This is a genomic window from Exiguobacterium sp. s91 (assembly GCF_018618915.1).
In the GTDB taxonomy this organism is placed as follows: Bacteria; Bacillota; Bacilli; order Exiguobacteriales; family Exiguobacteriaceae; genus Exiguobacterium_A; species Exiguobacterium_A abrahamii.
Genome location: NZ_JACSMZ010000003.1, coordinates 1 through 56,089, shown reverse-complemented (window position 1 = coordinate 56,089; position 56,089 = coordinate 1). Strand labels below are relative to the sequence as shown.

59 protein-coding genes, 10 tRNA genes and 1 riboswitch (1 of these 70 cut by a window edge) are annotated in these 56,089 nt (G+C 48.3%); of the genes, 39 read left to right on the top strand and 30 right to left on the bottom strand.

Annotation, left to right across the window (positions count from 1 at the left end; all coding sequences use genetic code 11):
* Positions 1–131: the 3' end of a hypothetical protein gene (locus KNQ06_RS13455; protein ID WP_214725101.1), read on the top strand. The gene continues 475 nt to the left of window position 1, outside the view; only the last 131 of its 606 coding nucleotides appear in the window; its start codon lies beyond the left edge, outside the window; the stop codon is at positions 129–131.
* Between the two features lie 62 nt (positions 132–193).
* Here the strand turns inward: KNQ06_RS13455 and KNQ06_RS13450 are convergent, their stop codons facing one another.
* The 3 genes from KNQ06_RS13450 to KNQ06_RS13440 form a co-directional block, all read right to left on the bottom strand.
* Positions 194–787: a metallophosphoesterase family protein gene (locus tag KNQ06_RS13450; RefSeq protein ID WP_214725099.1), complete on the bottom strand. Its 594-nt coding sequence runs from the start codon at positions 785–787 to the stop codon at positions 194–196.
* 76 nt (positions 788–863) lie between these two features.
* Positions 864–1,277 carry a carboxymuconolactone decarboxylase family protein gene (locus KNQ06_RS13445; RefSeq protein WP_023469674.1) on the bottom strand — a complete coding sequence of 138 codons (414 nt, stop codon included), beginning with the start codon at positions 1,275–1,277 and terminating at the stop codon, positions 864–866.
* 91 nt (positions 1,278–1,368) lie between these two features.
* Positions 1,369–2,247, bottom strand: coding sequence for a LysR family transcriptional regulator (locus KNQ06_RS13440; protein WP_050678448.1), 879 nt, complete (start codon positions 2,245–2,247; stop codon positions 1,369–1,371).
* 121 nt (positions 2,248–2,368) lie between these two features.
* Between KNQ06_RS13440 and KNQ06_RS13435 the strand changes: the two genes are divergently transcribed.
* Positions 2,369–3,154, top strand: coding sequence for a 3-hydroxybutyrate dehydrogenase (locus tag KNQ06_RS13435; RefSeq protein WP_023469672.1), 786 nt, complete (start codon positions 2,369–2,371; stop codon positions 3,152–3,154).
* Positions 3,155–3,263: 109 nt separating this feature from the next.
* Here the strand turns inward: KNQ06_RS13435 and KNQ06_RS13430 are convergent, their stop codons facing one another.
* The gene (locus KNQ06_RS13430; RefSeq protein WP_023469671.1) at positions 3,264–3,758 is read right to left on the bottom strand and encodes a YajQ family cyclic di-GMP-binding protein; all 495 of its coding nucleotides are present in this window, start codon (positions 3,756–3,758) and stop codon (positions 3,264–3,266) included.
* A 111-nt stretch (positions 3,759–3,869) separates the two neighbouring features.
* Here KNQ06_RS13430 and pulA point away from each other — a divergent pair, with 111 nt between their 5' ends.
* Positions 3,870–5,876 carry a type I pullulanase gene (gene pulA / locus KNQ06_RS13425; protein ID WP_251133430.1) on the top strand — a complete coding sequence of 669 codons (2,007 nt, stop codon included), beginning with the start codon at positions 3,870–3,872 and terminating at the stop codon, positions 5,874–5,876.
* A 180-nt stretch (positions 5,877–6,056) separates the two neighbouring features.
* Positions 6,057–6,539 (top strand): site-2 protease family protein, encoded by a 483-nt coding sequence (locus KNQ06_RS13420; RefSeq protein ID WP_058265683.1) that lies wholly within the window; start codon positions 6,057–6,059, stop codon positions 6,537–6,539.
* Positions 6,540–6,585: 46 nt separating this feature from the next.
* Here the strand turns inward: KNQ06_RS13420 and KNQ06_RS13415 are convergent, their stop codons facing one another.
* A complete protein-coding gene (locus tag KNQ06_RS13415) occupies positions 6,586–6,759 on the bottom strand; it encodes a YycC family protein (protein WP_023469668.1) in 174 nt (57 codons plus the stop codon).
* A gap of 115 nt (positions 6,760–6,874) precedes the next feature.
* Here KNQ06_RS13415 and KNQ06_RS13410 point away from each other — a divergent pair, with 115 nt between their 5' ends.
* From KNQ06_RS13410 to KNQ06_RS13400, 3 genes are all read left to right on the top strand, one after another.
* Positions 6,875–7,669 carry a hypothetical protein gene (locus KNQ06_RS13410; protein ID WP_082663182.1) on the top strand — a complete coding sequence of 265 codons (795 nt, stop codon included), beginning with the start codon at positions 6,875–6,877 and terminating at the stop codon, positions 7,667–7,669.
* A 69-nt stretch (positions 7,670–7,738) separates the two neighbouring features.
* The gene (locus KNQ06_RS13405) at positions 7,739–9,829 is read left to right on the top strand and encodes an MMPL family transporter (protein WP_214725094.1); all 2,091 of its coding nucleotides are present in this window, start codon (positions 7,739–7,741) and stop codon (positions 9,827–9,829) included.
* Between the two features lie 92 nt (positions 9,830–9,921).
* Entirely contained in the window at positions 9,922–11,025 is a 1,104-nt protein-coding gene (locus tag KNQ06_RS13400) for an NADH-dependent flavin oxidoreductase (protein WP_215148566.1), read from the top strand.
* Between the two features lie 427 nt (positions 11,026–11,452).
* Here the strand turns inward: KNQ06_RS13400 and KNQ06_RS13395 are convergent, their stop codons facing one another.
* The 8 genes from KNQ06_RS13395 to KNQ06_RS13360 form a co-directional block, all read right to left on the bottom strand.
* The gene (locus KNQ06_RS13395) at positions 11,453–12,019 is read right to left on the bottom strand and encodes a 3'-5' exonuclease (RefSeq protein WP_053452136.1); all 567 of its coding nucleotides are present in this window, start codon (positions 12,017–12,019) and stop codon (positions 11,453–11,455) included.
* 108 nt (positions 12,020–12,127) lie between these two features.
* Positions 12,128–13,516, bottom strand: coding sequence for an MATE family efflux transporter (locus KNQ06_RS13390; RefSeq protein WP_149427994.1), 1,389 nt, complete (start codon positions 13,514–13,516; stop codon positions 12,128–12,130).
* A 150-nt stretch (positions 13,517–13,666) separates the two neighbouring features.
* Positions 13,667–14,740, bottom strand: a complete 1,074-nt coding sequence (locus tag KNQ06_RS13385; protein ID WP_149427993.1) for a site-2 protease family protein — start codon at positions 14,738–14,740, stop codon at positions 13,667–13,669.
* 67 nt (positions 14,741–14,807) lie between these two features.
* On the bottom strand, positions 14,808–16,079 hold the full coding sequence (locus KNQ06_RS13380) for a HAMP domain-containing sensor histidine kinase (protein ID WP_149427992.1): 1,272 nt from the start codon (positions 16,077–16,079) through the stop codon (positions 14,808–14,810).
* Entirely contained in the window at positions 16,076–16,759 is a 684-nt protein-coding gene (locus tag KNQ06_RS13375) for a response regulator transcription factor (RefSeq protein WP_214772252.1), read from the bottom strand. Before KNQ06_RS13375 ends, KNQ06_RS13380 begins: the two co-directional genes overlap by 4 nt.
* 19 nt (positions 16,760–16,778) lie before the next feature.
* The gene (locus KNQ06_RS13370; protein WP_251133431.1) at positions 16,779–17,663 is read right to left on the bottom strand and encodes a hypothetical protein; all 885 of its coding nucleotides are present in this window, start codon (positions 17,661–17,663) and stop codon (positions 16,779–16,781) included.
* A gap of 97 nt (positions 17,664–17,760) precedes the next feature.
* Positions 17,761–18,312: a maltose acetyltransferase domain-containing protein gene (locus KNQ06_RS13365; protein ID WP_035395634.1), complete on the bottom strand. Its 552-nt coding sequence runs from the start codon at positions 18,310–18,312 to the stop codon at positions 17,761–17,763.
* A 341-nt stretch (positions 18,313–18,653) separates the two neighbouring features.
* On the bottom strand, positions 18,654–19,538 hold the full coding sequence (locus KNQ06_RS13360; RefSeq protein ID WP_214772250.1) for an SDR family oxidoreductase: 885 nt from the start codon (positions 19,536–19,538) through the stop codon (positions 18,654–18,656).
* Between the two features lie 131 nt (positions 19,539–19,669).
* Between KNQ06_RS13360 and KNQ06_RS13355 the strand changes: the two genes are divergently transcribed.
* Complete coding sequence (locus tag KNQ06_RS13355) at positions 19,670–20,152, top strand: VOC family protein (protein ID WP_214772248.1); 483 nt, start codon at positions 19,670–19,672, stop codon at positions 20,150–20,152.
* A 287-nt stretch (positions 20,153–20,439) separates the two neighbouring features.
* Here KNQ06_RS13355 and KNQ06_RS13350 read toward each other — a convergent pair whose 3' ends face one another.
* Positions 20,440–21,789, bottom strand: coding sequence for an FAD-dependent oxidoreductase (locus KNQ06_RS13350; protein ID WP_058713917.1), 1,350 nt, complete (start codon positions 21,787–21,789; stop codon positions 20,440–20,442).
* A gap of 410 nt (positions 21,790–22,199) precedes the next feature.
* Between KNQ06_RS13350 and KNQ06_RS13345 the strand changes: the two genes are divergently transcribed.
* The gene (locus tag KNQ06_RS13345) at positions 22,200–22,817 is read left to right on the top strand and encodes a YitT family protein (RefSeq protein WP_064300662.1); all 618 of its coding nucleotides are present in this window, start codon (positions 22,200–22,202) and stop codon (positions 22,815–22,817) included.
* A gap of 98 nt (positions 22,818–22,915) precedes the next feature.
* Positions 22,916–23,482 carry a GNAT family N-acetyltransferase gene (locus KNQ06_RS13340; RefSeq protein WP_064300661.1) on the top strand — a complete coding sequence of 189 codons (567 nt, stop codon included), beginning with the start codon at positions 22,916–22,918 and terminating at the stop codon, positions 23,480–23,482.
* 72 nt (positions 23,483–23,554) lie between these two features.
* Here the strand turns inward: KNQ06_RS13340 and KNQ06_RS13335 are convergent, their stop codons facing one another.
* From KNQ06_RS13335 to KNQ06_RS13295, 9 genes are all read right to left on the bottom strand, one after another.
* On the bottom strand, positions 23,555–24,931 hold the full coding sequence (locus tag KNQ06_RS13335; protein WP_214772393.1) for a hypothetical protein: 1,377 nt from the start codon (positions 24,929–24,931) through the stop codon (positions 23,555–23,557).
* Positions 24,928–25,845: an FTR1 family iron permease gene (locus KNQ06_RS13330; protein WP_029342865.1), complete on the bottom strand. Its 918-nt coding sequence runs from the start codon at positions 25,843–25,845 to the stop codon at positions 24,928–24,930. Before KNQ06_RS13330 ends, KNQ06_RS13335 begins: the two co-directional genes overlap by 4 nt.
* Before the next feature lie 12 nt (positions 25,846–25,857).
* Positions 25,858–26,592: a hypothetical protein gene (locus KNQ06_RS13325; protein WP_251133573.1), complete on the bottom strand. Its 735-nt coding sequence runs from the start codon at positions 26,590–26,592 to the stop codon at positions 25,858–25,860.
* Entirely contained in the window at positions 26,589–27,317 is a 729-nt protein-coding gene (locus tag KNQ06_RS13320) for a glycosyltransferase family 2 protein (protein ID WP_050678465.1), read from the bottom strand. Before KNQ06_RS13320 ends, KNQ06_RS13325 begins: the two co-directional genes overlap by 4 nt.
* Positions 27,314–28,750, bottom strand: coding sequence for an alkaline phosphatase family protein (locus KNQ06_RS13315; protein WP_214725086.1), 1,437 nt, complete (start codon positions 28,748–28,750; stop codon positions 27,314–27,316). Before KNQ06_RS13315 ends, KNQ06_RS13320 begins: the two co-directional genes overlap by 4 nt.
* Entirely contained in the window at positions 28,747–29,601 is an 855-nt protein-coding gene (locus KNQ06_RS13310) for a lysylphosphatidylglycerol synthase transmembrane domain-containing protein (RefSeq protein ID WP_133208393.1), read from the bottom strand. The genes KNQ06_RS13315 and KNQ06_RS13310 overlap by 4 nt, the downstream gene beginning before the upstream one ends.
* Positions 29,583–30,494 (bottom strand): NAD-dependent epimerase/dehydratase family protein, encoded by a 912-nt coding sequence (locus KNQ06_RS13305; RefSeq protein WP_214772246.1) that lies wholly within the window; start codon positions 30,492–30,494, stop codon positions 29,583–29,585. The genes KNQ06_RS13310 and KNQ06_RS13305 overlap by 19 nt, the downstream gene beginning before the upstream one ends.
* Positions 30,495–30,520: 26 nt before the next feature.
* Positions 30,521–31,705, bottom strand: a complete 1,185-nt coding sequence (locus tag KNQ06_RS13300; protein ID WP_214772244.1) for a hypothetical protein — start codon at positions 31,703–31,705, stop codon at positions 30,521–30,523.
* A 156-nt stretch (positions 31,706–31,861) separates the two neighbouring features.
* On the bottom strand, positions 31,862–32,389 hold the full coding sequence (locus tag KNQ06_RS13295) for a type III secretion system chaperone family protein (RefSeq protein WP_023469644.1): 528 nt from the start codon (positions 32,387–32,389) through the stop codon (positions 31,862–31,864).
* A 200-nt stretch (positions 32,390–32,589) separates the two neighbouring features.
* On the opposite strand from KNQ06_RS13295, the gene KNQ06_RS13290 reads away from it, so the two are divergent.
* The 3 genes from KNQ06_RS13290 to KNQ06_RS13280 all read left to right on the top strand — a co-directional run bounded on the left by KNQ06_RS13290 (position 32,590) and on the right by KNQ06_RS13280 (position 37,219).
* Complete coding sequence (locus KNQ06_RS13290; RefSeq protein WP_215148564.1) at positions 32,590–35,043, top strand: CoA-disulfide reductase; 2,454 nt, start codon at positions 32,590–32,592, stop codon at positions 35,041–35,043.
* A 182-nt stretch (positions 35,044–35,225) separates the two neighbouring features.
* Positions 35,226–36,671 carry an alanine/glycine:cation symporter family protein gene (locus KNQ06_RS13285; protein WP_149427981.1) on the top strand — a complete coding sequence of 482 codons (1,446 nt, stop codon included), beginning with the start codon at positions 35,226–35,228 and terminating at the stop codon, positions 36,669–36,671.
* Positions 36,672–36,757: 86 nt separating this feature from the next.
* A complete protein-coding gene (locus tag KNQ06_RS13280) occupies positions 36,758–37,219 on the top strand; it encodes a hypothetical protein (protein ID WP_029342856.1) in 462 nt (153 codons plus the stop codon).
* 125 nt (positions 37,220–37,344) lie between these two features.
* On the opposite strand, the gene KNQ06_RS13275 is transcribed toward KNQ06_RS13280, so the two are convergent.
* Positions 37,345–38,157: an aldo/keto reductase gene (locus tag KNQ06_RS13275; protein WP_050678472.1), complete on the bottom strand. Its 813-nt coding sequence runs from the start codon at positions 38,155–38,157 to the stop codon at positions 37,345–37,347.
* Positions 38,158–38,314: 157 nt separating this feature from the next.
* Here KNQ06_RS13275 and KNQ06_RS13270 point away from each other — a divergent pair, with 157 nt between their 5' ends.
* A complete protein-coding gene (locus KNQ06_RS13270; protein ID WP_149427980.1) occupies positions 38,315–38,518 on the top strand; it encodes a hypothetical protein in 204 nt (67 codons plus the stop codon).
* Positions 38,519–38,561: 43 nt separating this feature from the next.
* On the opposite strand, the gene KNQ06_RS13265 is transcribed toward KNQ06_RS13270, so the two are convergent.
* A complete protein-coding gene (locus KNQ06_RS13265; RefSeq protein WP_075642934.1) occupies positions 38,562–39,872 on the bottom strand; it encodes a Na+/H+ antiporter NhaC family protein in 1,311 nt (436 codons plus the stop codon).
* An 81-nt stretch (positions 39,873–39,953) separates the two neighbouring features.
* Positions 39,954–40,058: riboswitch (SAM riboswitch) on the bottom strand.
* 69 nt (positions 40,059–40,127) lie between these two features.
* Positions 40,128–41,141: a metal ABC transporter solute-binding protein, Zn/Mn family gene (locus KNQ06_RS13260; protein ID WP_149427979.1), complete on the bottom strand. Its 1,014-nt coding sequence runs from the start codon at positions 41,139–41,141 to the stop codon at positions 40,128–40,130.
* A gap of 169 nt (positions 41,142–41,310) precedes the next feature.
* On the opposite strand from KNQ06_RS13260, the gene KNQ06_RS13255 reads away from it, so the two are divergent.
* Both KNQ06_RS13255 and KNQ06_RS13250 read left to right on the top strand, forming a co-directional pair.
* Positions 41,311–42,300 (top strand): alpha/beta hydrolase, encoded by a 990-nt coding sequence (locus tag KNQ06_RS13255; protein ID WP_149427978.1) that lies wholly within the window; start codon positions 41,311–41,313, stop codon positions 42,298–42,300.
* Positions 42,301–42,317: 17 nt separating this feature from the next.
* Positions 42,318–42,908: a histidine phosphatase family protein gene (locus KNQ06_RS13250; protein ID WP_215148562.1), complete on the top strand. Its 591-nt coding sequence runs from the start codon at positions 42,318–42,320 to the stop codon at positions 42,906–42,908.
* Here the strand turns inward: KNQ06_RS13250 and KNQ06_RS13245 are convergent.
* Positions 42,905–43,396 (bottom strand): YwpF family protein, encoded by a 492-nt coding sequence (locus KNQ06_RS13245; protein ID WP_023469634.1) that lies wholly within the window; start codon positions 43,394–43,396, stop codon positions 42,905–42,907. The genes KNQ06_RS13250 and KNQ06_RS13245 overlap by 4 nt on opposite strands.
* A gap of 142 nt (positions 43,397–43,538) precedes the next feature.
* On the opposite strand from KNQ06_RS13245, the gene KNQ06_RS13240 reads away from it, so the two are divergent.
* Complete coding sequence (locus KNQ06_RS13240; protein ID WP_029342848.1) at positions 43,539–43,865, top strand: hypothetical protein; 327 nt, start codon at positions 43,539–43,541, stop codon at positions 43,863–43,865.
* 50 nt (positions 43,866–43,915) lie between these two features.
* Here KNQ06_RS13240 and KNQ06_RS13235 read toward each other — a convergent pair whose 3' ends face one another.
* Together KNQ06_RS13235 and KNQ06_RS13230 are read right to left on the bottom strand one after the other, a co-directional pair.
* Positions 43,916–45,367: a nicotinate phosphoribosyltransferase gene (locus KNQ06_RS13235; RefSeq protein ID WP_029342847.1), complete on the bottom strand. Its 1,452-nt coding sequence runs from the start codon at positions 45,365–45,367 to the stop codon at positions 43,916–43,918.
* Between the two features lie 17 nt (positions 45,368–45,384).
* Positions 45,385–45,918: a cysteine hydrolase family protein gene (locus KNQ06_RS13230; protein ID WP_064300647.1), complete on the bottom strand. Its 534-nt coding sequence runs from the start codon at positions 45,916–45,918 to the stop codon at positions 45,385–45,387.
* A 163-nt stretch (positions 45,919–46,081) separates the two neighbouring features.
* Here KNQ06_RS13230 and KNQ06_RS13225 point away from each other — a divergent pair, with 163 nt between their 5' ends.
* The 3 genes from KNQ06_RS13225 to KNQ06_RS13215 are packed head-to-tail and all read left to right on the top strand — an operon-like array spanning position 46,082 to position 47,130.
* Positions 46,082–46,357 (top strand): 4a-hydroxytetrahydrobiopterin dehydratase, encoded by a 276-nt coding sequence (locus tag KNQ06_RS13225; protein ID WP_023469630.1) that lies wholly within the window; start codon positions 46,082–46,084, stop codon positions 46,355–46,357.
* Complete coding sequence (locus KNQ06_RS13220) at positions 46,347–46,847, top strand: hypothetical protein (RefSeq protein ID WP_023469629.1); 501 nt, start codon at positions 46,347–46,349, stop codon at positions 46,845–46,847. The genes KNQ06_RS13225 and KNQ06_RS13220 overlap by 11 nt, the downstream gene beginning before the upstream one ends.
* A 19-nt stretch (positions 46,848–46,866) precedes the next feature.
* A complete protein-coding gene (locus KNQ06_RS13215) occupies positions 46,867–47,130 on the top strand; it encodes a hypothetical protein (RefSeq protein ID WP_023469628.1) in 264 nt (87 codons plus the stop codon).
* 433 nt (positions 47,131–47,563) lie between these two features.
* Here KNQ06_RS13215 and KNQ06_RS13210 read toward each other — a convergent pair whose 3' ends face one another.
* Complete coding sequence (locus tag KNQ06_RS13210) at positions 47,564–48,304, bottom strand: rhomboid family intramembrane serine protease (RefSeq protein WP_064300646.1); 741 nt, start codon at positions 48,302–48,304, stop codon at positions 47,564–47,566.
* Between the two features lie 68 nt (positions 48,305–48,372).
* Here KNQ06_RS13210 and acpS point away from each other — a divergent pair, with 68 nt between their 5' ends.
* The 19 genes from acpS (at position 48,373) to KNQ06_RS13115 (ending at position 55,983) form a co-directional block, all read left to right on the top strand.
* Entirely contained in the window at positions 48,373–48,753 is a 381-nt protein-coding gene (gene acpS / locus KNQ06_RS13205) for a holo-ACP synthase (RefSeq protein ID WP_050679019.1), read from the top strand.
* On the top strand, positions 48,731–49,804 hold the full coding sequence (gene alr / locus KNQ06_RS13200; RefSeq protein WP_149427975.1) for an alanine racemase: 1,074 nt from the start codon (positions 48,731–48,733) through the stop codon (positions 49,802–49,804). The genes acpS and alr overlap by 23 nt, the downstream gene beginning before the upstream one ends.
* 139 nt (positions 49,805–49,943) lie before the next feature.
* Positions 49,944–50,168, top strand: coding sequence for a hypothetical protein (locus KNQ06_RS13195; protein ID WP_023469624.1), 225 nt, complete (start codon positions 49,944–49,946; stop codon positions 50,166–50,168).
* Between the two features lie 3 nt (positions 50,169–50,171).
* Entirely contained in the window at positions 50,172–50,522 is a 351-nt protein-coding gene (locus KNQ06_RS13190; protein ID WP_023469623.1) for a type II toxin-antitoxin system PemK/MazF family toxin, read from the top strand.
* A 194-nt stretch (positions 50,523–50,716) separates the two neighbouring features.
* The gene (locus KNQ06_RS13185) at positions 50,717–51,043 is read left to right on the top strand and encodes an STAS domain-containing protein (RefSeq protein ID WP_023469622.1); all 327 of its coding nucleotides are present in this window, start codon (positions 50,717–50,719) and stop codon (positions 51,041–51,043) included.
* The gene (gene rsbW / locus KNQ06_RS13180; protein WP_023469621.1) at positions 51,040–51,522 is read left to right on the top strand and encodes an anti-sigma B factor RsbW; all 483 of its coding nucleotides are present in this window, start codon (positions 51,040–51,042) and stop codon (positions 51,520–51,522) included. The genes KNQ06_RS13185 and rsbW overlap by 4 nt, the downstream gene beginning before the upstream one ends.
* On the top strand, positions 51,488–52,285 hold the full coding sequence (gene sigB, locus KNQ06_RS13175) for an RNA polymerase sigma factor SigB (protein WP_023469620.1): 798 nt from the start codon (positions 51,488–51,490) through the stop codon (positions 52,283–52,285). The genes rsbW and sigB overlap by 35 nt, the downstream gene beginning before the upstream one ends.
* A 63-nt stretch (positions 52,286–52,348) precedes the next feature.
* Positions 52,349–54,469: a Tex family protein gene (locus KNQ06_RS13170; protein ID WP_214772228.1), complete on the top strand. Its 2,121-nt coding sequence runs from the start codon at positions 52,349–52,351 to the stop codon at positions 54,467–54,469.
* The gene (locus tag KNQ06_RS13165) at positions 54,466–54,906 is read left to right on the top strand and encodes a SprT family protein (RefSeq protein ID WP_195865960.1); all 441 of its coding nucleotides are present in this window, start codon (positions 54,466–54,468) and stop codon (positions 54,904–54,906) included. The genes KNQ06_RS13170 and KNQ06_RS13165 overlap by 4 nt, the downstream gene beginning before the upstream one ends.
* A gap of 149 nt (positions 54,907–55,055) precedes the next feature.
* Positions 55,056–55,130: transfer RNA gene (locus KNQ06_RS13160), tRNA-Asn, on the top strand.
* A gap of 7 nt (positions 55,131–55,137) precedes the next feature.
* Positions 55,138–55,229 (top strand) — tRNA-Ser (locus KNQ06_RS13155).
* Positions 55,230–55,278: 49 nt separating this feature from the next.
* A tRNA-Glu gene (locus KNQ06_RS13150) sits at positions 55,279–55,353 on the top strand.
* 3 nt (positions 55,354–55,356) lie between these two features.
* Positions 55,357–55,432 (top strand) — tRNA-Val (locus KNQ06_RS13145).
* Positions 55,433–55,468: 36 nt separating this feature from the next.
* Positions 55,469–55,544: transfer RNA gene (locus tag KNQ06_RS13140), tRNA-Asp, on the top strand.
* A 4-nt stretch (positions 55,545–55,548) separates the two neighbouring features.
* A tRNA-Gln gene (locus tag KNQ06_RS13135) sits at positions 55,549–55,620 on the top strand.
* Between the two features lie 7 nt (positions 55,621–55,627).
* Positions 55,628–55,703, top strand: a tRNA-Lys gene (locus KNQ06_RS13130).
* Between the two features lie 17 nt (positions 55,704–55,720).
* Positions 55,721–55,807: transfer RNA gene (locus tag KNQ06_RS13125), tRNA-Leu, on the top strand.
* A gap of 4 nt (positions 55,808–55,811) precedes the next feature.
* Positions 55,812–55,888: transfer RNA gene (locus KNQ06_RS13120), tRNA-Arg, on the top strand.
* Between the two features lie 18 nt (positions 55,889–55,906).
* Positions 55,907–55,983: transfer RNA gene (locus tag KNQ06_RS13115), tRNA-Ile, on the top strand.
* Positions 55,984–56,089: the final 106 nt, after the last annotated feature.

The window sequence follows — 56,089 nt, the reverse complement described above, 5'->3', positions numbered from 1 at the left end:
GTACGACACCAGTCCCGACGAGCTTCGTACGTCGTCAAGGGGATGTCCGTCAAGTCATCGAAACATTCGCGGAAGAGACGAACTTCACACAAGTGGATGTCGTCAAGGCATCGCTTGTCCGTTATCTCTGATCAATAAGATACACGAACAAAAGCCGTCGAGCCCTGTGCCCGACGGCTTTTGTCGTATCTTCTTACTTCGCCTGATAGAACACGATCGTTTGTTGCTCTGAATCGTAAAGACACCATTCTCGTTCGAACACGACGGGACCTAGATTGACGGCATACCGTCCTCCTTTGATGGATAAAGTTTGACCTAGTGGGCTCGGTTTGGCGATGCCATTTCGAAACAAACCTCTGATATGACTATGACCAAAAAAGAGTAACGGTTCGCGTTGTTGTGACAGGTCGGGTAGAAAATCCCGCGACCAACTGAGTTGGTCTCCATGAATCAACAATGCCCCCTCGATGCGTTGTTTTCGAGGGCAATCGCGTAATACATCGATGACAGGAGATAGATGCGGTGGAACGAGCGACAGGATGCGCTCTTCTTGATTACCAAGTAACGTCTTAAAATCAATCAGCTTTAAAAAATCATCATCGAGCGTCACGACGAGGGAGAGCGATTCGAAAGAATAGCGCTTTGCTCGCTTTTTACCGACATGGCATTCATGAACATCACCGAGACAAAACAAATGCGCATCGGGAGCGAGCCGCCGTATGTCAGCTAGGACAGCCGCTGTGTCGGCTACTGAGCTGTGAAGATCCGCAAAAAGGGCATAACGCATGATCGACCACTCCTTTGTTAAGGAGATACCCGAAAATGCGTCATGCCCATCTTTTTTCAATTAAGTCGTACGGATCTTATTCTGTTTCGACTGTGACGCCACGTTCTGCGAAGACGACTTTTGCGACTTCAAGTGCGTTCAAGACACGTGGGAATCCAGTGTAAGGAACAAGATGCATGATAGCTTCGACGATTTCGTTTCCTGTTAAACCAGCTGTCAATCCAGTATTGATGTGGAGAGCAAGCTGTGGTTCTGTACCTTGTGTGACGAGAGAAGCAATCGTCACGATTGCGCGGTCACGGTTGACGAGACCATCGCGGCTGTAAACTTCACCGTATGCGAAATCCGTGATCCACTCACCGACTGCTGGAGCGATATCTTTCAGGGATTCAGAGATTTTGTCATGCGTCGATTGTGCAGCGTTTGCGTCTGTGAATTCGCTGAGTTTTTTAACGCCTGTTTCGTGACGTGATTCAAAATGAGTTGCCATGGTAAAGGACTTCCTTTCTTTTTTAACGATGTTCTCATCGTAAAGGAAGAATTTCCATTCTACAAATACATGGTTTTTATGAAAAGTATGCTTATTTGGAATACATATCGCTGACGAATTGAATCCATTTCCGCGTCACGTACGATTGGTAGCGACCGGTTGGAACAGCGATTCCTAAGTGCCACGGGACTCGTGTTTCAAGTGGGATCGTTTTGACGCCACGAATCGAAAAGCGATCCGCGATCGAACGCGGCAGGACAGTCACGGCATTTCCTTCTGCGACTAGTAAACATAAGAAGTCCCACTGCGAGCTCACCCGAGACACGTTAGGCGTAAATCCGGCATCTTGGCAGGCGTTCAAGACAACATCGTGTAGCGAGAACGTTTCGTTGAACAAGACGAACGGCATGTCGGAAACTTCTTCTAACGCAATCATCGACCGATCAGCGAGTGGATGATCACTCGGTAAGAATAAATGCAATTCTTCTTCAATGAAGGGGTGTGTCGTTAAATGCTCATCCGAAGGCAGCACCGTTGCGATCAAATCGACTTCACCGGCGACGACCGCTTTTTCTAACGCATGTCCACCGGCTTCGATTAATTCGATTTGAATCATCGGATACATCTCTTCGAAGCGACGCAGTAGACCCGGGAAAAACAGCGAACCAATTAGTGGGGGTACGCCGAGCCGAATCGTTCCCTTCGTCAGATGCATGACATCATAGAGATGAGAAGGCAGATCAGATAACTGTCGCAGAATCTTTTCACCTTCAATCAATAAGGTCTCGCCGGCATCCGTCAGGACGATTTGTCGTTTGCTCCGGTCGAACAATTCCATCTCAAGTTCTTCTTCTAAGTGACGGACCATTTTACTGAGTGTCGGTTGCGTGACGTGGAGATGTTCAGCGGCACGAGTGAAGCTTTTGAAGCGTGCCACTTCCGTAAAGTATTCCAGTTGGCGGAAATCCATCAGTATTCTCCTATTCTTTTGAGTTATAGATGTCATAACAAGTATTCATTTTTATTATTCTTTCAATCAGCGTACAGTAAAGAGACCGAACACGTAAAGATAAAGAAAGAAGGAATCCATCATGATGAAACAACTCGAAGGAAAAGTCGCGTTAATTACAGGAGCAGCAAGCGGAATCGGTCTTGAGATCGCTGAAGAATTCGCTCAAGAAGGTGCGAAGGTCGTCATCGTCGATCTTCAGGAAGAAGCTGCAAAACGCTCTGCTGAAACGCTTCGTGAAAAAGGCTTCGATGCGTTTGCTGTCGCAGGTGATGTGACAAGTGAAGAGGCAATCAAATCAAGTATCGATCAGACTGTCGCACATTACGGAACGATTGATATCGTCATCAATAACGCGGGAATGCAACACGTCTCACCAATCGAAGAGTTCTCGACTGAGAAATTCGACTTGCTTCAAAGCATCATGCTTCGTGCACCATTCCTTTATACGAAATATGTCTTCCCGATCATGAAAAAACAAGGCTCTGGACGGATCTTGAACATGTCATCGATCAACGGATTGATTGGTTTTGCAGGGAAAGCTGCTTATAACAGTGCGAAACACGGTGTCATCGGTTTAACGAAAGTCGCAGCATTAGAAGGGGCAACTTCGGGTATCACGGTCAACGCGATTTGCCCAGGATATGTCGATACACCACTCGTCCAAAACCAATTGTCTTCGCTCGCTGAAACACGGAATGTACCACTCGAACGTGTATTAGAAGAAGTCATCTATCCACTTGTCCCGCAACAACGGTTACTCCAAGTCAAAGAAATCGCGGATTACGCTATTTTCCTTGCAAGTGACAAAGCAGCAGGTGTCACGGGTCAAGCTGTCGTTCTCGATGGTGGTTACACAGCGCAATAAGCAACAATATAAATGAAGGGAGGTGCTTCTTGGATACGATCCAGAAAGCACCTCCCTTTTTTGTTTGATGGACTGAACAAGAACGTTCAGCCGATTTAACGCGAGTAGATTAACGGAAGTTAATGAATTGAACGTCGACCGATAACGGAAGCTCACGAACGATTTGCATGACTTGTTGCAAGTCGTCACGTGATTTACCTGTGACGCGGATTTGATCATCTTGGATCTGTGTCTTCACTTTTAATTTCGATTCCTTGACGGCATTGTTGATCTTTTTCGCATCGTCACGATCAATCCCGCTCTTAAGGATGACGCGTTGGCGAACCGTATTGCCAGCAGCCTGTTCGACTTTTTCGTACTGCAGGTTTTTGGTCGGGACTTCGCGCTTGATCAATTTTGCTGTTAAGACATCTTTGACTTGATCGAGTTTGAAATCGTCATCTGAGATTAGAATCAAATCCTCTTTTTCGAGCTTCATGTCGCTCTTTGAACCTTTGAAGTCGAAGCGGTTCGTGATTTCTTTTAGTGCGATCTGAACTGCATTCTTGACTTCCTCGATGTTGATTTGTGACACGATATCAAATGAATTATCTTTTGCTGCCATGTTAATCTCCCCTTTCATTCCACTCTCTATTTTAGAGAGGAATACCGGAAGCGTCCACTGCTTTGAAATTTTGTTATAATAAAAACCATGAAATGAAAGGGGTGCTTAGCTTTGAAACAAACAGCAGACATGTTGACGCTCACACCGCAAGAACTGGATGAGCGATTTGCCTATAGTGGAAATGATTTAGGAGCGACCTTCTCAGAGACAGCGATTCGCGTGCGCTTATGGGCGCCGACGGCAGAACGTGTCGTGATTCGTCTCTACAAGACACTACGCGCACGAAAAGTCGAAGAGGTCGAGATGGTGGCAGGCGAACGGGGAACGTACGTCGTTGAACTCGATCGAGCGGCATATGAAGGTTATTTCTATACGTTTCAAGCGAGCATCAACGGACAAAAGGTCGAGGCGGTCGATCCGTATGCGAAAGCCGTCGGAACGAATGGAAAACGCGGTGCGTTGATCGACCCGACAAGTGTGACACCAGAACGATGGATCGAAGAACGCCCACTGTTCCATTCTTCGCAAGACGCAGTTGTGTATGAATTACATGTACGCGATGCAACGAGTCATCCGGCTAGTGGTGTCGTCGCACGTGGTACGTTCGCTGGGCTGACGGAAGCAGGGACACGGACACCAAATGGCGGATTGACAGGACTTGATTATTTAGCGGATCTCGGTGTGACACATGTCCAGTTACTGCCGATCTATGATTTTGGCTCAGTCAATGAGACAGCGCCGAACGACCCGGATAACTATAACTGGGGGTATGACCCGGTGAACTACTTTGCGCCGGAAGGTTCATACTCGTCGAATCCAGATGATCCACGAACGCGGATTCTTGAATTAAAACAATTGGTACAAGCGTTACACGATCGCGGGATCCGTGTCATCATGGACGTCGTCTTCAATCATACGTATGATGTAGCAACGGTTCCGCTCGGTCAGTTCGTTCCTGGATACTTCTATCGTCAAGAGGCGGATGGTAGTCTCTCAAATGGTAGTTTCTGTGGAAATGATACGGCATCTGAACGTCTGATGATGCGAAAGTTCATTCTTGATTGTGTGACGTACTGGGCGAAAGAATACCATCTGGATGGTTTCCGATTCGATTTGATGGGACTGCATGATGTCGAGACAATGAATCAGGTGCGCCATGCACTTGACCGGATTGATCCGTCGATTCTGATCATCGGTGAAGGTTGGGATCTCGATACGCCACTTGATCCAGAAGAAAAAGCGAACTACTTCAATGCACCGAAAATGCCAGGAATCGCTCACTTCAATAACGGTTTACGAGACGGGGTCAAAGGAGATGTTCAAACGCCGGAAGACCGTGGTTTCATCAGCGGGGCATTCGACCGGACGAGTGAAGTCAAACGGGGAATCGCTGGTAACGTCTCTTCACAAGGATTTGCTGATGAGCCGAATCAGGTCGTCTCGTATGTCGAAGCTCACGATGATTTGACGATTTGGGATAAATTAACGGTGTCTCGCCCAGAGGATACGGAAGAGACTCGTCGGAAACGGCAAATGCTCGCGAATGCGATCATCTTGACGGGACAAGGGATTCCGTTCCTTCATGCCGGACAAGAGTTTTTCCGGACGAAGGACGGTATTCGTGACAGCTTCAATGCCGGAGAGGTCGTCAATCGTCTCGATTATGAACGTGCAGAAACAGAGCGCCCGGCCGTCGAGTACGTCAAAGGATTGATTGCCCTTCGTCGTCAGTATCCGATGTTCCGTCTCGCAAACGCATCGATGATCAAAAAGCATCTTCGTTTCCTCGAAGAAGGGGAAGGTGTCATTGCCTTTGAACTGAAGCGAACATATGAAGGATACGTCGAACGGCAGCGTGTCTATCATAATGCGACGGAAGAGGATATCACGATTGAATTGCCAAACGGTGAATTCGAGGTGTTAGTGGAGTCGGGTGCCGTTAAGTTGCACGCACCACGACTGCATGAAGAGAAACAGTTGGTCGTTCCAGCATTGACGACGACGGTCATCGCCGAACGAAAAGCGGACTACAAGAAGTATGCGGTGGCAGGTGGTGCAGCACTGACAATTATCGGATTGTTGTACGCAGCGAACAAACGTCGTAAGAAAACCGATTAAATCAAGAAGGACGAAGCGCTATAAGACTTCGTCCTTTTTTTACGTGGATGACAGTCCGATGTCAGTCTGTCATGCAATTGACTTGCGAAAATCATCGAAACATTGTTTGAAGATACATCTTTCGGGAAAATTATATGTAGTATTTAAGATGTTGTTTTGAAGTGAGAGGGTGTACGTTGTATGTTCGGTTTCGGTGATTTATGGAAATTCTTTTTATCGTTCTTTTTACTGCTACCTATCGTGACATTGATTCATGAGATGGGTCATTACTTTTTTGCCCGATTGTTCGGTGGAAACATGGAAATCAATATTGGTTCAGGCAAATCATTGCTTCGTGTTGGTCCAATTCGACTGAATCGTGTTTATTTTTGGGATGGATGGTGTCAATATGAGGCGCTACGTCACGAAACGAAGTTTGCTAATATCATGGTCTATGCTGGTGGATCGATCGCGAACTTGGTGAGTATCTTAGTCGTAAATGGTCTTATTTATGCCGGCGTGTTCGAGGCGTCGATTTTTACGTACCAATTTGCGTATTTCTCGTTTTATTTCGTCTTTTTCTCCCTCTTCCCGATCGATCATCCGAATGGTTATCCGAGTGACGGAAAAGCAATCATCAATGTCTTCCGTTACGGTAAATCAGACTATCATCCACAATCTTAAACGAAGATTAAAGCCTCCTTCCGTCATTGGAAAAGAGGCTTTTTACTCAGGATTCCGATTCGCTAGACGAATCCGATTCTGTTTTCGCTTGTTCCTGCTCGAGTTCGACGAGCTTTTGAATCAAGATATGGCGCGGCATATGCATCAGTTGTTCAAGTGGTACGTTCAGACGTTTTGCGAGTTCGACAGCCGTCTCTGCTGATAATTGTAAAGGTTTCATCGTGTTCGTCCTCCTTTTTCCATGAAGTTAGTATAACAGGAGGTGCAAGCCGAGCGCATCAATAGTAGCGAGAAACTGAGAAGGTTGATACCGTATGAAGTAGGAAGTGATGCATATGTATAAACCTGCTGCAGAGCTGTTACTCCATGAATCCGTCTCACTGTTTGATCGAATCGGGGAGGATTTGCTTCTTTTTCGAGATCGCCACGGATTTATGAAATGTGATGCGGATTTAAGACCACTATGGGAAACAGCATGTGCGTATGTTCCATTCTCCTGGTACATTGAGCCAGGCGGTGGACGATTGTTCATCGTATTTGAAGAGTCAGCTTATTTTGGTTTACTAGATTTAGAGCAAGGGCATTTAGATTATATCAAGCGACCCGCTGCTTTTTCCGAGGCATGGTTCAGTAATTTATTCTTGTGGCAAGATGATGAGATCTTCCTGTACACGGCAGAAACAGACGTCGTCTGTGTGAACGTTCAAACAGGGGACTGGCGGTACTCAAATTATGAAGAGGCGCCACTGTTCGGGCGCTTAGTGGAGCGAGGATATGATACACGTTTGACGTTCGAACGATTCATCGCACCTACGACGATCATTTCTTATGATGATCTAAAAGAACGGTATGTGATTTGGGACGCTGCGACGAATCAGGAATCGATCATTCCTTTTTCAGATTACGCGGAGTACTCGCTCGTTGATCACCGGCACCAATTGTTTTCGATCACCGATTCATCTCGTTTTTACTTGTATGAGAAGAGTCAGCTGAAATATAAGTTCGAGGGATGTCATTCCTCCGTTTTACTCAAAAGTGTGTTACTCGATGAAGAGGCGCGACGTCTTGCGATCGTATCGACATCGGCGACATTCGGCAACACATGGGTTCAAATTTTTCAAAAGACGTAATGAAACATCCTTTTCGCTTTTCAGCAAGAAGGATGTTTTTTGTACGTTTATACAGAAAGGGGACGCATCATGCAACGGCTTGGTCATCTGATGAGTACGTATTTTCGAGGAGTGTTGATTGTTTGGGCAATCCTGCTCGTCGTGCTTGGATATTTCGCTTATCAACTACCCGATCGGCTAGAAGGAAACGGATTTACGCGTGACGGTGATTTTCAACGCGTCGAGACAGTACTCGATCAAGACTTCGGTCAGGATCCGCATACGATCATCGTTCTATTTGAAAATCAAGAGAATCTACAACAAACGATGGTGGAACATGTCGAGCGCTTCCGTGATATCAAAGGTGTCGGGAACGTCACTGGTCCTGTTGAAAATCCGCGAGCGATTCGGAACGATAAGGGATACGTGACGGTCGGGGTACCGACACTTGATGCGAAATGGGCAGCTGCGGTCACACGTCAACTGGATGATACCGGAACGATTCGACTAACGGGTGAACCAGTCGTCGTCGATGATTTGAATACAGCGTCGAAAAATGATCTCATCCGGGCTGAGTTGATTGGAATTCCAGCAGCGTTGATCGTCTTGCTACTCGTTTTCGGTACTCCGGTTGCCGCCATCCTACCGTTGATCATGGGACTCGTTACTTTTGTCTTTGGTGCCGGTGTTCTTTATTTCGTCGCCGGGCAACAAGAGTTATCAATCTTCGTCTTGAATGCGGTCGCGATGATTTCGCTGGCGCTCGGAATTGATTTTTCGCTGTTATACGTCAATCGATTTCGCGAAGAACGGCAGGACGGACAAGATATTCGGAAGGCGGCGATCCGTTCGGTCGAGACGGCAGGGCGTTCAATTTTATTTTCCGGAATCTGTGTATTCGTCGGACTTGCCGGGCTATTGCTGATTGATGTGGATGTCTTCCGCGCTGTTGCGATCGGGACGCTCGTTTCGGTCCTCGGGGCAGTCGTCAGTGCATTAACGTTACTACCGGCACTATTGATCGTTTTCGGGAAGGTGTTAGAGAAAGGACGACTCTTCCGGCAGCGAGCAGGTCGTAGTGAAGATCGTTGGCGTCGCCTCGCTCGTTTCGTCATGAAGCGCCCGGTCGCAGTCACGATTTTGTCCTTATTGCTGTTGTTACCTTGTTTATTGCCGTTACGTGATTTGACGTTGAACATTCCGCAAGCGACCGCTTTACCGGAATCGTATCCATCGCGTCTCGCCTTTGAGTCGTGGGAAAAAACATTCGGAAACGATGGAACGGACGCCGTCCTCATTTTATCTGCTGATGCTTCCTCAGAGGTGGGACGAGAAAAAATCGAAGACGTGACGATTCGACTCGAGTCGGATCCCGATGTACGTTCCGTCGTATCCGCCGCAACGATTGCCGAACAGCAACAAGTGACGCTCGAGCAGTTAGTCGCTGTTCCGGCCGGGCGCGAAGCTTTGACGGCATTTCTATCAGAGAACGACCAAGCACGAATTGATGTTAACTTAAAAGGAGATCCCGGCGATGCTGCTTCGCAAGACTGGGTGCGAAAGATGCAAGCGGACGGTTATCTTGTCGGGGGACCGGCAGCCTTCAATCAGGAAATTTATGATGCCATTGAATCGAAACTCCCACTAGCAGTCGGTGTCGTCGTTTTGGCGACATTCATCATCCTGCTGATTGCGTTCCGGTCCATCTTGATCCCAATCAAGGCGATTCTGATGAATTTGCTTAGTCTAGGAGCGACATTCGGATTACTCGTCATCTTGTTCGAGTCCGGCGCAGTTCTTCCGCAGGAGACGATCGGCATTCTGACACCGGTCTTCATCTTCTCACTCGTCTTTGGTTTATCGATGGATTATGAAGTGTTCCTCGTCTCGCGAATGGAAGAGTATTATGACGAGACAGGCGATAACGATTACGCGACCGAGATGGGGCTTGCGAAGACGAGTAAAATCATTACGTCTGCTGCCTTGATCATGATCGTCGTCACAGGGGCGTTTGCCTTCACGGGCGTCAGTCCAATTAAACAACTTGGCGTCGGTATCGCGCTTGCGATATTTATTGATGCTACGATCGTCCGGATGCTACTCGTCCCCGCACTGATGAAACTATTTGGTCACTGGAACTGGTGGTGGCCGGGTGGTCGTCGTAAAGCGATCCGCAAGTGACACATCACGTAAGCACATCAGTAGCTATTCAGAGGAAGACGAGCGTATACTGTCGATATTCAATTCAAGAAATTAGAGGAGGCACTTCACTCATGGCAACTCAAGCAATGTTTGAACCATTTACATTACCAAACGGTGTGACGCTGAAAAACCGCGTCTTGATGGCACCGATGACGAACTATGCGGCACAAGAGAACGGCGAAGTATCGGATGCGGAACTCGCGTACTATGCGGAACGTTCAGGCGGCGTCAGTGCGGTCATTACAGCATGTGCGAACGTCACGGCAGACGGTCAAGGATTCCCGAATGAGTTCGGTGCGCATCGTGACGATCTCGTTCCAAGTCTGAAGCGACTTGCAAAAACGATTCAAGATAAAGGCGCAAAAGCGATCTTACAAATCTTCCACGCTGGTCGCATGGCACCACCAGAACTCGTCGGTGGGCAAACAGTCAGTGCAAGTGCTGTCGCACCCGTACGTGAAGGGGCAATGACACCTCGTGCATTAGAGGCAGAAGAAGTTGAAGCAATCGTTGAAGCATTCGGTCAAGCGACACGTCGTGCGATGGAAGCTGGATTTGATGGTGTTGAGATTCACGGTGCGAACACGTACTTGATTCAACAATTCTTCTCACCACACTCAAACCGTCGCGAAGACAAATGGGGCGGTAGCTTAGAAAAACGTCTCGCCTTCCCATTAGCGGTCGTGGATGCAGTCGAAGCTGTCGCGAAACAGGATCCTTCGTTCATCGTCGGATACCGTTTCTCTCCAGAAGAGATCGAAAATCCAGGAATCACACTCGATGATACGATGCGCCTCGTCGATGAGCTGGCGAAAAAAGACCTCGATTACTTGCACGTTTCCGTGATGGACTTCTTCGCAGGTTCGATTCGTGACGAAAATGCAACGACATCACCAATCACGCTCGTCCAAGAACGTGTTGGCGAACAAGTACCTGTCATCGGTGTCGGATCGTTGCACACAGCGGACGAAGTCGAACAAGGTTTGGCTGTCGTTCCAATGATCGCCCTCGGTCGTGAACTGATCATGGAACCGAAATGGGTTGAGAAAGTCGAAGCGGGTGACCTTGCGTCAATCCGGACCGAACTTGATCCAGAAGCACAAGCAGAACTCGTCGTTCCAGATGCGTTATGGGCAGGTATCACAAGTCGTCCAGGCTGGTTCCCGATCAAATAAACAAGCAAATAATAGAACAGCATCAAAAAGCACTCTAGATCTCGTGTCTAGAGTGCTTTGAGACTGAAGGTAAAGTGCAATTTTTCTCTAACGAGAAGGATTGCGCTTTTTTGTTCGTCTCGCATCATTTTCCTGGGACAAGCATCGCGCCGCTTCGCTTCGCTGCAGGGTCGCTCTTGCTTGTTTTTCCCTAGGAAGCGATGTCGAGTGAACAAAACGCTTCTCTGATCCTTCGGTATAAAAAGAATGACGCGCCACACGCCACTCCTACAGGGAAAAGCGCATTTATGCGATGTCAGAGACAAACGAGACCCGTTTCCTGCTCGAATAGAGCGGGAAAACTGGCTTGTGTCTCGCCTGAGGAAAGGGCGTGAAAAGATGCATCATTTTTTGGAGTCAGCCCTGTTGTCTACAATTTTTTTGTTTATTAATAGGCAACCTGTCCCATCCGAACGCCACAAAACGTATGCAAGGTGACCGGATCCTGTAGATTCGTTCGTTCCAACATATCGTTTAAGAGCAAGGCACAGACGTAGGCATCCTCTTTCGCATCATGGTGCTGGAAAGAGACGTTGAGGAATTCTGCCATCGTATTCAATCGATGGTTCGGCAACCACGGATACAGTTTGCGGGATAACTTGACCGTGCAACCGTACGTGAAAGCAGGCATCTGGTACATATCGTATTTTTGAATCGCTTTTTGGAGCGCCCCCATATCAAATGATGCATTGTGGGCGACGACCAGTTGAGCACCTGCAATTAAATCGTATAAGCCATGTGCTTCCATCGCTTCAGGTAACGTCGGTGCATCGAAGACATCACTCGGACGAATTCCATGAACCCGGATGTTTCCGGCATCGAAGTTTTCTTCTGGATTGATTAAGACCTGTTTACTCTCCGTGACGCGACCGTTAGAGAGAACGGACCAACCAAACGCACAAATACTTCGGCTATTCCGATTTGCCGTTTCAAAGTCAATCGCTAATGTATACATGTAGCAGGCTCCTTTCTGTCATTCACTAGTAACAGAATACATGTTCGTATTATAGAAGTCCATCAAAAAAGACCATCTGCAAGGCAGATGATCTGATATCTCTTCCATTCACTTCGCGGTGGCGACTTTTTGTTCCTCTGCGACGTATTCCTCCGGCTTAAATAACAGAACGCGATCTTTATAGGCGAAGACAAGGGCCGTCAAGACAGCCATCGCATCAGCGATCGGGAAAGCGAACCAGACACCATTGACACCGAAGAACAGGGGTAAGATTAGGACGAGTGGAATCGTGTATAACGTTTGGCGTGACAAGGACAAGAATAAAGCGACTTTTGCTTTGGCGAGCGATTGATACATCCCGTTGACAATCATTTGAATCCCATAGACGAACGATAGAGCGAATAAGATGCGCATCGCACTCGAGCCTTCCTGCAGCAGTGTTGCTTCTTCCGTGAACAAGCCGACCCAAAAACGGGGGAACAGTTGAATCAGTAACCACAAGCTGATTGATAACGATAAGCCGTAACGGATTGCGAGTTTGATGGCAAGCGACATCCGGCTAAATTGCCGAGAACCGAAATTATACCCGACGATCGGTTGCATCCCTTGTACGATCCCCATGATCGGCATACCGACAAGCGCCATGAACTTATTGATGACCGCAAACGTCGCTAGTTCTGTCGTACCCCCGTACCGGACGAGCATGTGGTTGACGGTGATGAACAAAATCGATTGGGAGACTTGCATGATGAACGACGATGATCCGATTTGCATCATCCGAAACGTTAAACGGAAATCGGGTTTGAAAGCATTCCGATCGAGTGTTAACCCCGTTTGCCGACGTTTCGTAAAGAAGAATCGGAAAACAAGTGCAGCACCGACGATTTGCGCAACGACTGTCCCGAGTGCAGCACCTTGGATGCCCCAATCAAGACCAAAGATGAACAGAGGTGTCAGGACGATGTTGATGGCAACCGTCGTCAACATGACGCGCATCTGATAGTTCGCGCGTCCTTCTGCGCGTAACATTGCACTCGACGCCATCGTCAACATGAAGAAAGGAGATCCGATCAAGAGGACGCGTAAGAAATCGATGCTATACGGCATGATTTCATCTGTCGCTCCAAAGAGACGAAGTAACGGTTCGACGAAGATGAAAGCACTGATGATGGCGAGCATACTGATGAAGAAAACCGCTATCAAGACGTTCGCATAAGCACGACTGGCACCATCCGTCTGTTTTTGACCAAGCCGTTGTGACGCAATCGCAGCCCCCCCGATCCCAATCGAGTTGGCGATTGCCATCAACACGAGCTGGACGGGGAAAGCGATTCCGACAGCGGCAACGGCAGCCGTACCGATGCCTTGAGCGACGAAAATCGTATCGACGATATTATAGAGTGCCGTGACGAGCATCCCGACCATTGCCGGCAAGGAGAGACTAAGTAAGAGCTGGTTGACAGGTGCTTCACCCAAACGGGCAGTGTTTTTATTCATGGAAGGAGAGCCTCCTTTTTTAGACAAGTGGTAAGTAGGGTTTTACTCAGAGTAGTCGCTTCTATGAAGAGATGCAAGAAATCACTCTAGTCAATGTGTTCGTTCCATGAAAAAAGGATGCGCCATGAAGCGCATCCGATGGAACTCGTTTTAAGATGGTGTAGGCAAGTACCCTTTCGAGTACTCGAAAGCAATGAATAAAATGGCACCGAGCGCCAAGTAAGCGAGTAAGGTGATCGTTTGTTGTTTTTTCGGCATCTGGTGATACTGGACCGACTCTTCAGCGAGTCGGAGCGGTTCGATCCGCTGATCGATTCGTCGCAACAACGCATCGTAGTCGTTCGCAGCATCATATTGATACCGTAACAGATCGTCCGCTTCCTGACGTGCCTCTTCTGGACTCGCTTGTCGCAAATCTTGTAAATCGAGACGAAGCGACCAAGCAATCGGATCGTACGTACTTTCGACCGTTTGTTCTTCCTCCACTTCCGGTGCAAGAACGACTTCAGCGTTTGCACGTTCCTGCTCCGCCTTTGCGCGTAAGACGCGTTCGCGTGCAGCACGGTATAACATCAAGGTCGATCGGTTCGCCTCATATTGTTTTGCGAACTTATACCGTTTCCAGACAGCACTGCCGCCGAAGAAAGCAATCAAGAGCAGAATCAGGCTGAAGTTCGTGATGCCGTAAGCAATCAAGGCAGCAAGACCAGCGACCCAAACGATGATCGGAAGTCCCGCAAGAATCCGTCCGCCGTCAAGCGGACTGACGGGAAGTAGGTTGAAGAGATTCAATAGAGCTCCGAGATGGAAGATGACGAGCCAAAAGTCATTTCCCGTCACAGCGTATCCAATCGCAAGCGGAATCAGGGACACAAGACCCGCGAGTGGTCCACCGTACGCAAGAATCGCTTCTTGTTTTGGTGTCCGGAACGTATCTTTGATTCCGATGACGGCTCCCATGAACGGTACGAAAATCGCGGGACCCGTTTTAAAACCGAGTCGTTTCGCAGCGAGTAGATGTCCCATCTCATGAATGAATAGGAGATAGAGCAATCCGACTCCGAACCAGACACCGAATACTTGAGCGTAAAAGAGAAGCGAAACTCCGAACGAAATCAGAGTGCCTCCAAACTTCGAAAGTTTCAATAAGGCAAGGATGACCTTTCCTTTCGTTAAGAGAAAGGCGCCGGCAACAGCAAGTCCACCCCAACGTTTTTTAGCCATCGTGAAATTCCTTCTTTCATCATGTGACGTTCTTCCTTAAGTGTACGACACAAATGTAGAAAAAGTTTCATTTAGACTGCTCGGGAATCAGATAGAAACAACTGCCATCTGGCTGACGCGCTTCACTACCGACCTGAAAATGGTGTGTCGTCGCAAGTGCAGCAGCAATCGACAATCCGAGTCCACTTCCTGAACGATCGCGTGCTGCATCAAGTCGGTAAAACCGGTCAAATAACCGGGTACGTTCTTCGTTCGTTAGAGATGTTCCTCGATCAAGAACAGCGAGTCGCTCCTTGCGCAGATGCAATTCAGGAGAAGTGGCATATTTCAGGGCGTTATCGATATAAATCGTCAAGATGCGTAGCACCGCTTCGCGATTCGCCAGGATTGTTCCAGAGGCATCAACAGGGATGATCGTCCCTGTCGCGTGATACATCCGATCAGCGAGTTCGCTCCCAAGCTCGGCTAAGTCAATCTCTTCGACAGACGTTTCTTCATAACCGAGACGAGACAGTTCGAGCATGGGCTCGATCAAGGTCGTCCGCATCGCATGCGTCTCCTGTAAGATATTTTCAATCGATTCATCAAGGACGTCCGGCTTCGTTTTGCCCCATCGCTTCAATAATTGCGCATACCCTTCGATGACGGTCAGCGGTGTCTTCATCTCATGCGAGACATCGGCGACGAACTGCCGTTGTTGTTCCATCGTCTGATCGACACGCCCAATCATCTGATTGAAGACATGACCGAGGCGACCGATCTCATCATCGCGTTCGGTCTGCACAGTCTCAAGCGTTCCAGAAGACGAGATCCGTTGCATCGTATCATTCAGTTGCCTGAGCGGGCGAAGCGTCTGATATGCAATCCAGAAGCTACTGATGAACGCGATGACGATTCCGACGACCAACACGATGGTGAAGGTCAAGATGAGTGTCGAGACCGTATCATCGACGCTTTCATCTTCGAATAAATAGGCTTGATCCTGATAGACGATACCGAACCAATCGCCAGACTTGAAAGGTTCGTTCGAGCGCGGGATACCAGGGAGGTCACTTGCTCGTACGTCTCCGTTAACGGTAGAAGAGTTGTCATCCTCTTTATCGTTTGAAATGACCCATCGTCCATCTTCGTTCGATAAGACGACGGAATCTTCATGAAGCGTCAGTAATGCCCGGACCGATGAATCATCCTCCATCAATTCCTCTGCCTGTTCAAGCTGCGTATAACGGGATTCAATCAAATGATTGCGGACGACGAAGGTCACGACGATGAACGAAAGTAACAATAAGAGTGTCGTGAAGGCGGTGACGGATAAAGCAAGTTTCGTTCGAAGCTTCATGACGTCGCCTCCCGTAGCACATACCCCACTCCACGAACGGTCTGAATCAAAGCAGGAGGGTGGGCATCGACTTTTTTCCGAAGATAACGAATGTAGACGTCGACGATATTCGTCTCGCCGAAGTAATCGTACCCCCAGACGCGATTTAGGATTTGTTCGCGTGTCAGGACATGTTCCTTGTTTTCGAGTAAATACGTCAGGAGTTCGAACTCACGTGGTGTCAAATCGAGTCGCAATTCATCGCGAAATGCTTCGTGTCGATCAAGGTCGAGTACAAGATCAGCGAACTGTAACGTGCGCGATGCGTTATTCGTTGAAGCCGGAGTGCGGAGTAACGCCCGGATCCGGGCAAGGAGTTCCTCCATCTCGAACGGTTTCGTCACATAATCATTCGCACCAAGATCGAGTCCTGCGACTTTATCGTAAACTTCTCCACGTGCTGTTAGCATAATGACGGGGACATGAATGCCTTTTCCGCGGAGCCTGCGCAACACCTCGAAGCCGCTCAGCTCCGGCATCATCACGTCGAGTAAGACGAGATCAACCGAATGCTCAGCGGCAGCGAGACCATCTTTTCCGTTAGAGGCGACACGTGTCGCGTACCCGGCATATTGGAGTTCGAGTTCAAGGAGGCGTGCGATTTTCGCATCGTCCTCAACGATTAAGATGGTGGTTGGCATAAACATCCTCCTTTAATGATCATTCATCGATTTCTGTTACTTCGTCTGACGCGTTCAACTCAAGTTTGACGGAACCACCGACGCGGACGTCATCATCTTGTTCCATGTTTGATGCACGAGAGTATGACTTTTGTGCACCGTTTTGTTCGATGATGATCTCTTGATTCGTTATTTTAGCGAGCGTGCCGCGGACTTCTTGCTCCCGTGCATCGTCACGGTCTTCGTCGCGTGTAGCATTACGATCCTCGTCGTCATCGTCACGGTCGATTTCACGGACTTGACCGTCCGCATTCAATTCGATTTTTACGATATCCCCAGATTTCGCAGCGTCGCGTTCCGCACGATCCGCAATCGCGTAGACCGTCTCTTGTCCATCTTGTTCGAGTGTCAATTCACTTTGTGATAGGGCACGAAGGATGCCGTATCGTTCATTCGCATCATCCGATGAATCATCTGAGCGATTGCCATCGTCCTCTCGGTCATTCCGATCATCTTGATCTTCTCGCTCAAGTTCCGTGATTTGCTGATTCGCATTCAGATCGATTTTGACCCAATCGCCTTCTTGCACGGCTTCGCGTTCGACTGACGAAGCAAAGTCATACGTCTGAGTGTCACCGTTGACGTCAATCGTCATCGAACGATCCGATACTTTTTGCAATGTGCCTTCGATTTCTTGATCGTCACGCATCGAAGCAGGAAGCTTTTGTTCGACTTGGCGCGAAGCAGCTTCGACTTTTTGCTCTGCCTGCTGTGAAGTGGTGACCGTCGAGTTGACGAGAGAGTGTCCTGGACCTGTGAAGAGAAGAAACGCTCCGGCTCCTGTTAAGACTGTACCCGTTACGGCAAGTGTAGCGATTCCTTTTTTGAAACGTTTATTCCCTTTATCTGTTCGTTTTTCAGTCATGATGATGTCCTCCTTTAGTAGTGGCTGTTGTTCTTATACATAGAATAACCAGACCATGTGAAAGGAAGCTGAGGAACAGATTAGAATTTGATGAGAATTAGATTGTTTTGATGACTCGGGCTGGATTTCCACCGACGACGCTGTTTGCCGGTACATCCTTGACGACGACACTACCTGAGGCGATGACAGCATTATCTCCGATCGTCACACCGGGATTGATGACCGCACGTCCACCGATCCAGACATTATTTCCGATGACGACCGGTTTTCCGAATTCATAACCGCTGTTGCGCTCGACAGGATCGAGTGGATGGGTCGCAGTATAGATATGTACTCCTGGAGCAAGCATGCAGTTGTCACCAATCGTAATCGGGCAAATATCGAGCAAGACACAGTCATAATTGGCATAAAAGCGAGCCCCTAATGTGATGTTATAGCCATAATCACATTTAAAGGTCGGTTCAATGTAAAAGTCGGCTTGCTCCGTCTGGAATAATTGTTGAAGAAGTGCTTTCCGTTTAGTCCCATCATGAACACTCAATTGATTGAACTCATAACAGAGCGATTGTGCTCGGATACGGTCAGCTACGAGTTCCGGATCTTGTGCTAAGTAGAGTTCCCCTTGAATCATCTTTTCTTTTTCAGTCATCTGATTCACTCCTTCATCGTTAATACTTTCATTAGACTAAATGGTACCCGGTGATGCAACTGATATCCCGTTAAGATATACGTAAAGGGGGCTGACTCAAAAAAGAGTGACTCGTCTTTTCACGCCCTTTCCTCAGGCGAGACACAAGCCAGCTTTCCTGCTTTCTTCAGCAGGAAAGCGGGTCTTGTTTGTCTCTGACAGCGCAAAAATGCGCTTTTTCCTGTAGGAGTCGCGTGTAACGAGCACTTCTTTTTTTACGAGAAAAGGGTGGCAGATTATCATTCTGCCACCCTGGTCTTTGTAGAAACTGACTTTTGAGTCATTCCCGTCAAATGCAATTCTTATGCTAATTCGATTCCGCCTGTGACACCATAGATTTGCGCTGTAACATAGCTTGCAGCGTCTGAAGCGAGGAAAACATACACATCCGACAGTTCGACCGGTTGACCACTGCGCTTCAGTGGTGTTTCCTGTCCGAACTCTGGAATGTTCTCGCTTGGCTGACCGCCCGAGATTTGAAGTGGTGTCCAAATCGGACCAGGTGCGACGGAGTTGACACGGATTCCTTTTGGCGCGACTTGTTTAGCGAGTCCGCGCGTGAACCCGTTGATGGCAAACTTCGTCGATGCATAATCCAAGAGGTTCGCGCTTGGGTTGTATCCTTGAACGGATGTCGTCGTGATGATCGAAGCCCCTTCTTTTAAGAGTGGCAAGGCTGCTTTGACGACCCAGAAAAGGGAGAAGACATTGATTTCGTATGTCTTACGTAATTGCTCCGTTGACAGGTCGAGAATATCTTCGACAGCTTGTTGTTTACCAGCGACAAGTGCCAAAATGTCGAGCCCGCCGAGCGATTTGTGTGCTTCTTTGACGAGTTGTCCACAGAACGATTCATCACTTAAATCACCAGGTAAGAGATATGCTTTTTGTCCCGCTGCTTCAACGAGTGCTTTGACCTCTTCAGCATCCTGTTGTTCTTCTGGTAAGTAGTTGAGCACGATGTCAGCCCCTTCACGAGCGTAGGCGATTGCTGCTGCTCGGCCGATGCCGGAGTCGCCACCCGTAATCAGTGCTTTTTTGCCGATCAATTTGCCAGAGCCTTTATAACTCTCTTCGCCACAATCGGGAACAGGTTCCATTTTTGCTTGAACCGCTGGTGCGTCCTGATATTGTTTTGGGAAATCGTCATTGAAGTATTGGGTTAACGGATTTTTCGATGCAGCCATGTAAACATTCCTCCTGAAAGTTGGTTTTGGTATAGGGTGTATGTTCCCTCAACAGGTCGGATTAAACGTTTCTGATGATAGTAAATTTGGAAATTGATGGTTTACACTAGAAAAAAAGGAGTGTGAAGAAGATGATTACTGGACTGTATGAAGCTCATTTACCGGTCAAAGAACTTGAACGATCGATTGTCTTTTACGAAAAATTAGGTCTAGCATGTGCGTTCCGAAATGAACGCGTCGCTTTCTTTTGGATCGAGCATGGCAAGAGTTGGTTAGGTTTATGGAGAGCTGGTCAAGCCGAGTTACCGTATCATCCATCGATTCGACATGTGGCGTTTCGGATGGAGCAAGAAAATATCGATAAAGCACAGGACTGGTTAAAGGAGAGAGGGATTGAAGTCCGATCCGCCTTTGGTGTAGCGGCAGCCGATCAACCGCTTGTTCTCGATAACCATCCACATGCGCACGCGGCGATCTACTTCGAGGATCCAGATGGCAATTCGCTCGAATTGATTGCACCGTTACGCTTTGATATGGAAACAGTGAATGGCACGATGCCGTATCAAGACTGGCAACATCTATTTGAGACTGAATCGGAGAAAAAGACGATATAACTGGTGTCTTCAGTCTAAAACGGGGCTGACTCAAAAGTCAGTCTCTACAAAGATAAGTGTGGCAGAATGATGATCTGCCATCCTTATCTCGTAACAAAAAGAATGACGCGTCACACGCCACTCCTACAGGAACAAGCGCATTTATGCGCTGTCAGAGACGAACAAGACCCGCTTTCCTGCTTCAACGAAGCAGGAAAACTGGCTTGTGTCTCGCCTGAGGAAAGGGCGTGAAAAGACGCGTCATTCTTTTTTTAAGTCAGCCTCATTTGATTGATCGTGTAATGCGCTTAGACACGAGCGGATTGACGCTCATTCATCGCTTGCAGAGCTGCTTGATTCAGCAAGTTCCACGGTTTGTTGTAGTGCGGTTGGAAGAAGAAGTCGACGAAAGCGAGCTCTTCAAGTGTCATATCATTTTGAATCGCGACTGACAGTGTGTTCATCGCTTGTGTCAAATCCACTTTTGAGATGATTTGTGCACCGACGACACGATGGGTTGCTGTCTCGAAGACGAGCTTCAATTGGACGTCTTCTGCTGTTGGCATGAACTCTGGGCGATACGCATCTGTGACTGTCGTGCTACTCACTTCGAGTCCGAACAAGGGTGCCGCTTCTTCTGTCAAACCAGTCGACGCGATGTTCAAATCATATAGGCGAAGACCAGATGTGCCTTGTGTTCCTTGGTAACGAATCTTTGGTGCGCGTAAGTTTTTACCGATTAATGTTCCCATCCGGACAGCATTCGTTGCGAGTGGAATATAGGCATGTGTCCGAGCTGGATTGTAATAGACGGCACAGCTGTCACCAGCAGCAAAGATGTTCGGGTTGCTTGTCCGCATATAATCGTCAACGATGATGGCACCGTTCGGTAGCATGTCGACCTGTCCTTTTAAGAGTTCCGTACTTGGGCGGAAACCGACACAGAGAATGACGAGGTCCGTTTCAAACGTTCCTTTGTCTGTGACGACGTGTGTCACGGCGCCGTTTTCCCCTTTGAAGCTTTGGACGGTTTGTCCGAGTTCGAGGCGAATACCACGGTCTGTCAATTCACGTTCGATGACGTCAGTGAACGAGCGGTCGAGGTATTTGTTGAGAATGCGATCCGCACTATCGATGAACGTGACGTCTTTTCCGTATGCTTCAAACGCTTCGACGAGTTCAGCACCGATATACCCTGCACCAACGACTGTGATCCGCTCTGCATCTGTCGCTTTTTCAATGATTGTTTGAGCGTGGTGATAGTTTTTACAGAGCTCGATCTGATTCAATTCGATGCCGGGAAGCATCGGAATGATTGGCCATGATCCAGTCGTCATGATGAGTTTATCGTACGTATCGTGAACGACTTCACCAGTCATGAGGTTTTTCGCAACGATCGTTTGGCGTTCACTATCGATTTCAAGTACATCATGTTTCAGACGCATCTCAGCGCCGAGTTCAGCGAGTTCACTTGGTGATGAGTAGAAAAGCGATTCCGCATGTTTGACGACACCACCGACGTGAAGCGCGATTCCACAAGAGAGAAACGATACATTGTCATTCCGCTCATAAACGGTGATCTCGACGTCTTGTTGTGAAGCGAGTTCTTTGACTGCTGCTGTTCCTGCGTGTGTACATCCGATGACTGCTACTTTCATGGGTAAAGTCTCCTTTGTGTTTTGTTTGTGATAAATATCACATTCATTTGATATACTTAGTGTAATCCTTCACAAGGTCGTTTTCAAGTAGTTTGTTCAACATTGAGCATAATCTTGTCTAAATTGTGAATGAGTGAGCAAAAGTGTTTGGATTATGTGAAGAATGCGTAAAACTGTTTTAGTTACTGAAATTCGGGTTATAATGAAAATAGATTTTTAATGAAGGGGTGGAAACCGATGGATACCGAGAGGACCAATCATCTATTCAGCTTACCTGATTTTTAGCAGTACCGGTCATAACGAACAGACGGTAATGGCTTATAAAAATCAGGGAGAGCGAAAATAGATGAATACCCAAACGGGACGTATAAAACCTCTCCCACGATGTAAACGGGAGAGGACAATAAAACATGAAACGAATCGCAACCATCTTAACCGGGACGCTGATCATGGCGTTCGGTTACTACACATTGAATGAACAGTTCGGATTAGCAGAAGGCGGCTTTATCGGATTATCGTTGCTCGGTCGATACTTTTTTGATATCAATCCTTCGATCTCAATGATCGTGCTCGATATTCCATTTTTCATCGGTGCCTTGTACTTCAAAGGGAAACGTTTCGTCAGCGAAGCGTTACTCTCAGCAGGTGCGTTATCAGTCTTTTATGAGATGTGGCACCGACTCGATTTGTTCCACTTTCCAGAACAGGCTTGGCCAGCGACGCTCATCGCAGCGATCGCTAGCGGAATCGTGACCGGATATGGTCTCGGACTTGTTTTGAAAAGTGGAGCGGCAACAGGTGGAGACGATTTGCTATCGATGGGACTCAGCAAACTGACAGGTCTATCGATCGGAACGATCTTGTTCGGACTCGATGCCATCGTGTTAGTGATCTCACTCGTCTATCTGCCGCTCAGCTTAACGTTATATACGTTACTGGCTGTAGCGATCGCTGGACGTGTCGTGGCTGTCATGACACGGGAGCCTGTCATCGTACCGGCACCTGTCGTACAAAAAGTCACGCAGTGAGACAGATGAATGTCTAACAAAATCATGTATCGGATTCGACACCGTCGAGTCCGATTTTTCAGGTTCATGGATTAGAAAAACGAAAGGAGAAGGATGAGATGATTCGACAAGCACATGCTTCTGAAGCGCAACAGATTGCCCCGTTGATTGAGCAGGCGATTCATGAGATTGCTGAGACACTGACGGGAACGACAAAGCGGGAGGAAGTTTTAGAGAGACTCGCGTACTTCGTCGCTGAAACAGGAAATCGACTGAGCCATGAGAACATCCTCGTGAAAATCATCGAGGGTGAAGTAGCAGGTATCGTCATTGCATATGCCGGGACGGATGCGAAACGACTCGACGAACCGATCAAAGCACAACTGAAACGTTGGACGGGTCAAGATATCCAGATCGATGTCGAGACGGAAGGACCGGTCTATTACTTGGATACTTTATCGGTTGACGCGCGTCATGGTGGAAAAGGAATTGGAACAGAACTATTGCAGGCAGCAGCGGAAGAAGGGGAAAAACGAGGACTACAAGCGTTCACCTTAAACGCTGATCAAACGAACGCCGGGGCACAGCGACTGTATCGTCGTCTCGGCTTCGAACCAGTCCGGACGATTGAAATCAGCGGCGGTACCTTTGATTATATGGAACGTCGTTACGATACGCAGCAATGAAAAAAACCATGTCGATTTCCACGGTGTCATTCGGGAATCGACATGGTTTTTCGTATACATGTAGTCGTGCCGTCAAGGCGTTAGTTGATACAGCATCGCTTGCGCGTCTTCCGGTTCGTATCGGGTATCACTCGTGAAGCGAACGATTTGTTTGACGTTTGGTCGCACGCCTTGAGCGTGGAGGCGCTCGAGCAATCGACCAGTCACGTAACTCTGGTCGGATTTTGGTTCTGCGTTCCATTTACTGATCGATCCGATCGGAACGATCGCGGCATCCGGTCGTTCGGACTGGAATTGGCGAGCTTCCTCGTCGGTAAAGACTGTCGCGCCGATTGGAAGAGTCGCTACGTAACGCGCTAGTTCAATCGTCGCCGGAGGACGCGTGGCTTGCTCGTTTAACGCGAGGCTACCGATCGTCAACTGAATGACTAAAAACGGCAGATACATCCGCAACGGAAGCTGACGGATCAACCAGATGAGTAGCAATAGGACAAGCGGTAAGACATGACGGGGTTTATCGATGTTTTGTCCGAGCCAGACCCAGACGAAATAGAGTCCAGCCGTCGCTCCCCAAGCGACATTGACCGCCCAACGTTTTCGTAAAAACAGCATCAGTCCTGACACTAGTCCGATCCACGTGCCATAGCCGATCCCATGCCAGAAGAGTTGCTGAAGCGTCTGAACAAATCGTTGAACGATAGAAGCATCATCGGTCTGAGCAGAACCACCCCAATCGGAAAAATGACCGCTGACGAAGCGGAGTGATAATTGAAGAAACGAATAGGGTCCACCGACAGAAAAAGCGACCGGGAGCAACCAAGCAAGCTGTGCCAGAACAAGAAGGGCGCACTCGGATATGAGTTGCCAGTAATCCTTTCGTACCTGCCACAGCAGGACAAGCAACATGAAACCAAACGGCGCGTAGGATAGGCGAGTCGCCATCAGTAAACCGAACAGAAGATACGGAAGCCAGCGACGAATCTGATGCCGTGCGCGTTCGATGCTCCAGCCGTACCAGACGAGTAGTCCGAGGGCGAGCCCATCCGACATCCCTGTCGCAGCGAACGTCACGAGTGAGGCAGTGGAGAGAACGGTAAAGGCAGCGATCAGCCGAGCCGTATCATAGGCATGACGGCGAAAGAGCGAGTAAAGTGGCAAGAGCGCACTTGCCAGTCCTAGTGTAGAGACGAGTCCGAGCGCTTTGACAGGTATCATCAGCGGCAGAAACAGGTTGGCAAATAAGATGAAAAAGGGATAACCCGGAAAGTGCGGACGTAAATCAGCCAGATCATAATCGGTCACAGCTAACGTGAAGTTCGCAATATCGTAGCTCGCGATGAAGGGACTGACGTAACTGATCCGTAAACCAATCCAGCCACCGATGAATAGCAACGTGATCCAAAAAAGCGATCGTCCACGCGGACGTGAACGATCGCTTCGGACGGTCAAGAAACCTCCTGTAAGGACTTTGATGACTTCGATGGTTTGTTTTGACGGAGCAACATCCAACCGGCAAAGGCGAAGTAGCCCCACCAAGCGACGACTTGTTCGAGCGAGGGGTTATGGCTGTATCCGAACATCGCACCCATGAACGTTCCGATCTGTCCACTGATCAATGTTGAGTTTCCTGTATCACGCAAGTATTGCACCTGATCGATGTAGTGCTCCGGCATGAAGCCGACGATGTTATATACAGCAGCTGGTGTGCCGTCAGCATTCATCAAGAGACTACCGAGCAAACCAAGATCTTGGAAGCGTCCAATCGTTTGGACGAGCATGCCGGCTGCGATAAATAGAATGAGTACGCCCGTTACTTGGAAGAAGCGTTTGACGGGAATCTTCATAGAGCCGGAAACGAATAAGTATCCGAAAATCAAGGCGAGTAACAGACCGGAAACCGCACCGTAACTCGTTAGTACTTTTTCGATTTCCCCACCTGAGATGGCAGCGAAGAAGAAGACGGTCTCAATTCCTTCTCGAACGATGACGAGGAAGGAGTGGATGATCATCGTGATGGCACTACCCGTCGAGACGGCAGCTGCGACCTTCGCTTGGGAGGCTTTTTGATTCTCTTTCGCTTCTTTTCCCATCCAGAGGACCATGTGTGTCAAGAGCAGGACGGAGACCATCATGATGCCGAGACGAAGATACGTATCGCTTCCGAAGCTCGCAAAACTCGTAAAAACGACTTGGAACAGGAACGCGACACCAAGGCTAGCGAGAAGTGCCAACCCGACACCTGCGTAGACCCACTTTTTATATTGTGGAGCGTTCAATCGATCGAGATAACCTAAGATCAACCCAACGATGAGAACAGCCTCGAGACACTCCCGAAGCGTAATCAAAAACGCTTGAAAATCCATCTGTCTTCCTCCTTATGAGCGGCGTTTCTTCTTCCATTGACCAATGACGACGATGACGATGAGGACGATGACGAGTCCGAGCGCAATCAATTTCCAAATCGCGTCCGTTCCGAACGTTTGACCGAGGAAGGAGTCTTCTTCTGTGAAGACGCCTGTTTTTTCTTCACCCGGCAGGACGAAGAGAGGCGTCAACGTATCTTCGATCATCGTAATGTTTTTCTTGAAGGATTCTTCATCACTCGCTTTTTTCCCGACCCCAAACAGACCAGGATTTCCGAGTGCCTTTAATGATTCATCAAATGCAGTATACACGTCATCGGATGTTTGTGCATTCTTGCTTTCCTTGACGTAAGGTGCGAGCACATCGTATGTCCCGCGGGCTTTCGCGAGTAAGAGTTTCGCTTGACCGAAGTCCTCGAACTGCTCTTCAGCAAAGTGCAGGCGACGTTCGATATTTTGACGGAGAGCGACGCGGTACGCTTGTTTGGCAGCCTCTGCATCTTCTTGTTCGAGAGCCGTGTCGATCTTCGCTTTCGCTTCAGGGAAATACAGTTTGAATTCTTTATCATAGGCGGCAAGCGTCTCTTTCGCAAGCGCGTAATCCTTAGCATCGAGTTGTTCTTCAAATTGTTTATAGGCTTCCGCAAAAGCTTCCTTTCCTGGGTCTCCGTAACTATAAGCGGAAACCGTGGAAGTGCTCACGAACAGTGAGAGCAGGAGGAGCGGTAGCAAAAGAAGGCGTTTCATCCGAGGTGCTCCTTTCGTTCCATGCGTTCTTCAACGCTAAGCTGTGTGATTGGTCGTCGCCACTCCCGGTAAATCGCTGGGAGGACACGTTGGACATAATTCAGACGGATAAAAGACTTTCCTGCTTCCCGGACCCGATAACGGATCGGGACTTCGTGAAGGCGGAAGCCTTTTCGGACGAGATTGAGGGTCAATACTTGGGCATAGTTATAATCGTGAATGATCTCAGCATGGTGACACGCTGCGCGTGAAAAAGCACGCATCCCGCTTTGACCATCATGGATTTTACGTTTCAATAAAAGGCATTGCAACCACGTGAAGACATGATTGCCGATATAGCGATAGAGCCGCATCCCGTCGACGGTACCGAGGAAGCGGGAACCGAATACGTAGTCGGCCTGATCGTGTAAGATCGGTCGGACGATATCTGGAATTTGATCGGCAGGATATTCGTTATCCGCATCAATCATGACAGCAACATCAGCGCCGAGTTCGTAGGACTGGCGGAGTCCTTCCCGGACTGCAGCGCCGAGTCCTTGATTTTGTTCGAACCGATAGACATGTGCGCCGTGTTGACGCGCAATCGTACTCGTCGCATCCACTGAGCCGTCGTCGATGACGAGGGTCTCGACTGGAATGCCGTCAATCATGTCCGGAATTCGTTTTAAGACGAGCGGGAGCGACACTTCCTCATTGTGGGCCGGTAAAAAGACGATGATCTTCATTTAGACTTCGCCTCCTTGAACGCTTCTGTCAACAGCACACCACGGCTATCGTGCGGGATGTCTGCCCCTAGGACTTTTGTGATCGTCGGTCCGAGTGACAAGATATGGCGGTGCGTATCCACTTTCAGACCGGCATGAACGTTCTTACCATACATCCAGAACGGAACGAACCGTTCGCCTTCATCCAAGTGACCGTGTCCACCGATTCCGTCCGCTTGACCGTGATCTGCCATGACGATGAGTGTCGCATCCTCGAGTTTACCGAGACGATCGAGCTCCTCACAAAATTCAGCGAGTAATGCATCCGCTTCTTCGATTTTTTGAACATACTCGGAATAGAGGGTGCCCCGACTGTGTCCTGTTTGATCCGTTCCAATCAACTGAATCGCGAGCAGATCCGGATCCTCTTCATGGACGATTTGTTTGGCACGTTCTATGATATTTCGATCCGCGACATCGTTATGCATGACCGCCGTGACGGTCCGTACATCGGTTGAACCGAACGCATCGACAAGGTGCGCGATGCCAAGAATTTTTCCTGATTTATTGACGGCACGGAGACGATCGAAGACAGTATCCGTTTTAACACCGGTCGTATTCCAGACCATGTTCGAATGAATGCCGTGATCTTCTGGGCGAGCACCCGTGAACATCGAACTGAAGCAGACGACGGTCCGGGCAGGGTAGACAGTCTCCATATTCGTATATTCCGTTCCTTCCTGACGCAATCGTTCGAGGAACGGCGTGTTTGCTGCCATGTAGCGATCTTTACGCATCCCGTCGACAATCAGAACATAGACTTTTTCTGAAGTCGGAAGATCGGCATCTGCCGTCATTGCCTCGGGCAACTTCGGTTTCCAGTCGAACAGGTAGTGATGTAGGATCCATGCAAAGACGAATAGACCAATTGGGAACCAGACGAACGTCATGTCGAGTGTCGATGCGTCACTTGCCGTCCACCAGTACATGAGCAACAGAGCAACCTTAGGCAGTTGCTCCTGCGCGTTACCACTTGTCGAATCACTATTCTTCAGAACGAGTTTCCAAAAACGCGTGAAGTTCGTCCAGCGCGTTCCGATCCGGAGATGATAATAGATCGTTCCCCAGAAAAAAATCGTAAAGAAGAAATAGAGACCTGCGCCATAGGCGAACAAAGGTAAGTAATCTGCATTCGTACCCCGAAGGAACAGCCAAACGATGACCGGGATCCAAAGGTAATTTCGTAAAAATAACGGAAAGTCATAACGCCAAAGCAAGATAAATAAAGGAAGCGTCACGATGAAACCAAGACCAGCTTCTGCGAGTGGCATCTGCGTCCATAAGGCGTACGTCAAGAAGACGCCGATCGTAAAAATGGGTGTGAAGGGTTTTCCTTCATTGAGTAAGTTCCAGGCGCGTGCTGCGACTTTTTCAAAGCGAGAAGCACTTTTCATCGTCTTCCTCCTTTCCAATCAGTGTATTTGAGCTGACGAACCAACAACCGAAGCGTAGCCGGATGCCGAATGAGAACGTACAGCGGAATGAGAAAAGCAAAGGCATATTTAAAGAAGTGCGTCATCAAGGCAACGTCGTACGCATGGGCAACACCGGCTTGCCGTAACACTGTACCCATCGCAAGTTCATACGTACCGAGGCCACCCGGCGTGAACTGAATCACACCGGACAGGACACCGGCACTCATCGCAATCAATGTCGTCGGGAAGGACACATCGATACCTGCTCCGTGCAAGAGGAGGAAGACGGCGAGTGCCTCGACTGCCCAAGCGAGCGTTCCGAACAGAACGAGCGATGGGAGATGCGGGACATGTCGGCGTAACACGAGCAATAACGCGGTCGCAAGGAGCGCGACGAGCAAGACGATTGGGTGAAACAACCAACCGATCAGAATGAAGGTACACAGAACGATCAAGTCAATACTTCGTTGTAAGACGAAGATCGCGCTCGTCTGTTTCCATGGACTTCCGACGGCTCTCGCCGTCACGAGTCGGATCATCTCTCCCAGTTTGACCGGTGAGAGATGATTGATCGTCAGTCCGAGATACAGGCTCGACAGGTATACAGCAGTCGGTGCACGTTTGGCATCGGCGCGGCGCCAGGCGACCGCGCGTAAATAAAAGGCGATCGCATACGTCAAGGTCGCAAGGATCGTCCAGGGACTCTTGAATAAAGCTTCAATGTACCGATACGAGACCGGTAACTCCAAGAAAAAACGGAGCAGTAAAAAGATGACAAGCCCGGTAAGCGTCAGATACAGAAACGTTCGAATCAGCGGTTTTGATGCCACGCGATCACCTGCTCCAGTCCAACATCGATCTCGATTGACGGTTGGTAACCGAATGCTTCTTTTGCAGCCGTCGTATCACTCCATGTCATCGTCACGTCCCCACGTCGTGCAGTTTGAGTTTGCACGGGCACATCAAACCGTTGACCGATCCGTTCAGCTAGAGTGCGGACGGAGACCGGCTGATTCGCGCCGAGGTTATACGTCCCGACTGCACGAGCCAGCAATGCCTGTTCCATTCCACAGGTGATGTCATCGATATACGTGAAGTCACGGATCGGATCACCGAAGACGGTGAGTGCCTCTCCGCGTAATGCCTGTTCGATGAATCGAAACAGCGCCATATCAGGACGACCCGAAGGACCATAGACCGTAAAGAAGCGAAACAGCGTCACGTTTACATCATATAAATGAGCATAAGCATGACAAAAGCTTTCAGCGCTATACTTAGCTGCCGCGTAAGGACTGGCGACATGTCCCGTTGCCTGTTCCTCTTTGAGCGGACCCGTCTGCTCCCCGTAAACGGAAGACGAAGACGCGAAAAAGACATGCGGCATGCCATGTCTTTTTGCGGCTTCTAACAAGGTCACCGTCATATCGATGTCCTCACGAATATAGTGATGCGGTTCTTCGAGCGAATGCGGAACACCTGGAAGAGCTGCGAGATGGAAGACGGCGTCGAACGATGTCTTCATCCAGGCGTCGAGATCGTGATGAACGTCACCCGTCGTAACGGTAACGCCGGCACGTCTTAGTTCATCTGCTCGTTCTTCTTTTAACTGGACATCATAGTAGTCCGTGAAAGCATCAAGGACATGGACGGTATGGTGTTGCTGGAGCCGGAGGGCGAGGGCGGCGCCAATGAAGCCGGCACCTCCTGTGATTCCGATATTCATCTTATCCCTCCATTTCCATTTCCTTCTTAGTTAAGTGGTTCGAGTGCGTCTGTGATCCGTTCACCTGTCGTTTCAGCCTTGACGTCGCCTTTTTCGACGAGTGCGAACCATTCGTTTGCGTCTTGTGCGACTTGTGCTGCTTTGTCCTTGCCGAGACGATTCTCAAGCGTCGGTTTCATCGCAACGACGAACATGTTCGCTTCCATTGCTTCTGCACGTGCTGTATCGACGTCTTTCTTCTCGATCGCTTCTTGTGCCTCTTCATGATAACCGTCGACTTTTTCCGTCAACGCTTTTGCGAACAATCCTTCGATTTCTTTGTAAGAGACGTCAGCTGGTTTTGTTTTTGAGAAATCATAGCGCTCTTTCAGTGTTTTAACAGCCTCTTCGTCTCCACCCGCTAATGATTCCTCGATCGCAAGGAGGAAACCGTATCCTTCCGCTTGCTCCATTTGTAATTCTTTTTCGTCCGTACCGGCTTTGACACCATCCTCGATTTTTTGTGCGTAGCCGAGGGCAGCTAAATAGAAGGAACGATAAATCGATTTATCCGTTACTTGTTTTGCAACATTGAAGTCACCGAGTTCTTTCGCGTCGATGGCTTCTTGCTGCGCTGAAAGACCTGATGTGATCGCTTGAGCGATGGCGTCTTCGTTTTTAAAGCCGTAGCTCGCGTCCCGTTTTTCAGCTGTCGGAATGAAGACGGTTTTCGCCATCGCTTCCACGTCCTTGAGTGCTTCCGTTGCAGCTTCCGGTTTACCAGCTACGAGTGCTTCTTCAGCTTTTGCTTGTGTTGCTTTTTGTAATTTATAGAAATACGATTGTAGACCTTTATCCACGAGTTGACGAGCGATGTTCTCATCGAGATCCTTCGCTTCCACACCTGCTAAAGCAGACTGGATGACTTGTTCGATTTCTGGTGCTGTCGTCTCGACACCACCTTTGAGTTTCGATTCATAACTTGTCGTGACCATCTTCCAATCGATCGCTTGTCCTTCTTTTGCTTTGTCGAGTTCTGTTTTGATTGAGCTGAAGATTGTCAATTCATCTGTCAGTGTCGTTGCAGCGATCCCCGCATCTGCTGATTTAGTTTCGGTCGACTGTTCCGTTTTCTCTTTTTTCGGTGCAGTCGTATCCGTTTCATTCGAACCGCAGGCAGCCAAGATACCGGCTACCATGAAGATCGAAGCTACTTTTAAACGTTTTTTCATAATCGTGATTCCCCCAGAAGAATTAATAAGACGTTTTCCGTCATGTAGTCGTTTTCACAAATCTAACTATATCGAGAATAATTCTCATTGTCAATTGAACTTTAAAGAAAAAAACGGCTTCGGAGCAGGGCTCCAAAGCCGTTTTAAAATGAGAAATTAGAACTGTTCGTACAGTTTTGTCAAATACGTGTAGACTTCGTCTGATGCTTGGAACATCATGACAGAATGTCCGAAGATCGCAGCCGGATTGAAGCCGTGATCAAGATCGATCGTTGATGCGATCGTGACATCACGGTCGCTGTCGAGAACGACGCGGAAGTATTTGAATTCTTGGTTGAAGTCATTGATGGCGTTCAGAATCGGGAGATCCTCGACACCGTCTGGTACGTGTGTCACCGTACGAGCGAACAATTCGACATCTGTCGTCGTCTTACTGAAGACGATCATCATCATCGGTTCTGCTCCTGCAGGTGTTTTTTCTTGTGTCATGAAGAAGACGTGTGTCTCATTCTCACGTGCTTCCATTGGAATGCCTTTTTCCACGAGGAAAGCTTGGAAAGCTTCCAAGTGTTGTTGCTGTTGTGGCGCGATTCCTTGTTCGTTTGTTTCGGGTTGACGATCTTGGTGAATCGGTGTCACTTTATTGTTCTCGTTTGATTCGTTCGAGTTACGTTCCTGGTCCATTGCAAAATCCCCCTTTATATACTATAAATTCAGTTTCTAGCATTTCAGAAGGAATTGCAACTAATGTCCGTTAAGATAGGAAGAAAATACAAAAGAGTAGAGATATGTCATGTTTGTGAATCTGCGAGCAACTGACTTGAAAATACATACCTAACAGGGTATATTAAGTGGCAGATAGAAAATCGAGGAGGAATCATCAGATGAAAACGATCATCGTAGGTGGCGTCGCTGGTGGCGCTACGGCAGCAGCACGACTGCGTCGGATTGACGAAACGGCAGAAATCATTTTGCTTGAACGGGGAAAAGAGATTTCGTTCGCGAATTGTGGACTGCCGTACTATATCGGAGATGTCATCAAAGATCGTAATAAATTACTCGTCCAAACGCCAGAAGGCATGCATGCACGGTTTAATTTAGATGTCCGCAATTTGTCGGAAGCGATTCGGATTAACCGTGAAGCGAAGACGGTCACGATCCGCAACGTCGAAACGGGTGAAGAATACGATGAATCGTACGATCATCTGATTCTTTCTCCAGGTGCAAAACCGGTTCGTCCAAACATTCCAGGACTCGATGACGCAACGAACGTCTTTACGTTACGGAACATCCCAGATACGGACCGGATGCGAGAATACGTTGATACAAATCGTCCTGATAAAGCACTTGTCATCGGTGGAGGATTCATCGGTCTTGAAATGGCAGAAAATCTCGTCGAACGTGGGGCGCACGTCACCCTCGTTGAGATGGCGGATCAAGTCATGGCTCCGATCGACCCAGAAATGGCAGCAATCGTTCATGAACATCTGCGTACGAAAGGCGTCGAGTTGATTCTAGAAGATGGCGTCGCTCGTTTTGAAGAGGCAGGTCGCCGCGTCGTCCTGACAAGTGGACGCGTAATCGAAACAGAGATGAACATCCTATCGATTGGTGTTGCACCGGAGAGCACGCTCGCAGCAGATGCTGGTTTAACACTTGGCATCAAACAGACGATTCAAGTCGACGACCAACTACGGACATCCGATCCATCCATCTTTGCGATTGGTGACGCAATCGAAGTTAAAGACTATATCACGAAGGAAGCGACACATGTTCCACTCGCGTGGCCGGCAAACCGTCAAGGACGCCTCGTTGCAGATATCATCGCCGGACGCGACGTCCGGTACAGCGGCACGCTCGGAACAGCGGTCGCAAAAGTCTTCGACTTGACGGTCGCTTCGACCGGTAACAATGAAAAACGGTTACGTCAGCTCAGTCTTCGTTACGAAGCGGTGCATCTCCACCCGGGATCGCATGCGGGGTACTACCCAGGGGCGAGTCCGATTTCGATGAAGCTACTGTTTGATCCAATCGAAGGAACGATCTACGGAGCGCAGGCAATCGGCATGACAGGTGTCGAGAAACGAATCGATGTCCTCGCGACAGCGATTAAAGGTGGATTGACAGTGCTTGATCTACCAGATCTTGAACTATCATATGCACCGCCATATAGTTCAGCGAAGGATCCGGTCAACATGGCAGGATATATTGCGTCGAACATCGTGCTTGGTGACAGTGCGAACGTTCATTGGCACGAAATCGATGCGATCGTCGCCAATGGCGGCTTATTACTCGATGTCCGTGAACCATCGGAAAACGAGTTAGGCGCGATTCCGGGATCAGTCAATATCTCGTTACCGACGTTACGTGAGAAGTTGGATGATCTGCCGAAGGATCAAACGATCTATGTGACATGCCAAGTCGGATTACGTGGATATGTTGCAAGTCAACTGTTGCAACAACACGGTTATGATGTGAAAAACTTAAGCGGTGGCTACAAAACATGGTCGGTCGTGCATCGTGATCAAGAAGCGCGAAGCCAAGCGAAGGAGGAGACTGCTGTGACGGTAACGAAACGTGAGCCAAAAACGAAGGCTACACCAGAACAAGTGGCACTGCTCGATACGTGCGGTTTACAGTGCCCAGGTCCAATCTTAGAGCTGAAAACAAAAATCGATCAGATGACGGACGGCGAGCAAATTTTCGTCAAGGCGTCAGACCCAGGATTCTTGCCAGACGTTCAAGCATGGGCGAAAAAACTAGGTCACACGGTCCATTCAGCGGAAATAAATCAAGGGGTCGTCGAGGTCTTGCTTGAAAAAGGGCAAGGGGAGACACCAGCTGCAGCGCCGGTTCAAGTCAATCCGGCAGATGATGCGACGATGGTCGTCTTCAGTGGTGATCTTGATAAAGCACTTGCTTCTTTCGTCATTGCGCAAGGTGCACAAGCGATGGGAAAACAAGTGACGATGTTCTTTACGTTCTGGGGCTTGAACATCATTCGAAAACCATACGCACCGGCAGTTGAGAAAGCAGGAATCGAACGGATGATGGGCATGATGATGCCGAAACATGCCGGGGAGCTGCCGCTCTCGAACATGAACATGGCAGGCGCCGGTCAAAAAATGATGAAAAAAGTCATGAAGGACAAACAAGTCGATGCACTCGAGACGATGATGGCAAAAGCACAAGCTGCTGGTGTCCGAATGATCGCCTGCACGATGTCGATGGATATCATGGGCATCAAGAAAGAGGAATTACTGGATGATATCGATTATGGTGGCGTCGCCAGTTACCTTGGTGCAACGGATGGTGCCAATCTGAATCTGTTCATCTAATCTAAAAACCTGTTTAAATGAACGTGTCAAACCTGACATCTGATGTGAGGTTTGACACGTTTTTTGTCGTCTGAGGTATAGATGAGTTTGATTTTTCAAAAAAAATTGCGTATGATAATTCACATGTGAAAAAAGTTTACATCTAAAAAGAGAAACTATGTGGTGGAAGTGGAGGGAATCGGATGGAGAAGCAGGTAATGGATGTAGTCAGTAGAATCAGTGATATGTTATGGACAAACGTACTGATCATCTTACTCATCGGATTAGGCATTTATTTTACATTCCGGATGCGGTTCGTTCAATTCCGGATGATACCGGAGATGTTACGCTTACTGTTCCAAGGAACGGATAAAGGGAAAGACGGCGTGTCGCCATTCCAAGCATTTGCGATCAGTACGGCAGCACGTGTCGGTACTGGTAATATCGCGGGTGTCGCGACAGCGATCGCACTCGGTGGACCAGGAGCGGTCTTCTGGATGTGGTTGATCGCCTTGATCGGTTCGGCATCGGCATTCGTCGAGAGTACACTCGCGCAGATCTACAAGGTACGGGACGATAAGGCATGGCGTGGGGGCCCTGCCTATTACATGGAAAAAGCACTCGGTCAACGTTGGTTAGGGATTTTATTTAGTATCTTGATTACGATCTCATTCGGATTTGTCTTCAATTCCGTTCAATCGAATACGATCTCGCTTTCACTTCAAAATCAATACGGCTTTGATAAGACATGGATTACGGTCGGACTAGTCGTGCTGACGGCACTTGTCATCTTTGGTGGCGTCCGTAGTATCGCAACCGTCGCGTCGTTCCTCGTACCGATCATGGCCGGTGGTTATATTCTGATCGCACTCTACATCATGGCTACGAATCTTGAAGTACTGCCAAGTATTTTTAAATTGATCTTCCAAGAAGGTCTATTCGAATTCAAGACACTCGCAGGTGGTGCAGTAGGTGCAGCACTCTTGAACGGGATTCGTCGTGGTTTGTTCTCGAACGAAGCCGGTATGGGTTCAGCGCCGAACGCGGCGGCAACAGCGGAAGTCTCTCACCCGGTCAAACAAGGGTTGATTCAATCGTTTGCGGTCTTCGTTGATACGTTGATGGTCTGTTCGGCGACAGCGATGATCGTTCTCGTCAGTGGAGTGGCAACAAAAGATGCTAGTGGTCAACCGGTAGCTGGGATCGACTTAGCACAAGGCGCGCTCGCATCACAAGTGGGATCACTCGCGACAGGATTCATGGTCGTCGCGATTTTCCTCTTTGCCTTTAGTTCCGTCGTCGGAAACTACTACTACGGTGAATCGAACATCAACTTCATCCGTGAAAATAAACAAGTCTTGATGGCATATCGTATGCTCGTTCTCGTCATGATCGTCTTCGGTTCACTCGTTGAATCGGCGAACCTCGTGTGGGCGTTAGCAGATATCTTTATGGGACTGATGGCGATCGTTAACTTGTATGCGATCTTCCGTCTCTCGAAAATCGCGAAACTAGCGCTCGAAGATTATGTCGGGCAACGAAAAGCTGGAAAAGAGCCACGATTCTATACGGACTCGATTCCGAACTTGCCAGGGAAAGATACGCTTGAAGCATGGCAAGAATCAGAAAAAGACGAAAAAGCAATTTAAGGAAAAGGGAGTCAGAGAAATCTGGCTCTTTTTTTGTATAGAACGAATTTAAAAAGGGAATACAGAGTACAGAAGGGAGGGGGAGAATGGAAAACGTACATTTCGTCCGCGTCACGGATGCGGTCTGGGAGTCGTTCGGAAACGATCCCCACATCATCATGGATTGGATTTTATTCATTCATGAGACACAACCCGATCATGAACAATTGTTCGCCCTCGAACAGACGAACGCCATCTATCATTTGATGAATCAAATCGATATCTATATTGATCAAGACACACATTACAACCTGGGACGAGCGATCGTTGGCGAAGAGTTGATCGTCAATGAGGAGAAAGCGGCGATTGTCGGTATTCTGCCCTTGCCACTCCTCATCATCTCGGCTGAGGTGATGCGGAATTTTGATCAACGGGCACTCGCTTCGATTCATGATGAAGCCGGAACACCGGGCGAATTCGAGGATATCTGGGAACAGTTCGCCGATTTACGTGCCTATTTTCAAAAGGCAGAAGAAGCGGAAGATACGATTTTAATTTATTATGTCTGAACAGCTTAAATCATAAAAAAAAGAGACCCGCTTCCAAGTCGTAGACTGGAAACGGGTCTCTCGTCGTTCAGATGAATCAAGACGTCTTCATATGGAAGACGTTCTCTTTTACGTGAATCGTCAGATTAAAAATCGATTTCGTCCGGATCCGGTCCGAGGCGGACATCCGTTGCCAGACGATCAATTTTCTCAAGATCATCGGCATCGAGTTGGAAATCAAAGACGTCGAAGTTTTCCGCAATGCGTTCTGGTGTAACGGATTTTGGAAGAGCGACGATGCCGTTGTCGAGATGCCAACGTAAGACGACTTGTGAAGGTGTCTTGCCGTGTTTCTCTGCGATTTCCTTGAAATCGTTGATTTCGAGGAATTTCCCTTGCATGAGTGGGCTCCATGCTTCGACTTGAATGTTGTGATCTTGCAAGTATTCGTGCAGTTCGTGTTGCGGTAATTGTGGATGCAACTCGACTTGGTTGATCATTGGTGCCATCAAGCCCTCTTCTGCCAATGTATCGAGGTGATGTTCTTTGAAGTTCGAGACACCGATCGCTTTGATCTTGCCTGCTTCATACAGTTCAACCATTGCTTTCCACGCTTCGATATAGCCTTCGACCGGCCAGTGGATAAGATAGAGGTCAAGATAATCTGTTTCGAGACGTTCGAGCGATTCTGCGAATGCTTCCTTCGTCCGACCGGCACGAATATCATCGTTCCAGACTTTTGACGTTAAGAAGAGATCCTCACGTTTCACGCCGCTTTCCTTGATTCCTTTTGCGACACCGCGCTCGTTTTTGTAGACAGCAGCCGTATCGATATGACGATAGCCGACACGTAATGCTTCAGCGACAGCAGCAGGTGCTTCTGTCTCTTCATCTACTTGCCAGACACCGAATCCGATTTGGGGAATCGTAATACCGTTTGAAAGTTTTGCGTATTGCATGTGTTACTCCTCCTCATAAAACGTAGTTTAGATTTGCTCGTTTAGTTTAGCATGAACGAACGAAGACGTCCGTTTCCATGCTCATGGAGGAATGAAATAAGGTAAAATAGAAAAGAATCGTGAGATTTAATCGTGTGTTAAAAGAGGGGGAGAAAAGATGGCTCAAAAGAATAAAAAGCTATCCAAATGTACTTGGCTTAGCATTGGCGCCTTGTTAGTAACGCAGGCAGTGGGTCTGTTTCTTAGTGCGCGAAAGTCAGGACGTAATCCATGGGTGTGGGGAGGCGCTGGACTCGTTCAGTTCCCGCTTCCGGCAATCGCTTACTTAATCTTAGAACGACAAGCGAAGCAGAATAAATAATAAAACAGGTCCAATCGTCGACGCGATTGGACCTGTTTTATGGTTACGAAGAAATTTTTTCTTGCTTCGTCGCTGTCTTCTTCATGCGTGGTAAGCCGAAGAAGATGGCAATTGATCCACAGACGAAGAGGAGGAACGGATAGAACAGATACGGAATCAGTTCCGGTGAAGCCGTTTTCGTCAATTCTGCTGCGATCAATAGTTGTGCTCCATACGGAATGATGCCTTGAATACCACAAGAGAAGATATCAAGGATACTCGCCGATTTTTTTCGATCGACTTCATACGTATCGGCGATTTCAGCTGCCAGTGGTCCAGCGACGAGAATCGAGATCGTATTGTTTGCAGTCGCGAGATTCGTTGCACTAACGAGTGCCGCCATACTGAATTCGGCACCACGACGCTGTGAAATCTTGCGTGTCAGCGTCTCTTTTAAGAAGGCGATTCCACCGTTGAACGTAATCAAGCTGACGAGACCACCCATGAGGAGCGTCAAAATGGAGATCTCCGCCATGCCCATCATTCCTTCAGACATCGAGAGGACGAAGCCACTCAAGCCGAAACTACCATCAATCATACCGATGATGCCGGTGAGTAACGTACCACCAATTAAGACAAGAATGACATTGACGCCAAATAGTGCAAGGACGATGACAGCGAGATATGGAATCAACTTGTAGAATTCAAATGCTTTTGCTTCGACGACGTCACCAGAACCAGAAACGAATGCGAGTAGGATGACCGTCAAAATAGCAGCCGGTAGGACGATCATGAAGTTCGTCCGGAATTTATCGCGCATGTTCGTTTTTTGGGTCCGGACGGCGGCAATCGTCGTATCCGAGATGAACGACAAGTTATCGCCGAACATCGATCCACCAACGACAGCAGCCGCTGCGATCGCAACGTTGATGCCTGTCGCTTCATGAATACCGAAGGCGATTGGCGCGAGTGCAGCAATCGTTCCAGTCGATGTCCCCATTGCCATTGAGATGAAGGCAGCGATGATGAACAGACCACTCATGAGGAGCGACGGAGGTAGGAACGTCAAAGCAGCATTAACGGTCGCATCGATGGCGCCGATTGCTTCTGCTGTTCCAGAAAACGTACCGGCTAGTAAGAAGATGAAGACCATGATCATGATATCAGGATTTCCGGCACCCGTTGCGATTCGTTCGACCGTTTGATTGATGGATCCTTTCGTCGTGATTGCAGCAAAAATCAAAGCGATCAGTGCGGCGATAAGGATCGGAAATTTGTAAAAGTCGTCATAGAAGATCCCGGCTCCGATGAAGAGAACTAGGAATACGACGAGGGGAAGCAGTGCCCATTTGTTAGGCGTGATCGTTTCATTCATTGTTGACACCTCGTTTCTCAAAGATACAAAAAAAGACCCCTTCGCAAGAAAGAAGGAGGTCTTTATGAAATAAAGACGCTCTTCTTATCTCTCAAGCTTTCGCTTGCTGGATTTGGCACAGTACGAATCAAATCGTCCGCTGCCGAAACATCATTGGGCCAGTCCCTCCGTTTCTCGCGATAAAAAGAAGTCATTCAATTGTTGTAAAACACGTTTCTTACCGTACCGCATTGAGTAACGCGTGTCAACTGTACTTTACTGAAGTGCCTTTTTCAATGTTTGGACGTTTTCTTCCATCAACTTGAAATAAGAGCTGTTTTGTTGCGCTTTCGTGACCGACTCTAGATTATGAATCGTCACGGATTCAGCTCCGATTTCTTTTTGGATGACACGTGCGACCTTTGGTGAGACCGTCTCTTCGAACGCGACGTATTTCAAATCATGCATCCGTGCTTCTTTCACTAAAGCGGCCAGTTGCTTTTGTGACGGTTCATCGGAAGGAGAAATTCCCGCAATCGGCAGTTGTGTGAAACCATATCGTTCTGCGAGGTAACCGTAAGCGGCATGCGTAACGAGAAGTTCTTTTTTCGATCCATCAGCGACAGCTTGTTTAAATTGTTCGTCCAATTCATCAGCTTGCTGATCGAACGCTTTTAAGTTTTTCTCGAATGTTGCTTTGTCTTTTGGTACTTCTTTTGATAAAGCAGTTGTAATCGAGCGTGCCATTGCTTTTGCGTTGACAGGATCGAGCCAGACGTGTGGATCGTATTTTCCATGGTCATGACCCTCTTCTTCATGCGCATGTTCATCCGTTGCATGATCATCGTGCCCTTCTTCTTCGTGGGCATGTTCGTCTTCACTATGCTCCTCTTCTTCATGTGCATGAAGTGTAGCATCCGATTCTAGCAAGTTGACGTCCTTACTCGTCTCGACGAAGCGGACATCCGTGCCTTTTAGACTCTCCTGGATTTTTTTCGAATACGGCTCGAGCGTCGTACCGGTTAAGAGGAACAAGTCGCCCTTAGCAATCTCGGTGAGTTGTTTTGACGTCGGCTCGTAAGAGTGGGGGTCTGCTCCAGGTGGGACGATCATCTTGACGTTGACTTGATCCCCTCCGATTTCGCGGGCAATAGCAGCCGTCGCGAACGTTGATGCATAGACTTCTGTCTGGGTTTTATCTGAAGTCGATGAATCGGTATTCGAACCGCAAGCAGCGAGAACACTTGCACTTGCGAAAGCGACTGTTAAAGCGGGAATGATTTTTTTCATTATATGATACCTCCATTATTAAAACGTAACTATTCCGATTTGGACTTTCTCACTATAGCGGAACGCTGGTGAAGCGTCAAGTACGAATACCGAGACGTTCGACTTCTTTTAAAACGGGGTAGAAGGATAATAAAGTGAAGAAACTGGCACGTCTTTTGGAGGTGATCAAGTGAAACGTGAAACTGCATGGCTAATGGGGGGAGCTGCGTTATTGACGACGGCAGCAGCGGGAGCGAGTATCTGGAACAATTATGGTGCATTGCTTCGATGGACCGAACCCGCCTTGCCACTCACAGAAAAACAACTTGCACCGCGGACGCTCACCTACAAACAGGTGGGAGACTGCATCTTACAGCTCGATCTCTATTATCCACCGGGAGAAGGACCGTTTCCAGTTGCCATCTATGCACACGGTGGTGCATTCGTTCGTGGAGAGCGCGATGACATGTTCTGCTTTAGTCCAATCGTCGACCGTCTGCTTGAACTCGGAGTTGCCGTCTGTAGTATTGAGTATCGTTTGTTCGAAGAGGGCAGTTATTTTCCGGATAACCTCGAAGATGTACGGGATGCGTTATGTTTTTTGAATAAGGAAGCAGAGGATCTTCGCATTCTAAGAGGACGGATGATGGTATGGGGAGACTCAGCAGGAGCCGCACTCATGCTGACGACGGCACTTGCCCCATCTGCTTTCGTCGGTGAGCGCGATGAGCGGCACATGCCATTGATCAGTGGTGTGATCGCTTTATATCCACCGACGAACTTTTTGTTGTTTAATTTCATTCAGACTTGGATTGCCCACATTAAGTTCTACAAGGGGGGACGAGAAGAATGGCGCAAGCTGATGACGCACGTCTCACCCGTCACGCACCTAACATCGGATGCCCCGCCCATCATGCTCTTGCACGGTAAAAAAGATCCGATCGTCCCGTTTTCTCAAGCTTTGCATTTCGTTGAGAAGGGAGCCGATGTCGGAGCCGATGTTCGTTTGTTTTCCTTTCCGAATGGCACCCACTCACTTGCCAGTTTCGCTCAGACGGAAAATCCGTTAAAGATTGAGCGATTGCTTGAACGAATTGAACGTTTCACCTGTCAGGTGCTACTGTTGCCACCGCGACAACTTCCGAATGGAAAACATGATACAATCAGTCATATTTCTTAAATGAGGGAGACAGAGACATGACTGAAATTTGTTTAGTGCGGCATGGTCAGACGGATTGGAACTTAAACGAACGGATTCAAGGAAGAGAAGATATCCCGTTGAATGCAACAGGAAGAAGACAAGCGGAACTTAGCGCCGCTTATCTATCGAATGAAAAGTGGGATGTCTTGTTAGCAAGTCCCTTGTCGCGTGCCGTTGAGACAGCAGAAATCATCGGTCGTGCTGTTGGTTTAACGATTACAGCGACAGACGAGCGACTTGTCGAACGCGAATTCGGAGCCGCTTCCGGTGAACCAGTCGCAGCGATTTACGAGGCCGTTCAAGCGAACGATACGACGCTTGTGCCGGGTCTTGAAACGGAACAAGCCATCCAGGATCGCGTGTTCGAGGCGCTACAGGAAGTGACACGCATGTATGAAGGGAAACGAATTCTAATCGTCTGTCACTCGCATACGATCAAGGCAGCATTATCATCGATTGACGCGACATTTAGTTACCGGACACCTTTGAAAAACGCGTGTGCGAATTATATCCAGCATACGGATCGCTATACGATTGATCGAATCAACGTAGCGGACCACATCACGGACGAGGTCGAAAAACCTTAAGAGACGGGCGTGTTCGGATGCTCTGTCAAATATTGTTTGAACGTTTCTTTAGCGATACTTGTGATATGGGCACCACGTTTTGAACGACGATCCTTATACTCCTGAACGAGTTCTTCGCCAGCGAATCCATCTTCGACGACTTCGCGTAAGATCGATTCAGATAAATCATTTTTCATCATGACCATCTTACCTGTGAAGACATACGAGACGTTTTCGCTTAAGACAGTCCGTTCAAGAGGCGTGACGATCATCGCGGCAGGGTCATTATCAGGTCGTGAGATCGTGATTTCAATCAAAGCACGTAAATGTTTTGTGAACAATTCATCGACGATCGGCTGATCCGTCGGAGGAACGACGATTTCTGCAACCCACTGTGCCGTCTGTTCGGTACTGACCGTCAATCCGTCCTGAATGGCGACGGGAATCGTCGTATCACGTCCTGACTCATCCATTAAAATGCGTAAAGTGCATAACTTAAAGGTTTTCATGAAAAAATGCCCTCCCTTGATCGCTTACGATTTTCCTACAGTATACCGTGAGGAATGTAAGACGGGAAACTTTTCCTGACGAAATTCGTATGAACTATGTTTAAATAAGACTAGATACTACTAAACAGGAGGATCGTTCATTATGCCGCAAGTACTCATTGGAATATTAGGAATCCTGGGTATCGTTCTACTTGCCCACCATATCATCATGTATTGGCATGCTGAACCGACAGACCGCCCGACGCTTGCATATCGCATTGCGCTCCTGATTGCCTGTTTGCTACTCATTAGTGGAAGTGATCATTTAATCAGTATTTTCTACGCGGATTCCTTAGCTGAATTCGGTCAACGCATCACGTATATCGTCTTCATCGGAGGTGCACTTGGCTTCGCATGGTACTTTCGTAAGAAGATGGAACAAGCGCCAACAGAAATGACACCTGTCGGAAACGAAGCAGGATTAACATGAGAAAAAGCGCCGTTCATCCCGATGGAGGAAGAACGGCGCTTTTTAGTGTCTTATTTTAACCCACTTGCCAGTCGAGTGTCCCGAATCATGTCGAGTTTGAGCTTCCAGAGACGATCGCTGAATGTGACAGCATAAATCTCTGGCAACCGCAGCCGTTTGTACTCTTCCCACAGACGACCGATCTGTGTTTCGTGGAAGTGGCGACTTTCTTCAATCGTTGGGACCGTATAGACCAGTTCTCCATCTTTAAAGATTGGTTCAAGTAACCGCTCGACCTTGAACTGTTCGATGCGATTTCGGAACGATGGGTCTCGGACGTCGATGAGATCGACAGCTTCAAGTGTCGACGGATCTTCGTCCATCAACGTCACGTAATCGCCTTTGAACTTATCCGTCACCGGATCAATGATGCGATAGACTTCTTTGATGTGAGGTGTCGTCGTCTTGGCTTTTGACGAGGATACTTTGATGACGGGTGCGAGCTCGCCATCTACTTCACGCGCGACCAGTTTATAAACCATCCCAAGAGCCGGTTGTTCGTAAGCTGTAATACCACGTGTTCCGACGAGGAATGTATTGGCTTGGGCACCTTGGATGCGTAAGTCTTGAATGACGTACTCATCGAGGTCCCCTGACAAGACGATGTCGACTTCCGGGAAGCCAGCTTCGTCAAGCATGTTACGGGCACGTTTTGACAAGTAAGATAAGTCGCCAGAATCGATCCGGATGCCACGCAGTTTATGCCCTTTGGCTTGGAGCTCCTTCGCAACCGTGATCGCATTCGGAAGACCACTCTTGAGCGTATCGTACGTATCGACGAGTAATGTCGCCTGATCCGGATAATGAGAAGCGAATGTCCGGAATGCCGTCAATTCGTCATCGTGGAATTGAATGTCAGCATGTTCCATCGTTCCACCACACGGAATGCCGAAGTCGCGTCCTGCTGAAGCAAGGCTTGTGACGTCAAAACCAGCCAGGTACGAAGCACGCGTTCCGAAGTAAGCGGCATCGATGCCTTGCGCGCGACGGGCACCAGCTTCGAGGAACTTCGCACGGGGAGCCGATTGACGAATACGTGCGTACTTCGTCGCGATGAGCGATTCGTGGTTCGCGATGTTCAGAATCGCGGTCTGTAAGAGCTTCGCTTCAAAGATGCGTGCCTCGATCCGAATCAGTGGTTCGTTCGGGAAGACGATTTCGCCTTCTTTGACACTTGAGATCGAGCCATTGAACTTGAACTGACGCAGTTCATCCTTGAACTCATCCGGGAAGCCAATCATCTCTTGCAAGTACGTGATATCTTCTTCCGTGAAACGGAGTGTTTGAATATACTCGATGATATTTTCGAGACCCGCAAAGACGACATAGCCTCCTGCGAACGGATTCGAACGGTAGTAAACATCAAAGACGGCACGTTCATTATGACGTCCTTCTTTCCAATAGATATACATCCACCGTGGTAAGTACAGATCGGTATGGAGTGCAAGATTACGTTGTAACATGACGGACAGATCCCTTCTTATTCGCCGACGACTTCTGCGCCGATCGATTGTTTAAAGTGTGTAAGCGCCCACTCGTGACCAGTCGCGTTAAAACTTGCGACCGCATCGGCATGGACGACGATACGATACCCGAGATTGTAGGCATCGACAGCTGTATGAAGGACACAAATGTCCGTACAGACACCGACGAGGTGGACTTCGCGGATACCGCGTTCACGCAAGCGTAAATCGAGGTCCGTCCCGGCGAACGCACTATAACGCGTCTTGTCGATGACGTGATCGGCGACCCGTGCCATGGCTGCGACTTTCCCGAACAGATCACGTCCATGTGTTCCGCGGATATTATGTGGTGGGAAGAGGACGGTTTCCGGGTGGAATGTATCGCCTTCTTCGTGAATATCGTTGGCGATGACGACGTAGTCTTCCGTTGAAAACTCCTCCATCAACGTAGCAATTCGATCTTCAATCGCTTGTCCTGGTTTTCCACAAGTCAGCTTTCCTTCGTCAGCAACGAAATCGATCGTGTAATCAATGACAATCAGAGCGCGCATATGCGTAAGCCCCTTTCCGATTTTGAATTAGTGTTCTCTTTCACATTGTACTCTATCTCACACAGAAGGCAAAAGGAAGAAATCGGATACAAACAGGTATAGAGAAGTAAAAGAATGGGGTATAAGGTATAGGACGAAAATGATAGTAGAGGAGGAGAAAGGGATGGCTAGGTTGAATGAGTATGAAGTGGAAGAGCGTCTTGAGCGGTTGCAGGATTGGAGTGTCGTGGATGATGAAATCGTCCGGACTTATACACTTGCATCGTTTCCTGCGGCACTGGATTTCGTACAGGAAGTCGGAAGTATCGCTGAAAACTTGAATCATCATCCACGGATCGTGATCGACTATAAAAACGTCACACTTGCAGCGACGACTCATGATGAAAACGGATTGACGGAAAAAGACTTTCAACTTGCGGAGGCCTGTGATGCCATCTAAACTTTCGATTACATTCGGTAGCGGTTCGTTCGTTGAACAAATTCGTTCCCGTGATGCTCATATTCGTGTCGCTAGTGGAAGCGGCGATGCCATCCTCTGGATGGAGACGGACTCGAAATCACCTTTTCAAAGTGGCAATACCTATACGTTGCTTGAATCACGTGGCAATTTTTCGGACGAAGGCAGTCTCTTCTACTGGTCGATTCCGGCAGATCAAAATAGCGGGGATCTATTCGTACATCAAGTGATGTCGAATCCGAAAGTCATCGGAGCAGAGTATGGTGGCTTCCAGGCATTTCGGATTGGACGTGTCGAGAAGGGAACGGATCTTGCCTTATTGATTCAGTTCCAAGAGACAGGGGACGGAGCTCGTTATGCAAAATCAGTTGAACGTCTTACGGTAGACCAGTATGCTGAAGAGGCAGGGAAGTCGTTCGCGCCTTCTCCCGTCATGAAACGGTATCAAATCGTACCACCAACAAATGAGTGAGATGCAGGGGGACTAACAGATGAAGAAGAACTATTTTGTCGTAGCAACACTCGGTGGCGCACTTGTCGGCGCTACTTTATCACTACTGCATAAAGATACGCGCCAAGCGCAGTTTGCAGCAGTGAAACGGACATTCAGCGGCGCAGGAACACAATTGTCTGCCGTCAAACAAGATCCAAAAGGGCGCTTTGAGGAATTAAAAGCACTCTATACGGACAATCAGGAGACGATCCATAACCTGATTGACGACGTGAAGGACTTAGCAGAAGTACTTCGCAAATAAGCAAAAAAAGGACTCACGCGTGTAGCGGAGTCCTTTGAGACTGAAGACAAAGTGTAATTTTTCTCTAACGAGAAGGATTACGCTTTTTTGTTCGTCTCGCATCGTTTTCCTGGGACAAGCATCGCGCCGCTTCAGGGTCGCTCTTGCTTGTTTTTCCCTAGGAAGCGATGTCGAGAGAACAAAATACTTCTCTAATCCTTCTTCCAAGTATCATAAGAATGACGCGTCATACGCCACTCCTACAGGAAAAAGCGCGATTTTGCGCTGTCAGAGACAAACAAGACCCGTTTTCCTGCTCGAATGGAGCGGGAAAACTGGCTTGTGTCTCGCCTGAGGAAAGGGTGTGAAAAGATGCGTCATTTTTTGGGTCAGCCCTTTTATCTACAATCTGCAAGAACTCGAGTGTGTAGCGGAGTTCTTTTTGTATGCTGGTTTACAAGTAGCGGAAGAATAATCCGAGTACGGCAAACGCGATGATGATATAGAAGAAGATCCGACCGAGTTGACCAGAACCGCTTACGAAAACAGGTCCACCGCTCGAACGACGACCGGTTTGAAACGGACGTGTGAATGGAACGGCGCGATTACCAAAGACGAATCCAAAGAGGAATCCGAGGACGAAACCGTACAAATGACCAAAGACAGCAACGTTCGATCCGAGCAACGTAAAGACTGCCGTGACCGCAGTGAAGATATACACAAGACGTGTATCATCTGCTAGGATGACCGTCCGCTTGAATCGACTCAAGTAGACATAAAAACCAAGCAAACCAAGAATGGCACCCGATGCTCCAGCTTGACCATAAAACGGTTCATTGATTTTCGTGAAGTACGTCAAGATGTTCGCCAGCGTACCAACGAGCAAGTAAAAGGCTGCAAATCGACCGTGACCAATCATCCGCTCAAGCGGTGGAGCGAAGATGACGAGAGCAAACGTATTGAACGCAATGTGCCAAAAATCGTAGTGCAAGAACGTTGCTGTGACGACACGCCACCATTCACCTTGTTCAATTAAGAGATTGATGGATGCCCCTGCATTTAGAGGAGAGAATGTCAGATTAAGGAGTGGGCCCAACTGTTCGATGACAAACAGGGCAACTTGGATTAAAATGAACAACGAAACGACCGGATAAGAACGTGTGAACGTTTGTAGGTTTTCCGTTCGACTAAACATGACAACACCTCGCTTCATCTTCATTCTATATGAAGATGGCGAAGAATAGAACTGTGGAGGCGTCTCAGATGATTTATGGAATTGGAATCGATTTGGTCGAACTGAATCGAATCGAGCAAACGCTCGAGCGACAGCCACGTTTTGCTGGGAGAATCTTAACCCAGGCAGAGCAGGAACGATTTCAATCGCTCTCGGGACATCGTCGCATCGAGTATCTCGCTGGACGTTTCGCCGCAAAGGAAGCGTTCGTCAAAGCATTCGGAACTGGCGTCGGAAAAGAAGTCTCTTGGCAAGACGTTGAAGTCTTAAACGATGAGACGGGGCGACCGATCATGAGTGGACCATTCGATGGCGTCATCCACGTCTCGATCACACATTCTGAGCATTATGCATCTGCGCAAGTCTTATTAGAGAAGAGGGAATGGGATGTACCGACCAACTTGGATTGAAATCGATCGGGAAGCGATCGCACATAATATACGCGAAATCAAAACACGGATGGGCGAGCAACAGGTGATGGCGGTCGTCAAAGCGGACGGCTATGGTCACGGGGCAGTGACAGTCGCTGAAATCGCTCTTGAGAACGGAGCCGACTTACTCGCTGTCGCACTCCTTGAAGAAGCGATCGAGTTACGCGAAGCGGGCATCCAAGCACCGATCCTGATGCTTGAAGCCTTACTACCAGAACATGCACCAGTCGCTTCGAATTATGATGTCGCCGTTCCTGTCTTTTCAGCCGATTGGCTTCAGGAAGCGAAACGTCATTTGACGGAAATCGATCATCTCCGCTTGCATATCAAGATCGATACGGGAATGGGACGACTCGGACTACAACATGTCGATGAGTTGAAGCGAATTCTTGCTGAGTGCGATGATGATCTCGTCGAACTCGAAGGCATCTATACGCATTTCGCGACTGCTGACGAGCTGAACAGTCAGTTATTCGAGCGCCAGCTCAAGACGTTTTTATCGTATGTCGCACTAGTACCGGATATCCGTTACGTCCACTGTGCCAATTCGGCGGCAGCGATTCGCTTAGCGGGTCAAGCGCCGTTTAACGTCGTACGAGTCGGTATCGCGTTATATGGGGCGATGCCGTCGGATGAGATGGCAGGACATTACGAGTTCTTAAAACCAGCGTTTTCACTGAAAAGTCGTTTGATGCAGGTCAAACAAGTCGAGCCGGGTCAAACGATCAGTTACGGAGCGACCTATACAGCACCGACGGATGAATGGATCGGTACCGTTCCGATTGGTTACGCGGATGGCTGGTCACGCAAGTTCCAAGGCTATTCGTTGATCGTAGACGGTGTACCGTGCGAAATCGTCGGTCGTGTCTGCATGGATCGGCTCATGATTCGTTTACCGCGGGAATATCCGATTGGGACGGAAGTCATCTTGATTGGAGAAGGGGCACCGATCGAGGAAGCAGCCCATTGGCTCGGGACGATCAACTATGAAGTTCTGTGTCAATTCTCGAAGCGTGTTCCGCGTCAATGATTCGTACAAGACATCAATAAGATGGCAAAAATATGTTATTTGTTTGAATTTTGATTGTATTTTCTGAATTCGACTGATATATTGAAGTAGAAAGTGAGTCGTTCGTTAAGGTTTCAGTGAATCTGGAGGTGCCATTATCTTGGTCCAACAACGGGAAATGCAGTTTGTTGAGCGAAATGTAGCGAAGGAGACGATTGGGATGAAGTCGAACCATACGACCGAAGAACGCAAGCGTCAGCTACGTGAGGAATTGAAGCGTGGTTACGAAGAAATGGCAGCAATCAATTTATCGATCGTTGGCGAAATGTTCCAGATTGAAACGGAGGCGGAGTTCTCACTCCTACGTCAAGTAAGCGGGGTGTAAGCTTTGATAGTCAAACGTGGCGACGTGTTTTATGCAAATTTGTCACCTGTGGTCGGATCGGAACAAGGGGGGGTTCGTCCCGTGCTTGTTCTACAAAATGATATTGGTAACCGATTCAGCCCGACAGTCATCGTGGCTGCGATCACGGCACAGATCGACAAAGCCAAACTACCGACCCATGTGGAAGTATATCGAGAGCGACACGGATTAGAACGTGATTCGGTCATCTTACTTGAGCAAATCCGGACAATTGATAAACGCCGTCTAACGGATAAAGTCACACATCTAGATCCAGACACGATGATGAAGGTAAATAGTGCCGTCGCAATCAGCTTAGGCTTGGTTGATTTTTAGGCACTTACATAGAAGCGCAACACAAGAAGAGTCGATACTAGCGTATGCGACTTTTTTTGACCTCTTTTTTTATAAAATAGGTTTTAAAGTTTTCACTTCGGGGAAACATACCCAAGTGACCTTTTTATAAAGGGATGAGGTAGGATGAATAGCAAGACCACATAGACAGATTTTCCTTGAGGAGGAACTTGAAGATGGATTTAACAATTAAAACAGAGCAGCTTGACGGTCAGACGCATCTTTATATCGCAGGTGAGATTGATACGTATACAGCACCAAAGCTTCGCCAAGAACTAGTCCCGGCAGTTGAAACAAACGATGTCGTCGTCCATTTGGACGAAGTACACTACATGGATTCGACAGGTCTCGGCGTGTTCGTCGGAGCGCTCAAAGCAGCGAAAAAGAACGGTACATCGTTCACGCTCGTCGGCGTTTCTGAACGCATCCGTCGTCTATTCGAAATCACAGGTCTTTCAAGCATCATTACAATTGATAGTGGTGTAAGAGGTGGAACGCAATGAAGAACGAACAACTAAACATGACATTACCGGCAAAACCGGAATATGTAGCCATTGCTCGTTTGACGGTTTCAGGCGTCGCGAACCGGATGGGATATACGTATGATGACATCGAAGATATCAAGATCGCTGTCTCGGAAGCATGCGCGAACGCTGTTCAACATGCGTACGAAGGAAAAGAAGATGGTAGCATCGCCTTGACATGTAACGTCTATCCAGATGATCGTCTCGAGATTGTCGTCAAGGATAACGGCATTACGTTCGATAAAGATGAGGTCAAACGCCAAAGTGAACCGATTACGGATGCACACGATCTCGATTCCTTGCATGAAGGAGGACTCGGCATCTTGATGATCGAAGCATTGATGGATCAAGTAACGATCGAGAAAGCGAACGGCGTCACTGTCCATATGACAAAATATATGAATAGAGATGAGGTGGGTCAAAGTGCCAGCAAAGTCTCAACAACGCCATCACAGTGATGATGAAGTACTTCGACTGATTGATTTGTATCAGCAGGACGACCAAGATGAGGAAGTGCATGCGGCATTACTCGAGCGTTATTCAGACTTGGTAGAAGCTTTGGCCCGGAAGTTCTCGCGTGGTCGACCGATTCATGACGATCTCGTTCAGGTCGGTATGATTGGGTTGCTCGCAGCGCTTCGCCGCTTCGATAAAGAATTCGGTCGCAGTTTTGAGTCGTTTGCTGTTCCGACGATCATCGGTGAAATCAAACGTTTCATCCGCGATAAGACATGGAGCGTCCACGTTCCACGTCGCATTAAGGAACTCGGACCGAAAATCAAGAAAGCAGTGGAAGAATTGACGACGGAGTTGCAACGCTCTCCGCGCATTGATGAAATTGCTGCGCGTCTTGAAGTATCGGAAGAGGAAGTCCTCGAAACACTTGAGATGGGTAAAAGCTATCAAGCATTATCCGTCGATAGTTCGATTGAGGCAGATCAGGAAGGTAGTACCGTTACGTTACTCGACCTCGTCGGGAATCAAGAAAACGGCTACGACTCCGTCGATCAGCGTCTGATTCTTGAAAAGGCATTTGCTGTCTTAACGGACCGCGAACGTTCGATTCTCGAATGTGCCTACTACCGCAATATGAGTCAAAAAGAAACGGGCGAATTACTCGGCATTTCACAAATGCACGTTTCCCGTCTCCAACGACGTGCTTTGCAGAAGTTACGTGAAGCGATCAAAGTCGAACCAAATGAAGTATTCTCAAAAGACTGACCTTGTGTCAGTCTTTTTTCTTTTCCATGCGTTCTTCGGTATAATGAATGAGAGGTGAAGCAGATGGAAAAGAGAATCGCAAGTGAATTGAATGTACGTCCTGCGCAAGTGAAGGCAGTCTTACAATTGACGGAAGAAGGCGGTACGATTCCGTTCATCGCCCGCTACCGAAAAGAACAGACAGGTGAACTCGATGAGGTCGCGATCAAAGCGATTCTTGATCGACATAAACAATTAACACAACTTGAAAGTAGACGGAGTGACGTCCTTGAAAAAATCGAGGAGCAAGGTGCATTGACGCCGGAACTCCGTCGAACGCTCGAGGAAGCGACGACGTTACAACAAGTCGAAGATATCTATTTACCGTTTCGACCAAAACGTCGGACAAAGGCGGAAATTGCACGGGAAGCAGGGCTTGCACCACTTGCTGACTGGTTCCGCGACAAGTCTGCTTATGATGAAGCGACATTCCATCGCTTGAGCAATGGGCTGGATCCGGAAGAAGCTCTTACCGGGGCACAATCGATCATTGCCGAGGAGTGGGGCGAACAAGCGACGGTGCGTGAGTTCATTCGTAAGCAAATGCGCCGTTCAGCAGAAATCGTTACGAAACAGAAAAAGGATGCAGTCGATGAAAAAGGTGTATTTGCACAGTATTATGCCTACAGTGAACGGATTCAACAGATCGTTCCGCACCGGATTCTTGCGATTAACCGTGCGGAAGCATTGAAAATCGTCTCTGTGAAAGTCGTGTTAGAGGAACAGCAGGTTTTACCAACATTGCTTCGTTCATACGCACAACTGGCGCCAAAGAAACGCGATATCGTCGAAGCGGCGATCACGACGGGCTATAAAAAATCCGTCTTCCCTGCCATCGAACGAGAAATTCGCAATGAACTGACGGAAAAGGCAGAGCTCCAAGCAATCGACGTCTTTGGTAAGAACCTCCGCCAACTCTACATGCAGCCACCGATGAAAGGGAAAGTCATGTTGGGACTGGATCCGGCTTACCGGACAGGATGTAAGTGGGCAGTCATCGATCCGACAGGTGAAATGAAGGAAGTCGGCGTCATCTACGTGACGATGTCAGAACAAAAAGCAAAAGAAGCACGCCAAACTCTTTCGCAGCTCGTCGATACATACGGGATCGAATTGATTGCAATCGGCAATGGTACAGCTTCGCGGGAAACAGAAGCATTCGTTGCGGACTGGATGCAGGGGCAAAAAGATATCGCCTTTACGATCGTCGACGAGGCAGGGGCAAGTATTTATTCTGCTTCAGAGATTGCCCGGACGGAGTTTCCGGAGCTTCAAGTCGAACAACGATCCGCGATTTCGATTGCGCGTCGCCTGCAAGATCCACTGGCTGAACTCGTCAAAGTCGACCCGCAGTCTGTCGGAGTCGGTCAATATCAACATGATGTCTCGCAAACGAAACTGAAGGAGACACTTGATTTCGTCGTCGAGACGGTCGTCAACCAAGTCGGAGTTGATGTTAATACAGCGTCAGAACCGCTTTTGAGTTATGTCGCAGGAATCACGAAAGCGACGGCGAAAAAAATCGTCGAACGTCGCTCGGAACTTGGAACGTTCAAGACGCGTCAGGAATTATTGAAAGTTCCTCGTCTTGGTGCAAAGGCATATGAACAGGCTGCAGGATTCCTGCGAATTCTAGAAGGTACGCATCCGCTCGACCGGACGCCGATTCATCCAGAGCAGTACAAAACAGTCGAGAAGTTGTTCAAGACATTAGGCTTAACACTTGATCAAGTTGGAACGGATACGGTGCGGGAACAATTGTCTACATTGTCATTACCGGAGATGGCACAGACGCTCGAGATCGGAGAACCGACATTACGTGATATCATCGAAGCGTTACAACGTCCGGGTCGTGATCCACGGGAAGCGCTCGATAAACCGTTGCTTCGCCAAGATGTTCTATCGATGGATATGATCCAAGTCGGGATGGAGTTCCAAGGGACGGTCCGGAATGTTCTTGATTTTGGTGCGTTCGTTGATATCGGAGTGAAAGAGAATGGCTTGATTCATATCTCGAAGCTTAGTCGTAAGCGTGTCAAACATCCACTTGATGTCGTCGCTGTCGGGGATATCGTGACGGTATGGGTGACGAATGTTGAACCAGAGCGGGGACGCATTGGTTTGACACTGGTTCCGCCGAAATGACGAATGAACAATTACAACGATACGTCGAGCAACTTTCGCTCGACGTATTTTCCTTACCGTTTCGACATGAAGCTTATTTTAATCCACGACTGAAGACGACAGGTGGTCGCTACTTCTTAGGCGATCACCATTTAGACTTCAATAAACGATATATCGATGACATGAAAGTCTTCCGCGGAATCGTGATTCATGAACTATGTCACTATCATTTACATCTAGCAGGAATGGGACACCGTCATCAAGATCAAGACTTCAAGGAATGGTTAGAGCGCTATGGTGGGCTTCGATACAGTCCCAGAAGACAAGAAGACGAAAAAAAATCCTATCTTTATGAATGTGAGAAATGCAGCACATTATATAGAAGGAAAAGACGCATGAATACGGAAAGATATCGATGTGGTCGGTGTCGTGGAAAGATTTTTTACAAAAGTAGTTGACGTTCATTTCGGAGCATGATAAATTATAGAAGTCGTCAAAACGACAGCAACTAAACAACTTATCGTCGCTAAAAACTTTTTTAAAAAAGCATTGACGGAAAGAAAAAAAGTTGCTACTATATAAAAGTGTTCCGAACAGAACGTAACGTTCCGCAATAGCTCAGCGGTAGAGCAACCGGCTGTTAACCGGTAGGTCGTAGGTTCAAATCCTACTTGCGGAGCCATTCTTTTGGAGATGTACCCAAGTGGCTATAAGGGGCGCCCCTGCTAAGGGTGTAGGCCGGGAAACTGGTGCGAGGGTTCGAATCCCTCCATCTCCGCCAGACCTCTTATGTGAAAATGTTTCTTGAGAATAATTATTAATTACGATATGGCCCGTTGGTCAAGCGGTTAAGACACCGCCCTTTCACGGCGGTAACACGGGTTCGAATCCCGTACGGGTCACCATATGGAGGATTAGCTCAGCTGGGAGAGCACCTGCCTTACAAGCAGGGGGTCGGCGGTTCGATCCCGTCATCCTCCACCATTTCTTTTTAAAGAGTTGTTTACAACTTCAAATTGCGGTCCTGTGGTGTAGCGGTTAACATGCCTGCCTGTCACGCAGGAGATCGCGGGTTCGAATCCCGTCAGGACCGCCATTTTTGGGCTGTAGCCAAGTGGTAAGGCACTGGATTTTGATTCCAGCACGCGAAGGTTCGATCCCTTCCAGCCCAGTTTTTATGTGTCATTAGCTCAGTTGGTAGAGCATCTGACTTTTAATCAGAGGGTCGCAGGTTCGAATCCTGCATGACACACCATTTTTAATTTCATATTTGCGGTCGTGGCGGAATCGGTAGACGCGCTAGGTTGAGGGCCTAGTGGTGGCAACATCGTGGAGGTTCAAGTCCTCTCGACCGCACCATATCGCACCCTTAGCTCAGCTGGATAGAGTACTTGACTACGAATCAAGGGGTCGGGAGTTCGAATCTCTCAGGGTGCACCATATTTTGTTTGCTTTGACGGGCCTATAGCTCAGCTGGTTAGAGCGCACGCCTGATAAGCGTGAGGTCGGTGGTTCGAGTCCACTTAGGCCCACCATTTTCAAAACAAACAATGACGAACTTTGAAAACTGAACGATGAGGCAAAAATCGTATTCTACGGAATACAAAAACGAATGAAGCGCAAGCTTCGTCAATCGTGACT

Excerpts from the sequence above, each read along its gene's own strand:
- KNQ06_RS13270 (WP_149427980.1), top strand. The coding sequence starts at position 38,315 with ATGGCTCAAAAGAATAAAAAGCTATCCAAATGTACTTGGCTTAGCATT.
- KNQ06_RS13340 (WP_064300661.1), top strand. The coding sequence starts at position 22,916 with ATGATTCGACAAGCACATGCTTCTGAAGCGCAACAGATTGCCCCGTTG.
- KNQ06_RS13245 (WP_023469634.1), bottom strand. The coding sequence starts at position 43,396 with ATGAAAACCTTTAAGTTATGCACTTTACGCATTTTAATGGATGAGTCA.
- KNQ06_RS13370 (WP_251133431.1), bottom strand. The coding sequence starts at position 17,663 with ATGACTGAAAAACGAACAGATAAAGGGAATAAACGTTTCAAAAAAGGA.
- alr (WP_149427975.1), top strand. The coding sequence starts at position 48,731 with ATGTACCGACCAACTTGGATTGAAATCGATCGGGAAGCGATCGCACAT.
- KNQ06_RS13295 (WP_023469644.1), bottom strand. The coding sequence starts at position 32,389 with ATGGACCAGGAACGTAACTCGAACGAATCAAACGAGAACAATAAAGTG.
- KNQ06_RS13275 (WP_050678472.1), bottom strand. The coding sequence starts at position 38,157 with ATGCAATACGCAAAACTTTCAAACGGTATTACGATTCCCCAAATCGGA.
- KNQ06_RS13400 (WP_215148566.1), top strand. The coding sequence starts at position 9,922 with ATGGCAACTCAAGCAATGTTTGAACCATTTACATTACCAAACGGTGTG.
- KNQ06_RS13375 (WP_214772252.1), bottom strand. The coding sequence starts at position 16,759 with ATGCCAACCACCATCTTAATCGTTGAGGACGATGCGAAAATCGCACGC.
- KNQ06_RS13210 (WP_064300646.1), bottom strand. The coding sequence starts at position 48,304 with ATGTTTAGTCGAACGGAAAACCTACAAACGTTCACACGTTCTTATCCG.
- KNQ06_RS13305 (WP_214772246.1), bottom strand. The coding sequence starts at position 30,494 with ATGAATATCGGAATCACAGGAGGTGCCGGCTTCATTGGCGCCGCCCTC.
- KNQ06_RS13220 (WP_023469629.1), top strand. The coding sequence starts at position 46,347 with ATGCCATCTAAACTTTCGATTACATTCGGTAGCGGTTCGTTCGTTGAA.
- KNQ06_RS13215 (WP_023469628.1), top strand. The coding sequence starts at position 46,867 with ATGAAGAAGAACTATTTTGTCGTAGCAACACTCGGTGGCGCACTTGTC.
- KNQ06_RS13285 (WP_149427981.1), top strand. The coding sequence starts at position 35,226 with ATGGAGAAGCAGGTAATGGATGTAGTCAGTAGAATCAGTGATATGTTA.
- KNQ06_RS13420 (WP_058265683.1), top strand. The coding sequence starts at position 6,057 with ATGTTCGGTTTCGGTGATTTATGGAAATTCTTTTTATCGTTCTTTTTA.
- KNQ06_RS13235 (WP_029342847.1), bottom strand. The coding sequence starts at position 45,367 with ATGTTACAACGTAATCTTGCACTCCATACCGATCTGTACTTACCACGG.
- KNQ06_RS13170 (WP_214772228.1), top strand. The coding sequence starts at position 52,349 with ATGGAAAAGAGAATCGCAAGTGAATTGAATGTACGTCCTGCGCAAGTG.
- KNQ06_RS13320 (WP_050678465.1), bottom strand. The coding sequence starts at position 27,317 with ATGAAGATCATCGTCTTTTTACCGGCCCACAATGAGGAAGTGTCGCTC.
- KNQ06_RS13385 (WP_149427993.1), bottom strand. The coding sequence starts at position 14,740 with ATGGCTAAAAAACGTTGGGGTGGACTTGCTGTTGCCGGCGCCTTTCTC.
- KNQ06_RS13185 (WP_023469622.1), top strand. The coding sequence starts at position 50,717 with ATGGATTTAACAATTAAAACAGAGCAGCTTGACGGTCAGACGCATCTT.
- KNQ06_RS13230 (WP_064300647.1), bottom strand. The coding sequence starts at position 45,918 with ATGCGCGCTCTGATTGTCATTGATTACACGATCGATTTCGTTGCTGAC.
- KNQ06_RS13410 (WP_082663182.1), top strand. The coding sequence starts at position 6,875 with ATGTATAAACCTGCTGCAGAGCTGTTACTCCATGAATCCGTCTCACTG.
- KNQ06_RS13395 (WP_053452136.1), bottom strand. The coding sequence starts at position 12,019 with ATGTATACATTAGCGATTGACTTTGAAACGGCAAATCGGAATAGCCGA.
- KNQ06_RS13165 (WP_195865960.1), top strand. The coding sequence starts at position 54,466 with ATGACGAATGAACAATTACAACGATACGTCGAGCAACTTTCGCTCGAC.
- KNQ06_RS13350 (WP_058713917.1), bottom strand. The coding sequence starts at position 21,789 with ATGAAAGTAGCAGTCATCGGATGTACACACGCAGGAACAGCAGCAGTC.
- rsbW (WP_023469621.1), top strand. The coding sequence starts at position 51,040 with ATGAAGAACGAACAACTAAACATGACATTACCGGCAAAACCGGAATAT.
- KNQ06_RS13345 (WP_064300662.1), top strand. The coding sequence starts at position 22,200 with ATGAAACGAATCGCAACCATCTTAACCGGGACGCTGATCATGGCGTTC.
- KNQ06_RS13445 (WP_023469674.1), bottom strand. The coding sequence starts at position 1,277 with ATGGCAACTCATTTTGAATCACGTCACGAAACAGGCGTTAAAAAACTC.
- KNQ06_RS13300 (WP_214772244.1), bottom strand. The coding sequence starts at position 31,705 with ATGAAAAAACGTTTAAAAGTAGCTTCGATCTTCATGGTAGCCGGTATC.
- KNQ06_RS13290 (WP_215148564.1), top strand. The coding sequence starts at position 32,590 with ATGAAAACGATCATCGTAGGTGGCGTCGCTGGTGGCGCTACGGCAGCA.
- KNQ06_RS13260 (WP_149427979.1), bottom strand. The coding sequence starts at position 41,141 with ATGAAAAAAATCATTCCCGCTTTAACAGTCGCTTTCGCAAGTGCAAGT.
- KNQ06_RS13365 (WP_035395634.1), bottom strand. The coding sequence starts at position 18,312 with ATGACTGAAAAAGAAAAGATGATTCAAGGGGAACTCTACTTAGCACAA.
- KNQ06_RS13240 (WP_029342848.1), top strand. The coding sequence starts at position 43,539 with ATGCCGCAAGTACTCATTGGAATATTAGGAATCCTGGGTATCGTTCTA.
- KNQ06_RS13380 (WP_149427992.1), bottom strand. The coding sequence starts at position 16,079 with ATGAAGCTTCGAACGAAACTTGCTTTATCCGTCACCGCCTTCACGACA.
- KNQ06_RS13360 (WP_214772250.1), bottom strand. The coding sequence starts at position 19,538 with ATGGCTGCATCGAAAAATCCGTTAACCCAATACTTCAATGACGATTTC.
- KNQ06_RS13390 (WP_149427994.1), bottom strand. The coding sequence starts at position 13,516 with ATGAATAAAAACACTGCCCGTTTGGGTGAAGCACCTGTCAACCAGCTC.
- KNQ06_RS13330 (WP_029342865.1), bottom strand. The coding sequence starts at position 25,845 with ATGGATTTTCAAGCGTTTTTGATTACGCTTCGGGAGTGTCTCGAGGCT.
- KNQ06_RS13355 (WP_214772248.1), top strand. The coding sequence starts at position 19,670 with ATGATTACTGGACTGTATGAAGCTCATTTACCGGTCAAAGAACTTGAA.
- KNQ06_RS13450 (WP_214725099.1), bottom strand. The coding sequence starts at position 787 with ATGCGTTATGCCCTTTTTGCGGATCTTCACAGCTCAGTAGCCGACACA.
- KNQ06_RS13440 (WP_050678448.1), bottom strand. The coding sequence starts at position 2,247 with ATGGATTTCCGCCAACTGGAATACTTTACGGAAGTGGCACGCTTCAAA.
- KNQ06_RS13250 (WP_215148562.1), top strand. The coding sequence starts at position 42,318 with ATGACTGAAATTTGTTTAGTGCGGCATGGTCAGACGGATTGGAACTTA.
- KNQ06_RS13265 (WP_075642934.1), bottom strand. The coding sequence starts at position 39,872 with ATGAATGAAACGATCACGCCTAACAAATGGGCACTGCTTCCCCTCGTC.
- KNQ06_RS13415 (WP_023469668.1), bottom strand. The coding sequence starts at position 6,759 with ATGAAACCTTTACAATTATCAGCAGAGACGGCTGTCGAACTCGCAAAA.
- acpS (WP_050679019.1), top strand. The coding sequence starts at position 48,373 with ATGATTTATGGAATTGGAATCGATTTGGTCGAACTGAATCGAATCGAG.
- KNQ06_RS13430 (WP_023469671.1), bottom strand. The coding sequence starts at position 3,758 with ATGGCAGCAAAAGATAATTCATTTGATATCGTGTCACAAATCAACATC.
- KNQ06_RS13315 (WP_214725086.1), bottom strand. The coding sequence starts at position 28,750 with ATGAAAAGTGCTTCTCGCTTTGAAAAAGTCGCAGCACGCGCCTGGAAC.
- KNQ06_RS13435 (WP_023469672.1), top strand. The coding sequence starts at position 2,369 with ATGATGAAACAACTCGAAGGAAAAGTCGCGTTAATTACAGGAGCAGCA.
- KNQ06_RS13280 (WP_029342856.1), top strand. The coding sequence starts at position 36,758 with ATGGAAAACGTACATTTCGTCCGCGTCACGGATGCGGTCTGGGAGTCG.
- KNQ06_RS13325 (WP_251133573.1), bottom strand. The coding sequence starts at position 26,592 with ATGAAACGCCTTCTTTTGCTACCGCTCCTCCTGCTCTCACTGTTCGTG.
- KNQ06_RS13225 (WP_023469630.1), top strand. The coding sequence starts at position 46,082 with ATGGCTAGGTTGAATGAGTATGAAGTGGAAGAGCGTCTTGAGCGGTTG.
- KNQ06_RS13405 (WP_214725094.1), top strand. The coding sequence starts at position 7,739 with ATGCAACGGCTTGGTCATCTGATGAGTACGTATTTTCGAGGAGTGTTG.